This is a genomic window from Mesorhizobium sp. A623, assembly GCF_054489405.1.
The window spans coordinates 1-57066 of sequence record NZ_JBTMXB010000025.1 but is presented as its reverse complement, the minus strand read 5'-3'; the positions used below and the strand labels follow the sequence as shown (position 1 = coordinate 57066).

51 protein-coding genes are annotated in these 57066 nt (G+C 63.6%); 27 read left to right on the top strand and 24 right to left on the bottom strand.

Annotated elements, in window-relative coordinates; all coding sequences use genetic code 11:
* Nucleotides 1-134 precede the first annotated feature (134 nt).
* The 7 genes from ACX3P1_RS20615 (at nucleotide 135) to ACX3P1_RS20585 (ending at nucleotide 8745) form a co-directional block, all read left to right on the top strand.
* Complete coding sequence (locus tag ACX3P1_RS20615) at nucleotides 135-1760, top strand: amidohydrolase (RefSeq protein WP_459081473.1); 1626 nt, start codon at nucleotides 135-137, stop codon at nucleotides 1758-1760.
* 70 nt (nucleotides 1761-1830) lie between these two features.
* On the top strand, nucleotides 1831-3423 hold the full coding sequence (locus ACX3P1_RS20610) for an ABC transporter substrate-binding protein (protein WP_459081472.1): 1593 nt from the start codon (nucleotides 1831-1833) through the stop codon (nucleotides 3421-3423).
* Nucleotides 3424-3608: 185 nt separating this feature from the next.
* The gene (locus ACX3P1_RS20605) at nucleotides 3609-4544 is read left to right on the top strand and encodes an ABC transporter permease (protein WP_459081471.1); all 936 of its coding nucleotides are present in this window, start codon (nucleotides 3609-3611) and stop codon (nucleotides 4542-4544) included.
* A 3-nt stretch (nucleotides 4545-4547) separates the two neighbouring features.
* On the top strand, nucleotides 4548-5369 hold the full coding sequence (locus ACX3P1_RS20600) for an ABC transporter permease (protein ID WP_459081470.1): 822 nt from the start codon (nucleotides 4548-4550) through the stop codon (nucleotides 5367-5369).
* Entirely contained in the window at nucleotides 5366-6283 is a 918-nt protein-coding gene (locus tag ACX3P1_RS20595; RefSeq protein ID WP_459081469.1) for an ABC transporter ATP-binding protein, read from the top strand. The genes ACX3P1_RS20600 and ACX3P1_RS20595 overlap by 4 nt, the downstream gene beginning before the upstream one ends.
* Nucleotides 6280-7230 (top strand): ABC transporter ATP-binding protein, encoded by a 951-nt coding sequence (locus ACX3P1_RS20590; protein WP_459081468.1) that lies wholly within the window; start codon nucleotides 6280-6282, stop codon nucleotides 7228-7230. The genes ACX3P1_RS20595 and ACX3P1_RS20590 overlap by 4 nt, the downstream gene beginning before the upstream one ends.
* Before the next feature lie 9 nt (nucleotides 7231-7239).
* Nucleotides 7240-8745: a M81 family metallopeptidase gene (locus ACX3P1_RS20585; RefSeq protein WP_459081467.1), complete on the top strand. Its 1506-nt coding sequence runs from the start codon at nucleotides 7240-7242 to the stop codon at nucleotides 8743-8745.
* A 14-nt stretch (nucleotides 8746-8759) separates the two neighbouring features.
* Here the strand turns inward: ACX3P1_RS20585 and ACX3P1_RS20580 are convergent, their stop codons facing one another.
* The 7 genes from ACX3P1_RS20580 to ACX3P1_RS20550 all read right to left on the bottom strand — a co-directional run bounded on the left by ACX3P1_RS20580 (nucleotide 8760) and on the right by ACX3P1_RS20550 (nucleotide 15972).
* Nucleotides 8760-10448, bottom strand: coding sequence for an ABC transporter permease (locus tag ACX3P1_RS20580; RefSeq protein ID WP_459081466.1), 1689 nt, complete (start codon nucleotides 10446-10448; stop codon nucleotides 8760-8762).
* A 9-nt stretch (nucleotides 10449-10457) separates the two neighbouring features.
* Nucleotides 10458-11543, bottom strand: coding sequence for an ABC transporter ATP-binding protein (locus ACX3P1_RS20575; protein ID WP_459081465.1), 1086 nt, complete (start codon nucleotides 11541-11543; stop codon nucleotides 10458-10460).
* A gap of 21 nt (nucleotides 11544-11564) precedes the next feature.
* On the bottom strand, nucleotides 11565-12590 hold the full coding sequence (locus ACX3P1_RS20570) for an ABC transporter substrate-binding protein (RefSeq protein ID WP_459081464.1): 1026 nt from the start codon (nucleotides 12588-12590) through the stop codon (nucleotides 11565-11567).
* 123 nt (nucleotides 12591-12713) lie between these two features.
* Nucleotides 12714-13082 (bottom strand): hypothetical protein, encoded by a 369-nt coding sequence (locus ACX3P1_RS20565; protein WP_459081463.1) that lies wholly within the window; start codon nucleotides 13080-13082, stop codon nucleotides 12714-12716.
* A gap of 34 nt (nucleotides 13083-13116) precedes the next feature.
* Nucleotides 13117-14808, bottom strand: coding sequence for a lysozyme inhibitor LprI family protein (locus ACX3P1_RS20560; protein ID WP_459081462.1), 1692 nt, complete (start codon nucleotides 14806-14808; stop codon nucleotides 13117-13119).
* The gene (locus ACX3P1_RS20555; protein ID WP_459081461.1) at nucleotides 14801-15610 is read right to left on the bottom strand and encodes a hypothetical protein; all 810 of its coding nucleotides are present in this window, start codon (nucleotides 15608-15610) and stop codon (nucleotides 14801-14803) included. Before ACX3P1_RS20555 ends, ACX3P1_RS20560 begins: the two co-directional genes overlap by 8 nt.
* Nucleotides 15607-15972: a hypothetical protein gene (locus ACX3P1_RS20550; RefSeq protein ID WP_459081460.1), complete on the bottom strand. Its 366-nt coding sequence runs from the start codon at nucleotides 15970-15972 to the stop codon at nucleotides 15607-15609. Before ACX3P1_RS20550 ends, ACX3P1_RS20555 begins: the two co-directional genes overlap by 4 nt.
* 482 nt (nucleotides 15973-16454) lie before the next feature.
* Here ACX3P1_RS20550 and ACX3P1_RS20545 point away from each other — a divergent pair, with 482 nt between their 5' ends.
* Entirely contained in the window at nucleotides 16455-17429 is a 975-nt protein-coding gene (locus ACX3P1_RS20545; RefSeq protein ID WP_459081459.1) for an AraC family transcriptional regulator, read from the top strand.
* Here ACX3P1_RS20545 and ACX3P1_RS20540 read toward each other — a convergent pair.
* Nucleotides 17426-17719: a hypothetical protein gene (locus ACX3P1_RS20540; protein WP_459081458.1), complete on the bottom strand. Its 294-nt coding sequence runs from the start codon at nucleotides 17717-17719 to the stop codon at nucleotides 17426-17428. The genes ACX3P1_RS20545 and ACX3P1_RS20540 overlap by 4 nt on opposite strands.
* Nucleotides 17716-18519 carry a DUF899 domain-containing protein gene (locus ACX3P1_RS20535; RefSeq protein WP_459081457.1) on the bottom strand — a complete coding sequence of 268 codons (804 nt, stop codon included), beginning with the start codon at nucleotides 18517-18519 and terminating at the stop codon, nucleotides 17716-17718. The genes ACX3P1_RS20540 and ACX3P1_RS20535 overlap by 4 nt, the downstream gene beginning before the upstream one ends.
* A 98-nt stretch (nucleotides 18520-18617) precedes the next feature.
* On the opposite strand from ACX3P1_RS20535, the gene ACX3P1_RS20530 reads away from it, so the two are divergent.
* Both ACX3P1_RS20530 and ACX3P1_RS20525 read left to right on the top strand, forming a co-directional pair.
* A complete protein-coding gene (locus tag ACX3P1_RS20530; RefSeq protein WP_459081456.1) occupies nucleotides 18618-19838 on the top strand; it encodes a helix-turn-helix domain-containing protein in 1221 nt (406 codons plus the stop codon).
* 37 nt (nucleotides 19839-19875) lie between these two features.
* Nucleotides 19876-20508 (top strand): Vgb family protein, encoded by a 633-nt coding sequence (locus tag ACX3P1_RS20525; protein ID WP_459081454.1) that lies wholly within the window; start codon nucleotides 19876-19878, stop codon nucleotides 20506-20508.
* A gap of 24 nt (nucleotides 20509-20532) precedes the next feature.
* Here the strand turns inward: ACX3P1_RS20525 and ACX3P1_RS20520 are convergent, their stop codons facing one another.
* A complete protein-coding gene (locus ACX3P1_RS20520; protein ID WP_459081453.1) occupies nucleotides 20533-21471 on the bottom strand; it encodes a LysR substrate-binding domain-containing protein in 939 nt (312 codons plus the stop codon).
* Between the two features lie 124 nt (nucleotides 21472-21595).
* Here ACX3P1_RS20520 and ACX3P1_RS20515 point away from each other — a divergent pair, with 124 nt between their 5' ends.
* From ACX3P1_RS20515 to ACX3P1_RS20470, 10 genes are all read left to right on the top strand, one after another.
* Nucleotides 21596-22639, top strand: a complete 1044-nt coding sequence (locus ACX3P1_RS20515) for a class 1 fructose-bisphosphatase (protein ID WP_459081452.1) — start codon at nucleotides 21596-21598, stop codon at nucleotides 22637-22639.
* A gap of 9 nt (nucleotides 22640-22648) precedes the next feature.
* The gene (locus tag ACX3P1_RS20510; protein WP_459081451.1) at nucleotides 22649-23521 is read left to right on the top strand and encodes a phosphoribulokinase; all 873 of its coding nucleotides are present in this window, start codon (nucleotides 22649-22651) and stop codon (nucleotides 23519-23521) included.
* Nucleotides 23522-23532: 11 nt separating this feature from the next.
* Nucleotides 23533-25530, top strand: a complete 1998-nt coding sequence (gene tkt, locus ACX3P1_RS20505) for a transketolase (protein WP_459081450.1) — start codon at nucleotides 23533-23535, stop codon at nucleotides 25528-25530.
* A gap of 11 nt (nucleotides 25531-25541) precedes the next feature.
* Nucleotides 25542-26591 carry a type I glyceraldehyde-3-phosphate dehydrogenase gene (gene gap, locus ACX3P1_RS20500; protein WP_459081449.1) on the top strand — a complete coding sequence of 350 codons (1050 nt, stop codon included), beginning with the start codon at nucleotides 25542-25544 and terminating at the stop codon, nucleotides 26589-26591.
* A 2-nt stretch (nucleotides 26592-26593) separates the two neighbouring features.
* Entirely contained in the window at nucleotides 26594-27673 is a 1080-nt protein-coding gene (fba, locus tag ACX3P1_RS20495; protein WP_459081448.1) for a class II fructose-bisphosphate aldolase, read from the top strand.
* A gap of 38 nt (nucleotides 27674-27711) precedes the next feature.
* The gene (locus tag ACX3P1_RS20490; RefSeq protein ID WP_459081447.1) at nucleotides 27712-29172 is read left to right on the top strand and encodes a form I ribulose bisphosphate carboxylase large subunit; all 1461 of its coding nucleotides are present in this window, start codon (nucleotides 27712-27714) and stop codon (nucleotides 29170-29172) included.
* Between the two features lie 11 nt (nucleotides 29173-29183).
* Complete coding sequence (locus ACX3P1_RS20485) at nucleotides 29184-29603, top strand: ribulose bisphosphate carboxylase small subunit (RefSeq protein ID WP_459081446.1); 420 nt, start codon at nucleotides 29184-29186, stop codon at nucleotides 29601-29603.
* 109 nt (nucleotides 29604-29712) lie between these two features.
* Nucleotides 29713-30642 (top strand): CbbX protein, encoded by a 930-nt coding sequence (gene cbbX, locus ACX3P1_RS20480; RefSeq protein WP_459081445.1) that lies wholly within the window; start codon nucleotides 29713-29715, stop codon nucleotides 30640-30642.
* Nucleotides 30639-31319, top strand: coding sequence for a ribulose-phosphate 3-epimerase (rpe, locus tag ACX3P1_RS20475; RefSeq protein WP_459081444.1), 681 nt, complete (start codon nucleotides 30639-30641; stop codon nucleotides 31317-31319). Before cbbX ends, rpe begins: the two co-directional genes overlap by 4 nt.
* A gap of 299 nt (nucleotides 31320-31618) precedes the next feature.
* Nucleotides 31619-32962, top strand: a complete 1344-nt coding sequence (locus ACX3P1_RS20470; protein ID WP_459081443.1) for a lipopolysaccharide biosynthesis protein — start codon at nucleotides 31619-31621, stop codon at nucleotides 32960-32962.
* A 99-nt stretch (nucleotides 32963-33061) separates the two neighbouring features.
* On the opposite strand, the gene ACX3P1_RS20465 is transcribed toward ACX3P1_RS20470, so the two are convergent.
* The 10 genes from ACX3P1_RS20465 to ACX3P1_RS20420 all read right to left on the bottom strand — a co-directional run bounded on the left by ACX3P1_RS20465 (nucleotide 33062) and on the right by ACX3P1_RS20420 (nucleotide 42315).
* A complete protein-coding gene (locus tag ACX3P1_RS20465; protein WP_459081442.1) occupies nucleotides 33062-34186 on the bottom strand; it encodes a GNAT family N-acetyltransferase in 1125 nt (374 codons plus the stop codon).
* Between the two features lie 422 nt (nucleotides 34187-34608).
* Nucleotides 34609-34752: a cbb3-type cytochrome oxidase assembly protein CcoS gene (gene ccoS / locus ACX3P1_RS20460; RefSeq protein WP_459081441.1), complete on the bottom strand. Its 144-nt coding sequence runs from the start codon at nucleotides 34750-34752 to the stop codon at nucleotides 34609-34611.
* Nucleotides 34749-37016 (bottom strand): cation-translocating P-type ATPase, encoded by a 2268-nt coding sequence (locus ACX3P1_RS20455; RefSeq protein WP_459081482.1) that lies wholly within the window; start codon nucleotides 37014-37016, stop codon nucleotides 34749-34751. Before ACX3P1_RS20455 ends, ccoS begins: the two co-directional genes overlap by 4 nt.
* Nucleotides 37013-37798 (bottom strand): DUF2189 domain-containing protein, encoded by a 786-nt coding sequence (locus ACX3P1_RS20450; protein WP_459081440.1) that lies wholly within the window; start codon nucleotides 37796-37798, stop codon nucleotides 37013-37015. The genes ACX3P1_RS20455 and ACX3P1_RS20450 overlap by 4 nt, the downstream gene beginning before the upstream one ends.
* Before the next feature lie 19 nt (nucleotides 37799-37817).
* A complete protein-coding gene (locus tag ACX3P1_RS20445) occupies nucleotides 37818-38033 on the bottom strand; it encodes a hypothetical protein (RefSeq protein WP_459081439.1) in 216 nt (71 codons plus the stop codon).
* Complete coding sequence (ccoP, locus tag ACX3P1_RS20440) at nucleotides 38030-38911, bottom strand: cytochrome-c oxidase, cbb3-type subunit III (RefSeq protein ID WP_459081438.1); 882 nt, start codon at nucleotides 38909-38911, stop codon at nucleotides 38030-38032. Before ccoP ends, ACX3P1_RS20445 begins: the two co-directional genes overlap by 4 nt.
* Nucleotides 38912-38971: 60 nt before the next feature.
* Nucleotides 38972-39142 (bottom strand): cbb3-type cytochrome c oxidase subunit 3, encoded by a 171-nt coding sequence (locus tag ACX3P1_RS20435; protein ID WP_459081437.1) that lies wholly within the window; start codon nucleotides 39140-39142, stop codon nucleotides 38972-38974.
* 2 nt (nucleotides 39143-39144) lie between these two features.
* Nucleotides 39145-39879 carry a cytochrome-c oxidase, cbb3-type subunit II gene (gene ccoO / locus ACX3P1_RS20430; RefSeq protein ID WP_459081436.1) on the bottom strand — a complete coding sequence of 245 codons (735 nt, stop codon included), beginning with the start codon at nucleotides 39877-39879 and terminating at the stop codon, nucleotides 39145-39147.
* A gap of 6 nt (nucleotides 39880-39885) precedes the next feature.
* Nucleotides 39886-41541: a cytochrome-c oxidase, cbb3-type subunit I gene (gene ccoN / locus ACX3P1_RS20425; protein WP_459081435.1), complete on the bottom strand. Its 1656-nt coding sequence runs from the start codon at nucleotides 41539-41541 to the stop codon at nucleotides 39886-39888.
* 318 nt (nucleotides 41542-41859) lie between these two features.
* Complete coding sequence (locus ACX3P1_RS20420; protein WP_459081434.1) at nucleotides 41860-42315, bottom strand: Lrp/AsnC family transcriptional regulator; 456 nt, start codon at nucleotides 42313-42315, stop codon at nucleotides 41860-41862.
* Nucleotides 42316-42458: 143 nt separating this feature from the next.
* Between ACX3P1_RS20420 and ACX3P1_RS20415 the strand changes: the two genes are divergently transcribed.
* Nucleotides 42459-45512: an aminotransferase class III-fold pyridoxal phosphate-dependent enzyme gene (locus ACX3P1_RS20415; RefSeq protein WP_459081481.1), complete on the top strand. Its 3054-nt coding sequence runs from the start codon at nucleotides 42459-42461 to the stop codon at nucleotides 45510-45512.
* A 49-nt stretch (nucleotides 45513-45561) separates the two neighbouring features.
* Here ACX3P1_RS20415 and ACX3P1_RS20410 read toward each other — a convergent pair whose 3' ends face one another.
* Together ACX3P1_RS20410 and ACX3P1_RS20405 are read right to left on the bottom strand one after the other, a co-directional pair.
* Complete coding sequence (locus tag ACX3P1_RS20410) at nucleotides 45562-47559, bottom strand: CocE/NonD family hydrolase (protein ID WP_459081433.1); 1998 nt, start codon at nucleotides 47557-47559, stop codon at nucleotides 45562-45564.
* 80 nt (nucleotides 47560-47639) lie between these two features.
* A complete protein-coding gene (locus tag ACX3P1_RS20405) occupies nucleotides 47640-49202 on the bottom strand; it encodes an ABC transporter substrate-binding protein (RefSeq protein ID WP_459081432.1) in 1563 nt (520 codons plus the stop codon).
* 108 nt (nucleotides 49203-49310) lie between these two features.
* Between ACX3P1_RS20405 and ACX3P1_RS20400 the strand changes: the two genes are divergently transcribed.
* Nucleotides 49311-50111: a helix-turn-helix domain-containing protein gene (locus ACX3P1_RS20400; RefSeq protein WP_459081431.1), complete on the top strand. Its 801-nt coding sequence runs from the start codon at nucleotides 49311-49313 to the stop codon at nucleotides 50109-50111.
* Nucleotides 50112-50265: 154 nt separating this feature from the next.
* On the opposite strand, the gene ACX3P1_RS20395 is transcribed toward ACX3P1_RS20400, so the two are convergent.
* Nucleotides 50266-50550, bottom strand: coding sequence for a WGR domain-containing protein (locus tag ACX3P1_RS20395; protein WP_459081430.1), 285 nt, complete (start codon nucleotides 50548-50550; stop codon nucleotides 50266-50268).
* 322 nt (nucleotides 50551-50872) lie between these two features.
* Here ACX3P1_RS20395 and repA point away from each other — a divergent pair, with 322 nt between their 5' ends.
* The 5 genes from repA to ACX3P1_RS20370 all read left to right on the top strand — a co-directional run bounded on the left by repA (nucleotide 50873) and on the right by ACX3P1_RS20370 (nucleotide 55709).
* The gene (repA, locus tag ACX3P1_RS20390; RefSeq protein ID WP_459081429.1) at nucleotides 50873-52168 is read left to right on the top strand and encodes a plasmid partitioning protein RepA; all 1296 of its coding nucleotides are present in this window, start codon (nucleotides 50873-50875) and stop codon (nucleotides 52166-52168) included.
* Nucleotides 52169-52179: 11 nt separating this feature from the next.
* Nucleotides 52180-53256: a plasmid partitioning protein RepB gene (gene repB / locus ACX3P1_RS20385; protein ID WP_459081428.1), complete on the top strand. Its 1077-nt coding sequence runs from the start codon at nucleotides 52180-52182 to the stop codon at nucleotides 53254-53256.
* Between the two features lie 258 nt (nucleotides 53257-53514).
* Complete coding sequence (gene repC / locus ACX3P1_RS20380; protein WP_459081427.1) at nucleotides 53515-54726, top strand: plasmid replication protein RepC; 1212 nt, start codon at nucleotides 53515-53517, stop codon at nucleotides 54724-54726.
* 69 nt (nucleotides 54727-54795) lie between these two features.
* Nucleotides 54796-55230 carry an antitoxin Xre-like helix-turn-helix domain-containing protein gene (locus ACX3P1_RS20375; protein WP_459081426.1) on the top strand — a complete coding sequence of 145 codons (435 nt, stop codon included), beginning with the start codon at nucleotides 54796-54798 and terminating at the stop codon, nucleotides 55228-55230.
* Entirely contained in the window at nucleotides 55227-55709 is a 483-nt protein-coding gene (locus tag ACX3P1_RS20370; protein WP_459081425.1) for an RES family NAD+ phosphorylase, read from the top strand. The genes ACX3P1_RS20375 and ACX3P1_RS20370 overlap by 4 nt, the downstream gene beginning before the upstream one ends.
* 68 nt (nucleotides 55710-55777) lie before the next feature.
* Here the strand turns inward: ACX3P1_RS20370 and ACX3P1_RS20365 are convergent, their stop codons facing one another.
* On the bottom strand, nucleotides 55778-56797 hold the full coding sequence (locus tag ACX3P1_RS20365) for an LLM class flavin-dependent oxidoreductase (protein ID WP_459081424.1): 1020 nt from the start codon (nucleotides 56795-56797) through the stop codon (nucleotides 55778-55780).
* Between the last annotated feature and the right edge of the window lie 269 nt (nucleotides 56798-57066).

The following is a 57066-nucleotide window of genomic DNA, read 5'->3' as shown; positions in this document are numbered from 1 at the left end:
ATCGATGCGCTTGTGAGATACGCGATGAGGTCGGGTGCGAGGGCTGTCCGGCCGGTGCACGGCGACGGATCGGCACTTTTCGTCAACCAAAGCTGGCGACGCCTTGCGCGTGCCTGGGGGGAATAGAAAGCAATATGAGTTCCGTAGATAAGGCCGACCTCGTCCTGCATAGCGGCAAAATATGGACCGGCCACGGCAATCCGGTCGTGGAGGCGATTTCGGTCCTTGGCAACAAGGTGCTGGCCAGCGGCTCGAACACCGACATCAAGGCGTCGATCGGCCCGGATACCAAGGTCGTCGATCTGGCCGGCCGCTTTGCGATGCCCGGTCTGAACGATGCGCATCTGCATCTGATCTCGACGGGGCTGCTGCGCGGCAAGGTCGATGCGACGCCGGATGCAGCACCTACCCGCAGCGCGCTGGTTGCCGCCCTTCAGGCGCGTGTCGCCCAGACGCCTAAGGGCGAATGGGTGACGGCGCGCGGATTTGACCAGACCCGCTATCCCGACGGCCAGATGCCCACGCTAAGGGAACTGGACGCGGCCTTGCCCGACCACCCGGTTTCGGTCACGCGCGCCTGCGGCCATGTCACCATCGTCAATTCGCGGGCGATGGCGCTGGCGGGGATCGACATCGACACGCCCGATCCGGATGGCGGCCTCATTGAGCGCGAGGGGGGCGAACTGACCGGACTGCTGGCGGAGAACGCCCAGCATCTCGTCTATGAGGTCCAGCCGACGCCGTCTCTTGCCGATATCATCGAGGCTATCGAGGCGGGCGGCCATCACCTTTTGCAGTTCGGCATCACGTCCTGCATGGACGCGGCTGTCGGCCAGATCGACGGTATGACCGAGATCGAGGCTTATCAACAGGCCGAGGGTAGCGGGCGGCTGCCGGTCCGGGTATGGGCGACGCTGCTGGGCGATCCGGGGTCGTCCATCGTCGAGCCATGCCATGCCATGGGCCTCGTCACCGGCAGCGGCAGCGACCTGTTCCGCATCGGCGGCGTGAAGATCTTCACCGACGGCTCGGCAGGCGGGCGAACGGCCTGGATGCGAAAGCCCTATATCGGCCAGCCCGACAATGTCGGCATTCAGATGCTGCCCGACGCCCAGTTGTTCGAACTGGTCGATCGCTATGCGGCACTTGGCTACACGCTGGTCTGCCATGGCATCGGCGACGCCGCAATCGACCAGTTGGTGCGCGCCTATGAGCGTGTGCGCGCCGCCAGTCCGGACCACACCCACCGTCACCGGATCGAGCATTGCGGCTATGTCGACGATGCGCTCAACCAGCGCATGTTGAAGGCGGGCGTGCTGCCCGCGCCGCAGCAGGCCTTCATCTATGATTTCGGCGATGCCTACGTCCTGGTGCTCGGGCCGGAACGCGGCTTGCGGTCCTATCCGATCGCGACCTGGGATCGCCTGGGGATGAAGCCGTCCACCGGCAGTGATTCGCCGGTCTGCTCGCCCAATCCCTTCCCGGATCTCTACGCCATGCTGACGCGCAAGACGCACAAGGGCACGGTGATGGACGCGTCCGAGATACTGACGCGCGAACAGGCCTTGCGCGCCTATACCGAAAATGGCGCCTATTCGCAGGGTGAGGAAAAGATCAAAGGCCGGCTGGAGCCGGGGATGTTGGCAGATATCGCCGTGTTTTCGAGCGATCTCCTGACAGCCGACCCTGAAAAAATCCTGCGGCAAACACACTGCGAGGTAACGATTCTGGACGGACGTATCGTCTATGAAAGAGGTTGAGCCGTTCGCTCAGGCGGGTCCGGCTCCAACAGGAAGACCATTAAACGAACCACACAGGGAGGAAACTAGGATGTGGACCCGATTTGGCCTGATAGCGGCGTTCGCGCTCGGAACGGCGACCGCCGCGCTGGCGCAGGATGCGACCCCAAAGGATGGCGGGCGATTCGTGTACGTCGCGCCTTACGGCAATTCCATCACTTCGCTCGACATAACGGCGACACCGCATACGCAAGACGAAATCGTCGCGAAGGCAATCAACGCCTCGCTCTACAAATGGAACCCGGAAAGCGGCAAGCCCGAGCTCGCTCTGGCGGAATCGGTCGAGAAGTCGGCGGACGGCAAAACCTATACGTACAAGCTTAAGGATGCGACCTTTCACAATGGCGACAAGTTCGACGCCGATGATCTGATCTGGTCCTACAACCGTCTGGCCGATCCCAAGAAGGCGCTGCCGGGCGCCGAGCAGATGCTGCAGATCGCCGGCGTCGCCGAATTCCAGGCAGGCAAGGCCGATCATATTTCGGGGCTGAAGAAGATCGACGACAAGACCGTCGAGATCACCTTCATCAACCTGGCCGAGCCGGGCTGGAACCTGATGTCGAACTTCGCGCCGATCTATTCCAAGGACTATCCGGAAGATCAGCTCGCCTCCAAGCCGAACGGGCTCGGGCCATTCAAGCTCGCCAACTACGTTCCAGGCTCGAAGATCGAACTCGAGAAGTTCGACGGCTACTATGAGCAGGGCAAGCCGCATCTCGACAAGCTCGCCATCATGCTGATGGGCGAAGCCGCCGCGCGTGACGTCGCCTTCCGCAACGGCGAAATCGACGTCAACGTCCTCGGACCCGTGCAATATGAAGCCTATGGCCAGGATGCGGCGCTGAAGGACCACATCCTCGAAGTGGCCGAAGTCTACACCCGCAATATCGGCTTCAACACCAAGCTCGATGCGTTCAAGGACAAGCGCGTCCGGCAGGCGATCAACTATGCGATCAACAAGGATTTGATCGTCGAGAAGCTCTTGAAGAACAAGGCCTATCCAGCGGTGTCGTGGCTGCCGATTTCATCTCCGGCCTTCGACAAGGACGCCAAGCCCTACGCTTACGATCCTGAAAAGGCCAAGGAACTGCTGAAGGAAGCGGGTTTTGAAACCGGCCTGAAATTCTCGGTCACCGCGACCTCCAATGAAAGCTGGGGCGTGCCGATCGTCGAGGCGATCATCCCGATGCTGGCCAAGGTGGGCGTCGAAGTCACGACAGATCCTGTGGAAAGCTCGGTTCTGTCCGACAAGATCCTGTCGGACAATTTTGATGCCTATATGTGGTCGAACTCGTCGGGTCCCGATCCGCTGAAATATCTGACCTGCTTCTATTCGACAACGCCGCAGACCGCCTGCAACTACGTCAAGTTCAACAATGTCGACTTCGACAAACTGATCGACCAGGCGGGTAATGAAACCGACGAGGCCAAGCAGAACGAACTTCTCAAGCAGGCGAACAACCTGCTGCAGGAAGAGGCTCCGCTCTGGTTCTTCAACTACAACAAGGCCGTGATGGCCTATCAGCCATGGGTGCACGGTTTGAAGCCGAACGCCATGGAACTGGCGATCCAGGACTACGAAGACATCTGGATCGACGACACCGCACCCGCATCGCGCAAGTAGCAGGGTAGCCTGTTGGCTGGCGGGACCGATCATACGGCCCCGCCAGCCGTACGGCGCCCGCCATAGAGCACCGTGCGTTCAATTGAACGCACAAAGGACGCTCTAACACTTTGATGGAGCATCGGAATAATCCGAAAACCGGTTTCCACTTTTCGGTCCGATGCTCTAGGAGGCAGAACCCGCTTATGATGCGCTTCATCTTTCGCCGCTCGCTGCAGATGATCCCGACCTTGCTGGCGGTCGTCCTGATTATCTTCGTGATATTCAGCGTCGTGCCCGGCAGCTTCATATCGAGTTTGATGGCGGAGGGGCGCAACGCCACCAACGCTGATGTCATGGCGCATCTGAATGCGCAGTTCGGGCTGGACAAGCCCTTGCCCGTGCGCCTGTGGGACTATCTGTGGGGACTGGCGCATTTCGACCTTGGAATTTCCTACCGGACCCGCGAGGCGGTCTGGAACGTGATCGAGCCGCGGCTCTGGCCCTCGATCAAGCTCGCTCTGGCGGCCATGGCCTTTGCCGCAGGGATCGGCATTCCGCTCGGGTTTATCGCGGCGCTGAAGCCGGGCAGCCTGTTCGATACCGGCACGATGATGGTGGCGGTTTCGGGCCTGTCGCTTCCCGAATTCTGGTTCGGCCTGCTCCTGATGTATTTCTTCGCGCTGCAGCTTGGCTGGCTGCCCAGCTTCGGCTACCAGGCCGGCAGCATCCGGCACGTCATATTGCCGGCCATCGCGCTCGGCGTATCGCCGATGGCTCTTCTGGCGCGAACGACCCGCGCGGGTGTTCTGGACGTGATGAACGCCGATTTCGTGCGCACGGCGCGCGCCAAGGGGCTGACCGAGTCGCGCCTGGTGCGTACGCATGTCACCCGCAACGTGCTGGTGCTGATCCTGACCACGCTTGGCCTTCAGATCGGCTCGCTCATGGGGCAGGCGATCGTGATCGAGAAGCTGTTCTCGTGGCCGGGGATCGGCTCGCTTCTGGTCGACAGCGTGGCGACGCGCGACATTCCCGTCGTTCAGGGCACGGTCATCGTGATCGTTTTGTGGTTCCTCGTTATCAACATGTTGGTCGATATCGCCTATGCCGTGATTGACCCGCGCATCAAGGTGGATTGATCCATGCGGCTGCGCTTCAATTTTGTCTTCGGGCTGACGCTGGTAGTGATCGTGGTGGTTGCTGCGCTCGCCGCCGGCTGGATCGCGCCATACGATCCGGTATTCGACGCCGACCTGATGGTTTCCGAAATGCCGCCAAGCTGGGAGCACCTGCTGGGCACGGACGGGCAGGGCCGCGACGTCTTTTCCCGCGTTCTCTACGGCGCGCGGGTATCCTTGACGGTCGGCCTCGTCTCGCAGTTGATCAACTCGTTCATCGGCACGGCGCTCGGCGTGTCGGCGGGCTATTTCGGCGGCTGGTGGGACGATCTGGTCAACGGGCTGACCAACGTCATGCTGGCGATCCCGTCGTTGGTTTTCGCGCTCGCCATCATGGCGGTGCTGGGACCGGGCCTGCCGAGCCTGCTGATCGCGCTCGGCCTGACCAACTGGTCATGGACCTGCCGCATCGCGCGCAGTTCCACCCTGTCGCTCAAGAACCAGGGTTTCGTGCAGGCCGCCAGGGCGGCGGGCTTCGGCGACACCAACATCATGCGCACGCAGATATTGCCGAATATCCTCGGTCCGGTCCTGGTCATAGCAACGCTTGGCATCGGCGGCGCGGTCCTGGCCGAGGCGGCGCTGTCCTTCCTCGGCGTCGGCATCCGACCGCCGCAGCCAAGCTGGGGCAACATGTTGTCCGATGCCCGCGAACTGATCCGCGCAGCCCCTTGGGCCGCCGTCTTCCCCGGCCTCGCGATCTTCATCACGGTGCTTGGCTTCAACCTGCTTGGCGATGGGCTGCGCGACATGCTCGATCCCCATATGAGGACCGAGAAGGCATGAGCGGCAATCTTTCCGATCCGATCCTGTCGGTGCGCGACCTGCGTATCGGCGTCGGCAAGCACAACGAAATCCTGCACGGCGTCTCTTTCGACATCCTGCCCGGCGAAACCTACGGGCTCGTCGGCGAATCCGGTTCGGGAAAAAGCATCACCGGCCTGTCGGTAATGGGGCTGTTGAAGCGCCCGCTGGAAGTGACCGGCGGCTCGATCCTGTTCCGGGGCCAGGACGTGCTGAAGCTTGGCAACCGCGCCAGGCGCCGCCTGCGCGGCGACCGCATGGCGATGGTGTTTCAAGAACCCATGACGGCGCTCAATCCGCTGGCCACGATTGGCCGGCAGATCGCGGAAATGTTCGTCGTGCACAGGGGCCTGGGGTGGTCGGAGGCACGCAGGAAAGCCGTCGAGGCGCTGGAAAGCGTTCGCGTGCCGTCGCCCGAGGAGCGCGCCCGGTCCTACCCCCATCAACTGTCCGGAGGGATGCGCCAGCGCGTCATGGTCGCGATTGCGCTGGCCTGCCGTCCCGACCTTTTGATCGCGGACGAGCCGACCACAGCGCTCGATGTGACGGTGCAGGCGGGCGTGCTGGAATTGATTGCCGAACTGTGCCGGGCCGAGGGAACGGCGGTGCTGCTGGTCAGTCACGATTTGGGCGTGATCGCCAATATGTGCCGACGCGTCGGCGTCATGGATCAGGGGCGGCTGGTCGAGGAGCAGGACACCAGGGCGCTGTTTGAAAATCCGCTGCATCCCTATACCAGGGGCCTGCTTGCGGCGCGCCCGCGCCTGGGTTCGCGCACGCTCGCCGAACGCGGCCGCTTGACCGAACTCGACCAGATGGTGACCAGCGCGGAGCGCGGGCGCGACGCGCCGACGCTGACCACGCCGCGCGCCCTGCCTCAGGAGGCGACCGCGTGAGCACGCCCCTGCTGGAAATCCGCGATCTCAACGTCCACTTCCCGCTGGCGCGCAAATCGCTTTTGGGGAAAAGGCGGACGCTGCGCGCCGTGCAGGGCGTGAACCTGATCCTGAACGAAGGAGAATGCCTGTCCATCGTCGGTGAATCCGGTTGCGGAAAATCCACCACCGCGCTGACCGTGATGGGCCTGCAAGAGCCGACCTCGGGAGAGATCCTGTTCAAGGGAAAACCGATGACGGGCCCCGGCGCTCCCGACAGGAAGGAACGCGCCCGCATCGCGCAGATGGTGTTTCAGGACCCCTATGCGTCGCTCAACCCGCGCCAGACCATCGGCCGGATGCTGTCCGCGCAGCTTGCCTTGCATGGTATCGCCAAGGGCAGCGAAGCCAGCCACCGCGTCGCCGAGATGCTGGTGCGCGTTGGCCTGACGCCGGATCATGTCGATCGTTATCCGCATGAATTTTCGGGCGGGCAGCGACAACGCATCGGCATCGCGCGGGCGTTGATGCTCGATCCGAAGATCCTGGTGCTGGACGAGCCGGTGTCGGCGCTGGACGTGTCCATCCAGGCGCAGATCATCAACCTTTTGATGGATCTGCAGGAAACGCTGGGCCTGAGCTACATCATGATTTCCCACGATCTGAGCGTGGTCGAGCATGTCAGCGACCGGGTCGCGGTCATGTATTTCGGCCGCGTGGTGGAGGAAGGCGACTGGCATTCGATTTTCAGCCGTCCGACACATCCCTATACGCGCCGCCTGATCGGCTCCGTCCCCGACCCGGATGCGATCCTGACCGGTGCGCGTGCCTTGCCGAAAGCCGCCTCCGTGCCCGACGCCGCGCGCTTTTCACCCGACATATCGCGCCGCCCGAACCCTGACGAAGTGCCCGAGCCGAGCGAGCTTATCCAGATCGGGCGCGGCCATCGCGTCCGCCTCGCACAATAGAGACTGCCAATGCCCTTCACTGTCCTGACTGCCGAATTCATGCATGAGAGCAATACGTTCTCGCGTTACGCCACCGACCTGCCGCAGTTCGAGGTGGATGCCCTGCACGTTGGCGACGAGGCGATCCGCGTCCGGCGCAACGCCAATACGGAACTCGCCGGGTTCATGGATGTGGCCGAGCCGGCAGGCTGGAACGTCGTCCATGCGATTTCGGCACATGCCGTACCCGGCGGGCGGGTGACGAAGGCGGCCTATGACCACATCGCCGGTATTATTGTGGAGGCGGCGCGCTCCAACAAAGGCCGTCTCGACGGCGTGCTTCTCGGCCTGCACGGCTCGATGGTGCCCGCGTTTTGCCCGGATGGGGAGGGCTACCTGCTGGGCCTGCTGCGGGCCGAGCTTGGGGCGGACATACCCATTGCGGTAACGCTCGACCTTCATGCGATGGTGTCGCAAGACATGGTCCGGGACGCGCAGATCTTTGTCTCCTACAAGACCTATCCGCATGTGGACATGCGTGAGATCGGCGCGCACGCCGCCCGCATCCTGGACCGCGCGATGCGGGGTGAAATTGCGCCGCGAACCGTCAGGGCGCATGTGCCGATGCTGGACGAAGTGAATTCCGGCCGCAGCGATGTTCCCGAGACACTGGCCCTTTATGACCGCGCCCGCGCGGCCGAGGCCGAAGGGCTGCTCGCGGTTTCCGTCAATTCGGGTTTTACGGGGGCTGACGTGCCCTGTGTCGGCCCGACCGTGCTCGCGACCTATGACAGCCGCGATCCCGACGCCGAAGAAGCTGCAAGGCGCGTGACGGAAGAACTGGCCGACAGGATCTGGCAGGGCCGGACCAAGAAGCGCACCGTTTTCATCGAGGTCGACGAGGCCGCCGCCGAGGCGCTCGCCTGGCGCGGCGACAGGCCGCTTGTCATCGCCGATTATGCCGACAATCCCGGCGCGGGTTCCTACGGCGACTCGACCGCGCTGTTGAAGGGCCTGATCGATGCGGGGGTAAAAGGTGCCGTGTTCGCGCCGATGATCGACGCCGAGGCAGCGGCCGAACTGCACCGCCACAGGCAGGGCGAAACGGTGACGGTGACGATCGGGGGCAAGGGCGCGCCTGATTTCGGCGGCGGCCCGCTGACGGTGACGGGTGTGCTGGCCAGGCTTTCGGACGGCGCCTATGTCGGCGACGGCCCCATACAGGGCGGGCTTAGCCATAGTTTCGGGCCTACCGCCGTCATCGACGTCGACGGGATCGAAGTGCTGGTCGTTTCAGAAGCGCAACAGATGGTCGATCTTCAGCAATTGCGCGCTTTCGGGATCGAACCGACGGCGCGCCGCGTGCTGGTCCTGAAGTCGATGCAGCATTTCCGTGCCGCCTTCGAGCCGATAGCGGGCAAGGTCATCGTCTGCGACGCGGGCGCGCTGGCGACGCCGCGGGCGGAGCGGCGACCGTACAGCCATGTGCCGCGCCCGCTCTGGCCGCTCGACAAGGATTTCGAGCGCGTCATTTAACCCGCTTCCTGAGCCTAAGTGCCCTTGGCCTGCCGCTGCTTGAACCAGTTGCCGCTATATTGCGCCAGCAGGACCAGGGCCGTGGAAATCAGGATCATGATGATGCCCAGCGCCGACAGCTTGCCCCACAGGCCGTCTTCGGCGAAGCTCAGTATCTGCACGGCCAGCACTTCGGTGCCGGGCCGCGACAGCACCACCGACACCGTCAGTTCGCGCATGAACATGGTCGCCATCAAGATCCACGCCGATACCACGCCGGGGATCAGCAGCGGCACGATGATGCGGCGCATGGTGGTCAGTGGGCTTGCGCCGCAGACCAGCGACGATTCCTCAAGATGCGAATGCACCTGCACGAAGGCGCTGGCCAGCGGCCGTACCCCGTAGGGGAGATAGGCGGCGATATAAGCTAGGAGCAGCGCCGTCAGCGTCGCGTAGAGCGGCGTCTGCACGAAAAACCACATGAAGCCGATACCGATGACGATGCCGGGGAACGAAAACGACAGGAAGCTCAATGTCTCCAGCAGGCCCGAAGCGCGGGTGCGTATCTTGACGATCACATAGGCCACGAACAGCGACAGCAGCACGCCCAGCGTGGCCCCCACGATCGCCAGGAACAGGCTGTTCTTCAGAGCAAGCAGCGAAAGCGGATCGCGCAGGACATCGACCCAGTTCTTCCAGCTCATCATCGAGAAGGCGCGGGCGCTCGGCACCATGGAGTACGGCATGAAGGAGGTGTAAAGCAGCACCGCCACCGGCAGCACGATCATGAGCAGGCATAGCAGGCCGACGATGATGAACAGCGGCATGCGCGCGCGCTTCAGCTCGATCATCGTTGGCTTGAAACCACGGCTGGAGATCGTCACATACTTGCCGCTTTCGGACGTCAGCGCGCGGTAGACGACGATCAGGACGATGGAGGCGGACAAGACGCTCATGCCGAGTGCCGCCGCCTTGCCGTAGTCCGGCGCGAAGCCGGTGGCGATCATTTCGTACAGGTAGGTTGCCAAAACGTCGACGCGTCCCGGCGTGCCCAGCACACGCGGAACGGCATAGGAGGCCAGGCTGCGCACTATGCCCAGTACGAGTGCCGCCAGGATGGCGGGGCGCAGGACCGGCAGCGTGATACGCACCAGCGTGCGCCAGAAGCCGGCCCCGAAGACGCGCGACGATTCCTCCAGCGAGACGTCGAAGGACGCCATGGCCGGCGCGATGATCAGATAGGCGATGGGCATGTTCAACAGCCCCTCCACCAGCACCATGCCCCCCAGGGAATAGATGTTGAAGGGAGCGCTTTCCAGCGACAGCGTATTCATCAAAACGAGATTGATCAGCCCGTTGGACGGGTTGAGCAGCAGCGCCCAGCTTACCGAGAACAGCAGATGCGGGATCATCATCGGCACGATGGACAAAACGGTAAAGGCGGCTTTGAAGGGGATATTGGTGCCCGTATTCAGATAGGCCAGGAACACGGCCAGCACCGTCGAAAACAGCGACGATCCCACCACGAACACGACGGTATTGAAGGTGACTTCCAGCAGAAAGGGATCGGTGTAGGCATCGACATATTTGCTGGTCGTGAACGTCCCGAAGGCGGTCAGCCCCTCGGAGAAACTGCCCAGCAGCAACATCAATACAGGGCAGAGCGTCAAAAGGCCGACGATAACGATCAGCGACCATGTCAGGACGGGGCGCGACTGGTTCATGCCGCGCCTTCAGGCCGACAGGAGCAGGCAGTGGGCCGGATCGAGGCTGATGCTGACTTCATCGCCCTGCGTCATGTCGATATCGGGATCTATCCGCGCCAGCAGACGCTCCTCGCCGACGCTTATATCGGCCTCATAGACCTCACCGACGAACTCCAGCGCCTCGATCCTCCCCTGAATGACGTTCTGGCCTTCGCCGCGATCCTTGCTGGTGACGCGTATGAATTCAGGCCGGATACACAGCGTTGCCGTGCTGCCCTCGGCCAGGTCGCGTGGCCGGCACTGGATGCGGCCCATCCCGGTCCGCACCACCGTGTGGCCGTCCTGATTGCTCTCGACCACCGCCTCGATCTGGTTGGCACGGCCGATGAAGTCCGCGACAAAGCGGTGGTCGGCGTTGAAATAGATTTTCTGGGGCGAGCCTTTTTCGACGATACGCCCAGCGCGCATGACGGCGATGGTATCGGACAGCGCCAGCGCCTCGACCCGGTCATGCGTAACATAGACCGCCGTGATGTTCAGCTTGCTCATGAAACTGCGCAATTCCTTGCGGGTTTCTTCGCGCAACTTTGCGTCGAGATTGCTGAGCGGCTCGTCGAACAGGATGACCTTGGGCTCCGCAATCAGCGCGCGGGCCAGCGCCACGCGCTGCTGCTGGCCGCCGGACAGCTTGGTGGCCGAGCGCTTCTCCACGCCCTCAAGCTGCACGAAACGCAGGGTGCGCGCGACCTTCTCGCGGATGATGTCCTTGCGTTCCCCCTTGATCTGCAGCGGATAGGCAATGTTGTCGAAGACGCTCATATGCGGCCAGATGGCATAGGTCTGAAACACCATGCCCAGGCCACGCTTTTCGGGCGGAATGGCTATTTTCTTGGCGCGGGACCACACGATCTCGCCGCCTATGCTGATCTCGCCGTCGTCAGGGGTTTCCAACCCGACGATGCAGCGCAGCAGCGTTGTCTTGCCGCAACCGCTGGGGCCCAGCAGCGTGAAGATCTCATTGGCGGGAATGGTCAGGTCGACCTGATCGAGAGCCTTTACGGTTTTTCCCTCCGAGACGTAATGCTTGGACAGGCCCTCGATCCGTATTTCCATGTCGGTTCTTTTTCTGCTGGATCAACGAGTATTGAAAATGGTGCCGAATTCGCGGCCCCACTTCTGGATCTCCTCGTCGGACAGGTCGCGTACCGGCTTGACGTCCACTTTGTCGATGCCTTCGATGGCCGGGAAGACGCCCGGTGCAAGCACATATTCGCCGACATCCTTGGCGAGCAGGCCCATGGCTTCCTTGCCGAGCCAGTAATCCATGAAAGCGCGCGCGGCGTCGGGGTGCGGCGCTTTGGAAGTGAGCGCGATAGCCCGTGACGTACCCAACAGCGGCTGGCCGGAACGCGGACCCCAGTCCAGCGGCGCCGGCGCCTTGGTGACGATATATTTGGGCATGGAGATGCCGATAAGCTTCTCGCCGCTCTCGATGGGAGCGGGTGTCGGCCCGAAAGAGGCCACGAACATCGGTTGATTGGCCGCCAGGCCTTTGACGAAGGTCATCCAGTCGTCTTCCGTCTTGAAGACGCTTTCCTTCAGCCCGACCAGCCACGCGATGGTCGACGGGTGGTTGGACGGATTGGCCATGACGATCTGGTTTTTCCACTTGGGATCGGCCAGGGCCTCATAGCTGGCAGGCGCATCCGCCTTCTTCACGTGATCGGTATTGAACAGGTAGGAAACATACTCGATGCCGAAGAGCGTGATGCTGTCGTCCTTGACGGCCCAGTCCGGGTAGCCTTCGGCGGCGGGTGAGCGGTAGGCTTCCAAAACGCCCTTTTCCTTGAGCAAATCCAGCATGGGCTGCGGCGACTGCAATACGTCGGCCAAAAGTTTGCCGGCGTCAAACTCGGTCAATATGGTGGGGATGAACTTGGTGCTGGATGCGCGCGTGTATTCGCCCTTGACGCCGGTGGCCTTCTCGAAGGCTTCCATGATCGGATCGACAGAGGTGATATTGGCGTAGAATACGGCTTTCCCCTGGGCCTTGGCTTTTTCCATATCCGCTCCGGCGGCGCAGGCCAGCGTCGCGTAGAAGGGTAGAGCGCTCAGCCCGGCGGACAGTTTAAGAAAATATCTGCGATCGATGACGTGCATGGCAGCCTCCCTCCAAGGTTATATTGCCTGTTATCACAGGTCTGATTGCTGCGAACGTAGACTGGGGTGGAATACTTATCAAGAAGCGGATTCCTGCGCCGGCTTATCAACCGCACGGAATTTCTATTTGCCTTCCGAGACGGTCGTCAGTACCGCCTGCGCGGCCGGCGTGACCGTCCCTTCGTTCAGCGCATTCATATCGGCCAGGCCAAGCTGGCCATTGGCGATGCCGTTTGTCATGCGGGTGCACCACGCTTGCGCCGCCTTATCCACCGGCACGCCCATGAACTGAGCCGCCCCGGCCGGGTTTTCGCCGATGCCCTGTTTTGTACAGACGGCGATGGCCGATTGCCTCTCCGCCTCATTGGCTTTCAGGGCGGCCACCAATTGCTGAAACTCCTGCTCGTCGGCGGCCAATTGTTGCGCCCCGGCCGGCCCGACGGACAGGAAGCCGAGCAAGACGCCCACTACCAAAATCGATCTCAGATGCATGCTATCCTCCGCCTCCGCCTTAATGCCATGCCCGTCAGTCACCCCGCGTTAGGCTGCCGCCGAAGCCGCAAGCGGCTCCGTGATAGAAGGTGCACGGCCCCGCCACCTTCGTTTTCAGCGCACCGCCTTCGGAAAGCGACAACTCCACCCGGCAGACCGGCGCTGCCGGCTCGGTCGGGTCGTAGCTTTCGCCGACCATCGCCCTGCCCTGCGGCTTGCCATACAGCGTGACCGCGCCCGAACAGCCTTCGGCAGCCGTCGTGAGGTCGATCACCAGATAGTCAGGCTTGGCCGCGCCGCGCCTGATGGTAGCCGCCAGATTGCCTTCGCCGCTGCCCGCCCATTCCCCAACCCATGGATCGGCGGCAGCGGCGTTCGGCTTTGCCGGAACCGTGTCGGCGACGGTTTTGGCGCGAGGCTCGCCGACGGGCGGCAGGTAAGCCAGGCATACGCGCTTGGCGCTGCCGTCTCCGCTGTCGCCCGTGTCCGGATCGATCTCCTCGCCCGCATCCCGCGTACAGGCCCCGTTGGAAGCGTAGACGAGGATTTCGCCATCGGCCGACATGTTGATTGGCCGGGTTTCAGTCGTTCCGCCCCGCGTGCCCTTCACCCGGCGCGTGGTCGAGGTGGCCGGGTCGGTGACGACGAGCCCGTCCTCGCCATTGTAGAACAGCCTCGTGCCGGTCGGATCGAACTGAAAATCTTCCAACTCCCAGCCGCCGGAGGCGATGAGGCGCGCTTCCTCGTCGCCGTCGCGCGCGGCCAAAAGGTTGAAGGAACCGTGCCCCTTGTTCTGTGCCCAGGCGGTAAAAGCGCCGCCTTCCTGTTCGTAATAGCTGTCGTCGTCGAAGCCGGGCGGGCGTTTCGCCTCGGGGATTTCGCTGTTCTGGGGCACCGGTCCGCGCGCCGCTTCGTATGCGGCGATTTTGGCAGTCACGTCGGGCGGCACGTCGCGCATCTCCGCATGGCCCTCCATGTCGGCGCCGAACATGGCGTCCTGGCCCCGCGGCCGGCGCGCCCGCACGTAGAAGCGGTCGTCATCGCCCCAGAACCACGTATTGAGGTCCGAAATATCGTCAGGCTTTTCCCCCGAGCCCTCATGCGTGCGCGGGGAAGCGACGACCAGCCGTCCGCTCGCCGGCTGGTAGAGCCAGACCTGCATGATATAGCCGGCGCCATCCTCGACACCCAGCGCCATCAGGGCCTTGTCGGGCGAGAACTGCGCCTGATAGCCAGTCTGCCGCCAGTCGTCGGGATAGGCCGCCTTCAGCGGCTCGATGGGAACCGTCTTGACATCAAGGGGCACCAGAGGCGGCACGGCGAGGTCGAGCAATTGCGCGATGCGCGGCGGATAGACGGCTTGCAGGCAGAGCAACTGGCCGAATTCTCGCGGGCTCAAGCCCTCCTCGCTACCCGGACTGGGTGTCACATTGTCCAGCGCGCAGCGGCTGTCGCGCTCGACAAGCCATGCCTTCTGCCTCGCCTTGACCGAGGCGGCTTCACCAGCCTGCGTGGCAAGGGCGGCCTTGTAGGCTGCCGCTATCTCGCCATCCAGCGAACCGACCGTATCCCAGGCGCAGATTGCCTTGTCGATCTGGCGCGTGGCCTTGGCGCAATCGAAACCTGCCGACCCGCTCGCCGCCTTTGCCGGCATGACCGGGCCGCCGACCGCACCGAGCAGCAAGAGTGCCGCCACGCCAAGCGCGCCATCGATACGCCTAGTCATGGACGACGAACCCGCTGTTTTCGCAGAAATTCTGCGTGCCGGCCGGCTCTCCCATGCTGCAGCATTCTTCGTCGTCGCCCTCGACGAAAAGCACTGAGAGGTCGAAGGTGCAGATGTCGCGGCCGCCCGGAATGGTGAATGTCCTGCTCGCGCCCGGCTCCAGCGTCTTGTAGCCGAACGCGTCGCTGTCGAAGGAATTCACGCCGGCCTGCGAATAGGCGAAACTCTGCAACGGCTTCGTGGCCTTGTTGGTCACCGTCACGTCGAGATCGTTCGCTGGCCTGGGAGCATCGCACGCGGCGACCATCGCGGCCGCTGCGTTGGCCGCGCCATCCATGGCGTAGCGTTGCGTGCGCCCGTCGACCGTGATTTCCAGCGGTCCTTGCGAGGCCAGTATGCGCCTGAGCGTCTCGTCGAGCGGCAGGTCGGCGTGAAGTTCGATGCCGCCCGAATCCTGGTTTTCCACCGCCTTTTCGGAAAACTCGACGCGCTGCGCGTCAGCCGACAGGCGAACGAGCAGCAGGGCTCCGTCCTTGCCGCCGCCTTCCTCGTCCTGCACGCCGATTTTCACGACGGGCGCGCCGGTTTGGCAGGTGAAGGACAAGACGACATAGTCGCTGTCCGGTATGCCGTAGGCGAGGATCGTCCTGTTGTCGAAGCGCGCGCCGAACCAGCGCGGCTGCTCCTCGTCCTGCGCTATGGCCGGCAACACCGCCGCAGCCATCAAAGCGGTCATGGCTGCCGCGAGGCAAGCCCGGTAAATGCCTTTTGCGATGCCGGATGCTGGCCTGGTTTGCTTCATGTCGGCTCCTGCTTGCACACTATCATCGGCTGCTTCAGTTCGTTGAGGTTGAACGTATAGGCGTAGCCGAGGTCGAAGGTCGGCTTGCCATCCCTGAATTGCAGGCCAAAGACGCGCTCGTGCTGGTATTCGTAGAAGGTGATGCCAAGGGAGATATTCCATTTGAGAGAGGCAAGGTCCGGTCCGCGCCCGGCCGACCAGTCGAAGGAAGCATATCGGTCCTGCGCCCTGACATTGTGTGCGCCCTCGTCGAAGCGAAGCACCAGCCGATAGCCTTTGCGCATGCCGTGCACGCGCATCAGGTCCAGCCATACGGCGTCGGCGTAGCGCCAGTCGACGACGATCTCGTTTGTGGGTGCCACGGCTTATCGTGTAGGGAACGTCCTGCTCGTTGATGCCGAGCAGGCGCTGCATCAGCGTTTCCACCGCCACCGGAGCGATGCCGGGAACCGCCGGCACCGCGCTCACCCAGGAAGCGACCCGGCCGAAGAGGAAGAATTGCATGCCGGCCCAGACGAAAATGCCGTATTTGGTGATCGACTTGACCGCCACGACGATCATCGGGATCGCGACGGCGAAGCCGAAGAAATAGAGGAAAAACAGGAGCACCCGCAGGGCTTTTACCGGACGTGGGGCCGGCATTTCCGGCGCGCCCTGCCCCCTGCCCTGTCGCCGTCGCTTCCGGTGAACCCACGCGCCGCTCCGCTCGCATCGCAAGACGGCAGGCTGCCACGGCGATACACTCGATGTCTCGGACCAGGCGGAACCGGGCATGGACCAGACGGCACCGAATTGACGCTAAAGGCCTCATATGGCATGATCGTCTGTGCCTTGCGGGGAACAAGTGAGCGAGCCGGAGCCTCTTTATTCGTCACAGCATCTTTCGACCGCTTCCCTGTCGGCGGCGGACAGGTTGCCGATGTGGCGCGAGGTGTTCGGGCAGACAATGGTTCGCCTCGACATCGAGCCAGCGAAAGGCCAGCCGTTCCATGCCGAAGGCACGCTCTGCGCGCTGCCGGGCGCCGCCCTCGCATCGGTGACGACCACCCCCGTTTGCGTATCGCGCACGCGCCGGTTGATCGCCGACGACAGCATCGACATGCTCTTTCTCATCACCGCCAACGCGCCGCTCCACATTGCCCAGGGCGGCAAGGAGCAGAGGCTCGACGCCGGCGATGCGCTGTTCCTGCGCGGCGGCGAATGCAGCGTCATCCACTCGAAACAGAAGACGCGGTTCACCAACATCGCTATCCCCGTGGACAGCCTGACGCCGCTGCTGCCGGGGGGCGAAGACCTGTCGATGACTGTGGTGTCGAGGCGAAACGAGACGCTGCGCCTGCTGCTCGGCTATGTCGACCTGTTGCAGACATGGCAACGGGCGGCTCCGTCAGATGTCGGCCAGATCGCGGCCGGTCATGTTCGCGATCTCATGGCGGCGATGGCGGCCACCATGCCGGATGTCGCGGCGGCCGGCGAACGGGGCGGCATCCGCGCCGCCCGGCTTGGCGCGATCAGGTCCGACATCGAAATGCAGCTATGCGATCCGGGCCTTTCGATCCAGCGGATCGCGGCGAGCAACCGGATATCGCCGCGCTACATCCGAAGGCTGTTCCAGGACGAGGGCACGACGTTTTCCGATTTCGTCCTCGGCCGGCGGCTGGAACATGCCTATCGCCTGCTGCTGCGCCAGACGCCACCGGCAACGACGATCGGCGCCATCGCCTATGCCTGCGGCTTTTGCGACCTGTCCTATTTCAACCGCACCTTTCGCTGCCGCTTCGGCATGACTCCGAGCGATATCCGTAACGGCACCGGTTAGAGCGTCGTGCGCCTCCGCGCCAGCTTCACCCATGGGCCTGCGTGAAAGGCGCACATCAGCAGGTACATCGTGGCCATTCCGTTCAGTGGCGATCCGTGTGCGGCCGCGCAGATCATCCCGGCCGGGTCGCCGCCCGGAAGGCTGACCATGAGCGCCATGATGGCGAAGGTCGGCGCTGCCGCCAGAGCCAGCCAAAGCGCCAGCCAATCGGCCGTCCCTGGCGAGGCGGCGGGCCGGCGGGCCGGCTGCCCGCCTGTTTCGCCCGAACCGCCGCAACAGGCGTGGCTCATGGCTTCGCACCCGTCTCTTTGTTTCTAAACGCCGCCTCGCCGGCATCCGACACTTCGGCCCACTTCTTGTCGGGTTCTGCCTCTGCGGCGTAATTGTCGTGCCAGTTCCACCATTTGTAGGTCGGGGTCTGCGGATAGCCCTGCGGCGAGTTTTCCCAGACCTCCTGCCGGCCAAGCGGCGTCAGGTCGAGATAGCTCCAGACCGTCCCCATCGCCTCGTCGCCGCGGTTGTTGATGAAGTAGGTGCGCAAAATCCGGTCGCCCTCCCGGATGAACACGTTGTGGCCGTGCCACTCGTCCACACCGAAATCGGCGTCAAAACTGTCGGTGATGGTGTACCAGGGCATGTCCCAGCCCATCCTGGCCTTCAGGCGCACAATGTCGGCCTGCGGCGCGCGCGAGGCGTAGACCAGCGTGGTGTCGCGGGCGTTCAGATGGGCGAGATGGCCGACCTGGTCGGCTCCCAGCGAGCAACCCCGGCAGGCGTGGTCGGGCCAGCCGAACACGCCCGGCTCGAAGAAGGCGCGGTAGACGACCAACTGACGCCTGCCGTCGAACAGGTCGAGCAGGTCGAGCAGGCTGGCCTTGCCCGCCGGTCCCTCGAACGCGTAGGGTTTCTCAACGGTCATCCACGGCATGCGCCGGCGCTCGGCAGCCAGCGCATCGCGGGCGCGGGTCTGGGCCTTTTCCTTCACGAGCAGTTTTTCGCGGGCTTCTTCCCACGCCTGCGGCGACACCACCGGCGGCGTTTGCATGGCAGGCTGTCCGGTAGTTTTTCCATTTTCGGCTGATCTGGTCATGGCTTTTGAAATCTCCTAGTTTTCACGAATTGCGTTGGACAGGGGTAGCTTGGCACCGGAAACCGAAGGGCGGGAGTAACAAGTGTGACGGGATTGCGATGGACTCGCTGATTACCGCTGCCGCGCAGGCTCTGGCCGTCGGGGACCCGCTCGGCGCGTTGAAGCGGGTGGCCTTGCGCGACGATGCACCGGCGTTGGCGTTGCGCGGCATCGCGATGGCGCAACTCGGCGATCTCGGCCGGGCCAAGGATCTTCTCAGACAGGCCGGGCGCGCGTTCGGCCCGACGGATTCGATCCAGCGGGCGCGGTGCGTGGTGGCCGAAGCCGAGATCGCCCTCGTCTCGCGCGACCTTACCTGGCCCACCAAGGCGCTCGACGCGGCGCGGCTGGTGCTTGAACGACGCGGCGACCGGCTCAATGCCGCGCACGCCGGCTGCCTCGCGGCCCGCCGCCTGCTGCTGATCGGGCATCTCGAAGAGGCTGAATCCCTGCTCGCCAAAATCGATCCCGCACCGTTCCCGCCCGCCTTGAGAGCCGGCTACGAGCTTGCGGCGGCAGGCATTGCGATCCGGCGCGTGCAGACGGCAAAGGCGCGCGCTGCGCTTGCCACGGCCGCGCACGCGGCGCGGGCCGCCGGCATCCCCGCCTTGCAGGCGGAGGTGGCAAGCGTCTCGCTCTTGATGACGCAACCGGCGGCGCGGGCCATCGCGCGTGGGCAGGAGCGGTTTCTCCTGCTGGAAGAGGTCGAGGCGCTGCTGGCTTCGGATGCGCTGGTCATGGACGCCTGCCGAAACGTCGCAAGGCGCGCCGGAACGACGGTCTCGCTGGCGACCCGGCCGGTCCTGTTTGCCTTGGCGCGGGCGCTGGCCGAAGGGTGGCCAAGCGACGTGGCCAGGGATGTGCTCATCAGGCGCGCGTTTCGGGCAAGGCATGCCGATGAATCGCATCGCGCCCGGCTTCGGGTGGAGATCGGGCGGCTGCGTGCGGAACTTGGCGCTCTGGCGCAGGTGAATGCGACCGACCGGGGCTTCATCCTGTCACCGTGCGGCGCGAGCGAGGTGGTCGTGCTGGCGCCGAACACCGAAGAACAGCATGCAAGCGTCCTTGCCTTGCTTGGCGATGGCGAGGCCTGGTCGAGCACGACGCTTTCGATTGCGCTCGCCATCAGCCCGCGCAGCGTGCAGCGGGCGCTCGAGCAGCTTTCGGCTATAGGCAAGGTGCAGTCCTTCGGGCGGGGCCGCGCGCGCCGCTGGATGACGCCGCCCGTTCCCGGTTTCCCGACAACATTGTTGCTCCCCGGTCCGCTGCCAAGCGGCTAGAATAGGGGATGACGATCACGACCCAGGGGTATGACAGATGAAACCTTCGCGTGCTGAAGTCGTTCAGGAGTACGGTCCTTTTCCAGAGGTCGATCAGGTGGGCGGCGTCACCTTCGATGGCCGTCACGTCTGGTTTGCATCTGGCGACAGGCTGAACGCGCTGGACCCGGTCAGCGGCAAGATCGAACGCAGCATCGATATCGCCGCGCATGCGGGAACGGCCTTCGACGGCCGATATCTGTTTCAGATTGCCGAGGACCGCATCCACAAGATCGACCCGGAAACCGGGGCCATCCTTTCCAGCATCCCCGCGCCCGGAAACGGCGGCGATTCGGGCCTCGCCTGGGCCGAAGGGACGCTATGGGTCGGGCAGCATCGCGGCCGCAAGATCCACCAGATCGACCCGGAGACGGGCGCGGTCCTGCGCACGATCGAGTCCAATCGGTTCGTCACCGGGGTTAGCTGGGTGGACGGAGAACTCTGGCACGCCACCTGGGAAGGGGACGAGAGCGACATGCGCCGGATCGATCCTGAAACCGGGGAAGTTCTCGAAAAGCACATCATGCCGCCGGATGTGGGGGTATCGGGGCTGGAGTCCGACGGGGGCGACCGGTTCTTCTGCGGCGGTGGCGGCAGCGGAAAGATAAGGGTGGTCCGTCGTCGGACGTGACCTGCTGCTCTTAAGCCGGTCCAATCAGGCTGACTGCTCCGAATAAAGCTTGGAAAATACAGGCAGGAAGGTTGCGCCGCTCTTCGCCAGGAAATCCTGGAAGGCGGCGATGGCGGGCGTGATGACCCGGTCGTCGCGAACGACCGAAAACCACTGCCGGCGGATCGGCAGCCCGACGACATCCAGCACGGCAAGACGGCCAGCGCCCACTTCCGAAGCGATCGTGTGGGCCGATATGAAGGCAACGCCAAGACCCGCCATGACCGATTGCTTGATGGTCTCGTTGGAATCCATCTGCAGGTTTGTCTCGTCCAGCCGTGCGGGCGTGTCTGCGAAAAAGCGCTCGAAGGAGATGCGTGTGCCGGAGCCGGGCTCGCGCACGATGAAGTGTTCGGCGGCGATCCGCGTTCGGGTAATGTCATGCACCGCCACCAGCGGGTGGTCCGGTGCTGCGACGATGACGAGCGGATGGTCGCCGAAGGCATGGGCATTGACCGCCACGTCGCGCGGCGGCCGCCCCATCACGGCGACGTCGATGGCGCGCCGCTTCAGGCTCGCGATCGTCTCGGCCCTGTTGCCGACCACCAACTGGATGTCGATGTCGGGAAAGGCGCGCATGAACCCGGCCATGAGCTGCGGCGCGAAATACTTGGCCGTGGAGACGACCCCGAGAATGAGGCTGCCGCGGCGCACGCCCGCAATGGCGTCGATCTGCTCCTGAAGCAGGCGCAGCCGCTCTTCGATGGCCAGGGCCGCCTCGACGAACGCCTGTCCTGCGTCAGTGGGACGCATCCCGTGCGAGGTGCGCTCGAACAAGGCCAATGCCACGACTTCCTCGACCTGCTGGAGCTGAAGGGTAACCGCCGGGCCGGTAAGGCCTAACATCTTGGCTGCATTGACGATTCGCCCTTGCTGATGAATGGCGGCAATGGTCCGGAGGTGGCGCAGGGTAACGTTTCGCATTCCCCATAGTAAGCATTTCTTATCGCGGATGTAAGGGGATTAAAGTTTACTCACCGGGCGATTCAATGCCTTCTTTTGTCAACGCCGCCCCCGAAAAGGCTCCGGCGCACCGAGGGAGGATCAAATGCAAGGGTCGACACTGGAAGCTTTCCTGGCATCGCACGTTACAGCGACCGGCCGTCTTGATGTTGCGGATGTGATCAAGGCGCTCAGCAGTGCCGCCCTCAAGGTCAGCAAGGAAATCGAACTCGGTCCCCTGGGCCATGCCTTCGCCGACGCACGCGGCACCATCAATGCGGATGGCGACGCCCAGCGCCAACTGGATGTCCATGCCGACGAGATTTTTCTGGAAGCCGTGCGCCACACGCCGGTGGCGCTGTTTGCTTCGGAAGAACAGGACGCTCCCATCGTACTCGATCGCAACGCGTCGCTGGCGCTGGCGATCGACCCGCTGGACGGTTCCTCGAACATCGACGCCAATGTCTCCATCGGCACCATTTTCTCGCTCCTCCCTGCGGCCTCTGGGGCGGCCGAGACGCCGGCCGCCCCCTTTTTCCAGCCTGGCCGAAATCAGATTGCGGCGGGATTTTTCATCTACGGCCCGCAACTGGCGCTGGTGCTCACTCTGTGCAGCGGCACCCATGGCTTCATTTACTCGCCCCGCATGGGCACGTTCATCCAGACGCAGGAAAGCATCTCCCTTAGCCGCGAAACCGGGGAATTTTCCATCAATGCTTCGAATTACCGGCATTGGGAAGAGTCCGTCCGGCTCTATATCGACGACTGCCTGAAGGGAGAGGACGGTTCGCGCCGGGCCGATTTCAACATGCGCTGGATCGCCTCGCTGGTTGCCGAAACCTATCGGATCCTGATGCGCGGCGGCGTCTTCTTATACCCGCGCGATGCGCGCGAGGGCTATGGCAACGGCCGTCTGCGCCTGGTCTACGAAGCCAACCCGATCGCCTTGCTTATCGAACAGGCCGGGGGGAGTGCTACCGATTCCGTCGACCGAATTCTCGATATCGTGCCCGCTGACCTGCACCAGCGCGTGCCCCTGGTCTTCGGCTCCGCCGGCGAAGTCGAACTCATTTCCCGCTACCACACCGGGCCGAGTTGCATCGGCGAACGAGCCCCCCTGTTCGGCACCCGCGGCCTGTTCCGCGCCTGAGGTCAGCCAATGTCCGCAAAGCATCCCATCATCTCGATCACCGGTTCGTCAGGCGCTGGCACCACGTCGGTCAAGCGCATCTTCGAGCAGATTTTCCGGCGCGAAAAGATCGAAGCCGCCTTCATCGAAGGCGACGCCTTCCACCGCTACGACCGCGCCGCGATGAAGACGAAGGTCGCGCAGGAGGAGAAGAAGGGCAACCCCAACTTCACCCATTTCAACGTCGAGGCCAACGAACTGGAGACGCTGCAGGAGGTCTTCGAGGAATATGGCCGCCGGGGAACCGGCCGCACCCGTACCTATGTGCATGACGAGGAAGAGGCGAAGCTCTATTCGACGCCGCCCGGTAAGTTCTCCGAATGGCGGAATTTTCCGCCGAGCGACCTGCTTTTCTACGAGGGCCTGCACGGCTGCGTGCAGAGCGAAACGGTCGATCTCGCAAAATACTGCGATCTCAAGATCGGGGTCGTTCCGGTCATCAATTTGGAGTGGATCCAGAAAATCCACCGGGATCGCTCAAGCCGGGGCTATTCGACGGAGGCGGTCATGGACGTGATCCTGCGCCGCATGCCGGACTATGTGCGCTACATCGTTCCGCAGTTCGCGCTTACCGACATCAATTTCCAGCGCGTGCCCATCGTCGATACATCGAACCCGTTCATCGCGCGCTGGATACCCACGGCCGACGAATCGATGCTGGTCATCCGCTTTGCCAACCCCCGCGGCATCGACTTTCCCTACCTGCTGTCGATGATCCACGACAGCTTCATGTCGCGGCCGAATTCCATCGTCGTGCCGGGCAACAAGCTCGACCTGGCCATGCAACTCATTTTGACGCCGCTCATCCTGCAACGGATCGAGCGCAAGCATCGCGCGCCCTGAGGAGACCTGTCATGAACATCACAGCGGGCAAGATCGCCGCCACCACCACCACCGAACGCGAAATGGCCAACGCCATCCGCGCTTTGGCGATGGACGCCGTGCAGAAGGCCAATTCCGGTCACCCCGGCATGCCGATGGGCATGGCCGACGTTGCAACCGTGCTGTTCGGGCGTTTCATCAAGCTCGATCCGGTGCGGCCCGACTGGCCCGACCGCGACCGCTTCGTCCTGTCGGCCGGCCACGGCTCGATGCTGCAATACGCGCTGCATCACCTTATCGGCTACGCCGACATGCCGGCCGAGCAGCTGCAGAAGTTCCGCCAGTTGGGCAGCCGCACCGCAGGCCACCCGGAACATGGCCATGCGCTGGGCATCGAGACGACCACCGGGCCGCTTGGCCAGGGCATCGCCACGGCGGTCGGCATGGCGTTGGCCGAGCGCATGGCGAATGCGCGCTACGGTGACGGTCTCGTCGACCACTTCACCTATGTCATCGCCGGCGACGGTTGCCTGCAGGAAGGCATCAGCCACGAGGCCATCGACCTCGCCGGCCATCTGCAACTTGCCCGCCTCATCGTGCTGTGGGACGACAACCGCATCTCCATCGACGGACCGACCTCGCTTTCGACCTCGATGGACCAGCAGGCCCGTTTCACTGCTGCCGGCTGGCATGTGCAATCCGTCGACGGGTACGACCCGGAGGCCGTGGCGCATGCTATCGAGGCCGCGCGGATGGCGCAGCAGCCGTCGCTGATCGCCTGCCGGACCGTCATCGGCAAGGGTGCCCCTACTCTTCAGGGCTCCGAAAAGACGCATGGCGCACCGCTGGGCGACGCCGAAATCGCGGCAACGCGCGCAGCTCTTGGCTGGACGCATGCGCCCTTCGAGGTTCCGCAGGATATTCGCGCGGCATGGGCGCAGGTCGCCGCGCGCGGCAAGGCCTTGCGCCTTGCATGGCAGGAACGGCTTGCAGCGTCGGCCGAGCGCGATGCTTTCCTTGGGGCAGTTGCGGGTGAACTGCCGGCGACGGTGACGGCGGCGTTGCGCGCCTTCCGGCGCGAGCATTTCGACCAGGCAACCAAGGTCGCGACCCGCAAGGCGTCGGAAATGGCGCTCGGCGTAATCAATAATGCTACCGACCTCACCATTGGCGGATCAGCCGATTTGACCGGCTCGAACCTGACGCTCACCAAGGGCATGAGCACCGTTTCGCCCGGCGATTATGCCGGCCGCTACATCCATTACGGCATCCGCGAGCATGGCATGGCCGCCGCGATGAACGGTCTGGCGCTGCATGGCGGCTTCGTTCCCTATGGCGGCACCTTCCTGTGCTTTGCCGATTATGCCCGCGGCGCGATGCGGTTGTCGGCGCTGATGGGCCAGCGCGTCATCTATGTCATGACGCATGATTCCATCGGGCTTGGCGAAGATGGCCCGACCCATCAGCCGGTCGAGCATCTGGCGATGCTGAGGGCGACGCCAAATCTCAATCTGTTTCGCCCCGCCGACATCATCGAAACAGCCGAATGCTGGGAACTGGCGCTGAAAAGCACCAACCGCCCAAGCGTGCTGGTGCTGTCGCGCCAGAACCTGCCGATGCTGCGCCAGGCGCATGAGGATGAACTGCCTTCAGGCCGTGGCGCTTATGTGCTGCGCGAACCGGAGGGAGCGAGGCAGGTGACGCTGATCGCCACCGGCTCGGAAGTCGAGATCGCGGTGGCGGCGGCCGACCGGCTGGCTGAAGACGGCATTGCCGCCGCAATCGTTTCGATGCCCTGCTGGGAACTGTTCGAGGAGCAGAGCCCGGCCTATCGGGGCCAAGTGCTGGGGTCGGCACCGCGCATCGCCATCGAGGCGGCGGCCCGTCTCGGCTGGGATCGCTGGATCGGCGACAATGGCGTCTTCATCGGCATGACCGGCTTTGGCGCGAGCGCGCCCGCCCCCGACCTCTACCGGCATTTCAACATCACGCCGCAAGCCGTGGTCGAAGCTGCGCGCAAGCTCATCTGAAGGGAGTAAACATGGCAGTCCGAGTTGCAATCAACGGTTTCGGCCGCATCGGCCGCAACATCCTGCGCGCCATCCTGGAATCGGGCCGCACCGACATCGTCGTCGTGGCGGTCAACGATCTCGGCCCGATCGAGACCAATGCCCATCTGCTGCGCTACGACAGCGTGCATGGCCGCTTTCCGGGTACGGTGACGGTCAAGGGCGACACGCTCGAAATCGACGATCTGCCGCCGATCCGCGTGACGGCGCTGCGCAATCCGGCCGACCTGCCGCATGCCGAGCTTGACGTCGACATCGCGCTGGAATGCACCGGCATCTTCACCTCGAAGGAAAAGGCCCTGGCGCATGTGGCTGCCGGTGCGAAGCGGGTGCTTGTGTCTGCTCCAGCCGATGGCGCCGATCTCACCGTCGTCTACGGCGTCAATGACGACAAGATCACCAAGGACCACATCGTCGTTTCCAATGCCTCCTGCACCACCAATTGCCTCGGTCCTGTCGCCAAGGTGTTGAACGACGCCATCGGCATCGAGCGCGGCTTCATGACGACGATCCATTCCTACACCGGCGACCAGCCGACGCTGGATACGATGCACAAGGACCCTTATCGCGGCCGTGCCGCAGCCCTGTCGCAGATCCCGACCTCGACGGGGGCCGCCAAGGCCGTCGGCCTGGTGCTGCCTGAACTGAAGGGCAAGCTCGATGGTGTCGCCATCCGCGTGCCGACACCGAACGTCTCGGTGGTCGATTTCAAATTCGTGCCGTCGCGCCCGACCACGGTCGAGGAGGTCAACGAGGCGATGAAGGCCGCCGCCAAGGGCCGCCTGAAGGGTATCCTCTCCATCGTCGACGAGCCGCTGGTTTCCATCGATTTCAACCACAACCCGGCGTCGTCCTCCTTCGCGCTCGACCAGACCAAGGTCATCGAGGGAAGCCTCGTTCGGGTGATGTCCTGGTACGACAATGAATGGGGCTTTTCCAACCGCATGGCCGACACAGCTGCCGCCATCGGCCGCACGCTCGCCGGCAGCGCTGCCCCCGCCAAGATCAAAGAGGAGGCCTGACCATGGCTCGCATCACCCTTCGCCAATTACTCGACCATGCCGCTGAACAAAGCTACGGCGTCCCGGCTTTCAACATCAACAATATGGAACAGGGCCTGTCGATCATGGAGGCGGCGGCCGCCTGCGACGCCCCGGTCATCCTGCAAGCCTCGCGCGGCGCGCGCTCTTATGCCGGCGACATCATGCTGTCGAAAATGATGGATGCGCTTGCCGAAATGTATCCGCAGATCCCGCTTTGCGTGCATCAGGACCACGGCAATGACGAGGCCACCTGCCTGTCCGCCATCCGCCACGGCTTCACCTCGGTGATGATGGACGGTTCGCTCGAAGCCGACGCCAAGACCCCCGCCGACTATGACTACAATGTTGCCATAACGGCGCGGGTGGCAAAGATGGCCCATGCCGTCGGTGCATCGGTGGAAGGCGAACTCGGCGTTCTCGGCTCGCTCGAAACCGGCCAGGGCGAGGCCGAGGACGGCCATGGCGCGGAAGGCACGCTCAGCCAGGACCAGTTACTGACCGATCCGGACCAGGCAGTCGATTTCGTCGCCGCCACCAAAGTCGATGCGTTGGCGATAGCCTGCGGCACCTCGCACGGCGCCTACAAATTCACGCGCAAGCCGGATGGCGACATCCTGGCCATGCATGTGATCGAAGCCATCCACGCCAAGCTGCCGGGCACCCATCTGGTCATGCACGGCTCATCGTCGGTCCCGCAGGAATTGCAGGACGTGATCAACAAATATGGCGGCCAGATGCCCCAGACCTATGGTGTACCGGTCGAGGAAATCGAGCGCGGCATCCGCCACGGCGTGCGCAAGGTCAATATCGACACAGACTGCCGCATGGCGATCACCGGCCAGTTTCGCAAAATCGCAGCCGAAAACCCGACCGAATTCGACCCGCGCAAATTCCTGAAAGCCTCAATGGATGCGATGCGCACTTTGTGCCGCGACCGTTTTGAGCGTTTCGGCACGGCCGGCAACGCTTCGAAAATCAAGGTGATTTCACTCGACGACATGGCCAAGCGCTACGCCGCCGGCAAGCTCGACCCGCAGATCGCAACCGCCAGGGCCGCCTGACGACTGGACGCCCTTAAAAAACCGAAAGGAACAATGCCATGGCTACCAACTCGCAAACCGTGACGGGCGCCGATCGCTACAGATCCGGCGTTATGGAATACCGGAAGATGGGCTATTGGGAGCCCGACTACGAGCCGAAAGAGACCGACATCATCGTGGTTTTCCGCATCACCCCGCAGGATGGCGTGGACCCGATCGAGGCGGCCGCCGCCGTCGCCGGCGAATCCTCGACCGCGACCTGGACCGTGGTGTGGACCGACCGTTTGACGGCAACGGAAAAATACCGCGCCAAGGCTTACCGCGTCGATCCGGTGCCCAACGGGCCGGGGCAGTATTTCGCCTATATCGCTTACGATCTCGACCTGTTCGAACCCGGCTCGATCTCCAATTTGTCGGCGTCGATCATCGGCAACGTCTTCGGCTTCAAGCCGCTGAAGGCGCTTCGGCTGGAGGACATGCGCTTTCCTGTCGCCTATGTGAAGACCTTCCAGGGGCCGGCGACCGGCATCGTGGTCGAGCGCGAGCGGCTCGACAAGTTCGGCCGGCCGCTGCTCGGCGCGACCGTCAAGCCCAAGCTCGGCCTGTCGGGCCGCAATTATGGCCGCGTCGTCTATGAAGCGCTCAAGGGTGGCCTCGACTTCACCAAGGACGACGAGAACATCAACTCGCAGCCCTTCATGCATTGGCGCGAGCGCTTCCTCTACTGCATGGAGGCGGTCAACAAGGCGCAGGCCGAGACCGGCGAGATCAAGGGCACCTATCTCAACGTCACCGCCGCCACCATGGAAGACATGTATGAGCGCGCCGAATTCGCCAAGGACCTCGGCTCCAGCATCGTCATGATCGACCTGGTCATCGGCTACACGGCGATCCAGTCCATGGCCAAATGGGCGCGACGCAACGACATGATCCTGCATCTGCATCGCGCCGGTCACTCGACCTATACGCGCCAGAAAAACCATGGCGTCTCGTTTCGCGTTATCGCCAAATGGATGCGGCTTGCCGGTGTCGATCACATCCATGCCGGCACCGTCGTCGGCAAGCTGGAAGGCGATCCGGCAACGACCAAGGGCTACTACGACATCTGCCGCGAGGACTATAATCCGATGCAGTTGGAGAACGGCATCTTCTTCGACCAGCATTGGGCCTCGCTCAACAAGATGATGCCGGTGGCCTCGGGCGGCATTCATGCCGGCCAGATGCACCAGCTTCTCCATCTCTTGGGCGAAGACACCATCCTCCAGTTCGGCGGCGGCACGATCGGCCACCCGATGGGCATCGCAGCCGGCGCCACCGCCAACCGCGTCGCGCTCGAGGCCATGGTTCTCGCCCGCAACGAGGGCCGCGACTATTTGCGCGAAGGCACTGAAATCCTCGAAAATGCGGCCAAATCCTGCCTGCCGCTGAAGCAGGCGCTCGAAGTCTGGAAAGACGTCACCTTCAACTATGCATCGACCGATTCGCCGGACTTCGTTCCGGTGGCAACGGCAGCGGAATAAGGAGAACGAACATGCGCATTACCCAAGGAGCCTTTTCCTTCCTGCCGGACCTGACCGACGATCAGATCAGGGCGCAGGTGCAATACTGCATCGACAACAACTGGGCCGTCAGCCTCGAATTCACCGACGATCCGCATCCCCGCAATACCTATTGGGACATGTGGGGCCATCCGATGTTCGACAATCCGGACGCGGCCGCCCTCCTGCTGGAATTGAAGGATTGCCGCAAAGCCTATGGCGACCGGTACATTCGCGTCGTTGCCTTTGACTCAAGCCATGGCTGGGAATCGGTGAAACTGTCCTTCATCGTCAACCGGCCGGCCGAAGAACCCGGCTACCGGCTGGAGCGGCAGGAAGGGGTGGGCCGCCAGATCCGCTACACCACCAAAGCCTATGCCGCCGACAAGCCGGCAGGCAGCAGATACGCATGACGGCATTGCACCCTCACCGGCCTGCGTCGCGAGCCGGATGAGGGTGCAGACCTCCGCAAGATCATCCGCAAAACGCGAGTGACTGCGCATAACCCAAGCGAGAATTTCCATGGCCGCAACCGCTGAAATCGAACCCCAGATAGCTGAAATCCCGACGGCAATCGATCTGCGCGAAGAGTTCGAGAGTTCCGGCGTCAAGGAAGTGCTGGCCGAACTGGATCGCGATCTGGTCGGGCTGGCCCCGGTCAAGAAGCGTATCCGCGAGACGGCGGCGCTGCTGCTGGTCGAGCGCGCCCGCAAGCGCATGGGTCTGGCCCACGACACGCCGACGCTGCATATGAGCTTCACCGGTAATCCGGGCACCGGCAAGACGACGGTGGCGCTACGGATGGCCGACCTGCTGCATCGCCTCGGTTATATCCGCAAGGGCCATCTGGTGTCGGTCACGCGGGACGATCTCGTCGGCCAATATATCGGTCACACCGCGCCCAAGACCAAGGAAATCCTGAAGCGGGCCATGGGCGGCGTGCTGTTCATCGACGAAGCCTACTATCTGTTTCGGCCCGAAAACGAACGCGACTATGGGCAGGAGGCCATCGAGATCCTGCTTCAGGTCATGGAAAACCAGCGCGACGATCTTGTCGTCATCCTGGCCGGCTATACGGATCGGATGGACAGGTTTTTCGAAAGCAATCCGGGCTTTCGCTCGCGCATCGCCCATCATATCGACTTCCCCGATTATGGGGATGGCGAGCTGCTGCAGATCGCGACCAAGATGCTGGATCACCAGAACTACAAACTCGACGCGGCAGCGATCAACGCGCTCACCGACTATATAGAACGCCGGCGCGCCCAGCCGCATTTCGCCAATGCCCGCTCGATCCGCAATGCGCTGGACCGCGCCCGGCTCAGGCAGGCCAACCGCCTGTTCGAAAGCTCGAGGGGGCCACTTGACGCCAATGCGCTGTCGACGATTTCGGCCGAGGACATCACCGCCAGCCGGGTCTTCGCCATGAAGTCCGGGAAAGAAGGCAAATGACAGGGAAAACCATCATCGCGCCTTCGGTGCTTTCCGCCGATTTCTCGCGGCTCGGCGATGAAGTGGAGGCAATCGTGCGCGCCGGGGCGGACTGGATCCATCTCGACGTCATGGACGGCCATTTCGTGCCCAACATCACCTTCGGCCCGCCGGTCATCAAGGCGATCCGCGACCGCACCGACAAGGTCTTCGACTGCCATCTGATGATTGCGCCCACCGACCAGTATCTGGCGGCATTCGCCGATGCCGGCTGCGACATCATTACGGTACATGCCGAAGCCGGCCCGCATCTCGACCGGTCGCTGCAGGCTATCCGGAATCTCGGCAAGAAGGCCGGCGTGTCGCTCAATCCGTCGACGCCGGAAAGCGTGATCGAATATGTGCTCGACCGCCTCGACCTGGTGCTTTTGATGACGGTCAATCCCGGCTTCGGCGGCCAGGCCTTCATTCCGGCCGTGGTGGAAAAGGTAAAGCGCGTGAAAGCGCTGATCGGCAACCGGCCGATCGACATCGAGATCGACGGCGGCGTCACGCCTGAGACCGCGCCGCTGGTAAGTGCTGCCGGCGCCAATGTGCTGGTCGCCGGCTCGGCCGTGTTCAAGGGGGGCGCGGAAGCCGCCTACCGCGATAATATCGCCGCGATCAGGCGGGCGGCCGACGCCGCGAGCAACGCCTGAACGGCTTGCAATAGGCTCCGCCACATGCCCCATGCAGGGGCCGTTTTTCACATCCCATCCATGCCGGGCGGCCCAATCCCTTGGCCCCTGCCCTGCCAATAGCGCCGGTCGCGACCGACATGGCGTGGCTTGCTGTGCGCGCCGTCGCTGACAGGCTTCAATAGTCAGCCACCCGAGTGCCGTTGACACCGTCGCTGACCCTAGTACGAAGGCTATCGTCGCCCCTCGCGCATTCCGGCGCTCTAGAAGCCCCTCCTCCCAGGCCGCAACTCCAGTCGCGCCAACGCAGGAAACAGAGTTTGACCCCTAACGACGGGATTAGCATCAGATCGCGCATCGGCCGCCTTGGCCGTCATCCGGACGTAATGCGGATGGCCACGGTCGTGCTGGTCAAGATCATGATGGTCGCCTTGAACTTCGCGTTCATCGCGGTCGCCGCCAGGGCACTGAACATAGTGGGGTTCGGCAATTATTCGATCCTGTTTTCGGCCGCCGGGCTGTTGTCGGTCGTCGCGGTGGCCGGTCAGGAGTTGTTTGTCATCCGCTCGTGGAACGAGTTTGCGCTTGCCGGCGATGCCGCACGGACGAAGGGCCTGCTTTGGTTCAGCTTCGCACTGGCTGCCGGAGCGACCACCATCGTTGCCGGCGCGTTTTATCCATGGGCCAGATGGACTTTCGGTGCCGATACGGCTCTGGCCGTCACCTTCTTTCTGGCGTTCGGCGCAATCTTGCAGATCTCATGCCATCTGCTGCGCACGGCTGTCAGCGTCGCGGCTGGCGATGGCGCGGGCGCGTTGCTGCAAACCCTGCCCGCGATCGTCTATATCGGCGTCTGCCTGGCGCTCGGCGGCGCGGCCGACCTAGCAACGGTCTTCGCATTTCTCGCCCTGGGTTCGGCTGCGGGCGTTGCCGTGCATTTCCTGCTCATGCGCAGGCTTCTTCATCGACTGTTCCCGGACATTCACAAGGCTCCCGTCGTAATCAACTGGAAGGAATGGTCCGGACGTTCCGTCAGGCTGTGGGGCGCAAACATCCTTGAAGCCGTCAACCAGTACAGCGACGTTCTCATCATCGGCTATCTGGTCAGCCCCGCCATAGCGGGTGCCTATTTCGTCATCGTGAAGCTTGCCAACGTCTTCGCCGCCGCCGCCGATTCCATCAACCTTTTCGCGACGAGCCGCTTCTCGGCTCTCTACCACCAGGGCGTCAATCGCGAACTGGACGACCTTTTGAACAGCGTGGCGTGGACGACGCTCATCTTCGTCGGCTGCGGGATGGTGGGGGTGGCTGGCGGCGGCTATCTGGCGCTCCTTTTGATCAACGAAGCGTACACGGTCTATTTCCCGGAATTGCTGATCTTATGTCTTGGCACCGCGGCGCTCGCCATGGCCCAGCCTTGCGGGTCGATCCTGATGCTGACGGGCCACGAAGACCGGTATGCCTGGATCATTGCAGGCTCCGTTATCGTGCGCATGCTTGGACTGTTCATCATGATCCCGCCTTTCGGCATCATGGGAGCGGTGACGGCAACGGCCGTCTCGTTCGTCGTCACTGCGGTTGTACTGCGTCAGTCAGCCAAGTCCGCAACAGGCCTGGACCCCTCGATCGCCCGGCTGTTCAAGCGTGCCGAAGGCCGTAGCTAAAGCACGTCGCGATCTTTCAGATTCGCTTGCCGAGTTTCAGGCCTTTGTTTTCTCGCATGTCTTTACCCCGAAACCGGTTCCCACTTTCGGGAGACATGCTTAATCAGCCAGGTGCATCACACCCAGCCAAGTCGACCAGACAATGAGCCCGACGCTGGCTGCAACGGATAATTTCTGCGAAGGCCTGAACCGTTGAGCCAGGATTTTTGCCGGGCCTTTCAAGGCCGGGTAGCGTGAAAGCCCTTTTCTGACCAGGCGGCGGAAATTTGCGTTTGCCAGGGCAATATGCCCGCGCAGGCTCAAGGCTTCATGCCGTTCCAACAGCGCGGTTGTCGTTCCCGGCAACCTGTCCTTGTAGGCGAATTCGCCGACGCCGATGTCGTAATGCTGGATGCCGCGTGCAAGCGTTTGATCGAGAATGAGCATGAAGGCGATGGTGCCCAGCGAATACCGGGCGAACTCTTCCCCGGCTTTCATGGAAGTGAATATGCCATGGTGGGTGCTGCCGTGGACGATGCCCAGATCCGTCGCGACGCATTCTCCGTCGAAATAGAGTCCGCCGAAGAGAACTTCGCCACGCTCGACGCCGTCTTCGATCAGTTCACGATAAAATCGACGCACCTCGGGCCGCGCCAGGGCATCGGGCCGTTTCAAAGCCGAGAACCGGACCCGCCTCTGCTCCAGGAGATGCTCGAACTGGGCAAGCCCGTCCTTGGGTGTCTGCGCGATCCGGAACTCCACCTCGCCGTGCTTCTGCAACCGGCGCAACTGCCGCATCCCATCCTTGTAGAGACCGGAACGCCGGTAGTGCGTCGCGCAATCGAGGCTCCGCAGGTCGAGTGTTTTCGTGGTGATACCCATGCTTTCCGTTCCCGGCAGCAGGGCCAACGGGTTCTGGTGCCGGTTGCGGATGCTGTTCGGCATCTTCTTGAGGCTAAGCAGGTCCGCTGGTGGCAAAAAGCGCAGCAGGGCCTTCCACAGCATATTCATCTCGGAAGCTGTCGGCCTGAACCAATCGGCGACGGCTGGAGCCACATAGTCGGACAGGCCAAGATCGGCCCCTTCGATCAGGCGCAACGTATAGGCCTCGCGCATCAACAGAGGCAGAAGCATCGCGACCCGGCCGCTGCCGACCTCGCTGACACTCACGATCAGGCCGCTGCAGTTTTTGGGCAAATGGCGATAGAATGCGGTCAGAACCTGTCGGCGCTGGAACGGGGTCATGAAAAAATCATGACTATCACGCTCCCAGAACGACATGAGTTCGGGAGCTTCGGGCCCGTCGTGAATCGCGAACCTATACTTGTTGCCAGCCATAGCGCCCCCGCGCGTCATATGCCGAATTCTCCCATCGGCCTTTGCGCGCTATGAGGTCGAGAACCCATCGACGGTCAAATTTTCGCGCAACAACCATGCTATCTTAGCCACGAGGTCCAGAACCGTCGAGACAGAGATAGTAAAAGTCATTGATATCCTATCTTTACGTTAACATATGCCTGAATCGCAGAATAATAACGTATCGTTATCGGCCGAAGCAGACCAAGAAACGGCCTGCGCCATATACTTGCGGAAGCTGACATCTACCTGCGGTTGAAGACCCTGTGCCGGCTATTCTGGCAGCCCCGATCCGCTCTCGGCCGACGAAATTACTCGTCGTCGTCCAGCAGGATGCGCTCGGCGGCTCCGTCGAGATCCTCGTACTGGCCGCTTTTCAGCGACCACAGGAAGGCGGCGAGCGCCCCGGCCCCAAGCGCCAGCGCCAGCGGAACGAGAAAGATGAGGCTACTCATCTGGCGGCGGTCAGCGGATGCGGGGTCAGTGGACGGCTTTGTCGGGCACCGCGTGCGGGCCGCGCGGTCTTGCCGGCGTTCAGCCGCAGCGCGTTGACGACGACGAGGACGGACGACAGCGACATGGCAATCGCCGCCACCAGCGGCGTGACGTAGCCGGCGACGGCGATCGGCAGCGCAATGGCGTTGTAGGCGATGGCGAGGCCGAAATTTTGCCGCACCAGCCGACCGGCTTCCCTGGCTACGGCAAAGGCGGTCGGCACCGCGTCGAGGCTTTCATGCAGGAAGACGAAATCGGCGGCGTTGCGGCCGATGTCGGCGGCGGTCGCGGGAGCCATCGAAACATAAGCCGCCGCCAGCGCCGGTGCGTCGTTGAGGCCGTCGCCGACCATCAGCACGTGGCGGCCGGCCTCAGCCTGCGCCGTCAGCCGCTCGACCTTGGTCCCCGGCAGCAGCCCGCCGGCGTGATCGGCAATGCCCAGCCTTGCCGCCGTCTCCGCCACGATCTCCGCCCTGTCGCCGGAATAGATGGCGGTCTCGATGCCGCGTTCCTGCAAGGTAGCGACGGCGTCGCGCGCGCCCGGACGAAGCGCGTCCTCGAAAGCAAAACTCGCCAGTGGCGCACCATCGCGGGAGAGCACCGTTCCGGTCGCGGTTCCCGGACCGTCCTTTGCAAGCGCCCAGTCGGCACGGCCGAGGCGGTAGACGCTGCCTTCCCGACGTGCCTCCATGCCGAGGCCGGGGTGCTCGACGATGTCGGAAAAGCGGATGCCGGCCAGGTCGCGGCCTTCCCCCGCAGCCGCCAGCGCCCGCGACAGCGGATGGCGCGAGTGCATGGCCAAAGCCGCACCAATGGCGAGCGCTTGCGGGTCGAGCGATGGCGCGTCGAGCAGGCGCGGCCGGCCCAGCGTCAGCGTGCCGGTCTTGTCGAAGGCGACCGCGTCCACCTCGGCCAACCGCTCGATGCCGGAGCCGTCCTTGACCATGATGCCATTTTCGAACAGGCGGCGCGCGGCGATCACTTGCACGATGGGTACGGCCAGACCCAGCGCGCAGGGACAGGTGATGATGAGCACGGCAATCGCGATGCCGATGGCGCGGTGCCAGTCGCCCGTCGCCAGCATCCAGCCGATGAAGGTGAGCAGGGCAGCGCTGTGCACCACCGGCGAATAAAGCCGTGCGGCGCGGTCGGCCAGCCGCCGGTAGCGGGCGCGGCCGCCTTCCGCCGCCTCCATCAGGCGCACCATTTCGGCGAGGAACGAGCCTTGCGCCCGCGCCGTTGCCGTGATGGCCAGCGGCCCGGTCAGGTTGAGGGTACCGGCCCGCACCGCAGTGCCCGGCTCGACGTGGCTCGGCGTGCTTTCTCCGGTGGCGATGGCGCAGTCGAGGTCCGATACGCCGTCGGCGACTGTCCCGTCCACCGGTACGCGGTCGCCCGCGACCAGCAGCACGCGCATGCCGGGCTCGATCTCGGCCACCGGCAGATAGTCGCGGCTGCCATCAGCGCGCTGCACGGTGGCGCCGCGCGGGCTGAGCCGCACCAGGCCGCGCACCGCCGCGCGCGCCTTTTCGCGCATCACATGTTCGAGCGTACGGCCGATCAGCAGAAAAAATACCAATGTCGTCGCGGCGTCGAAATAGGCGTGTTCGCCATGGTGCAGCGTGTCGTAAAGGCTCAGGCTGAAGGCCAGCGTGATGCCGATGGAGATCGGCACGTCCATATTGGTCTGGCCATGCTTCAGCACACCCCAGGCCGAGCGGAAGAACACCCGTCCGGCATAGACGAGCGCGATCAGCGCCAAACCCGCTGAAATCCAGTGGAAGGCCTGCCGCGTCTCGGCGTCGGCGCCCGACCAGACCGAGACGGAAAGCAGCATGATGTTCATCGAGCAGAAGCCGGCAACGCCGAGCGCGCGGATGAGCCGGGAAAGTTCGGGATCGCCCTTGTCTTCTCCGGCTTCGAACAGATGCGCCTGGTAACCGGTCTTGGCCAGCGCCTCGATCATCGGCGGAACGCTGTCCCCCCGCCATTTGACGCTGGCGCGTTTGGTCGACAGGTTTACGCGCGCGGCCTCGACACCGGGCAGTCGGCCGAGGCCGCGTTCGACAGCCTGGATGCAGGCGCCGCAATGCATGGCCGGCACCGACAGGTCGGTCTGGTAAAGGCCATTGCCCAGGTCGCGGCTGGCCAGCCGGATTTCTTGCGGCGACAAAGCGCCGTCCGGCTGCGCGGCAACTTCAACGCCGGGCGCGCAGCAACTCATCTGATCGCCTTGTAGGCATGCCATGTCGCATGGCCGAGCAGCGGGAAGATGACGATCAGCCCAACCAGTGCGGTCGCGACCGAAACGGCAAACAGCACCGAAACGATGGCCCCCCACATTACCATCACCGGCAGGTTACGCCAGACCATGGAGATCGACGTGCCCATCGCGGTGAAGGCGTCGAGTTCCTGGTCGAGCAGCATCGGCACGGCAAAGACGCTGATGGCGAAGGAGAAGGCGGCAAACAGCCCGCCCACCACCGTGCCGACCAGCAGCATGCCCCAGCCTTCGGGCGTGGTGAACAGCATCTCGGCGACATGGTCGAGACCCGGAAACGGCAGCAGCCCGAAGAACAGCGCATAAACGATAACGGCGGCGCGGTTCCAGACCAGCATCAGCAGGCACAGGATCGCGCCGGTATAAAGAACCTGCGCACCCGAGCGCGCCGGCAAGAACAGCATGCGGTGGAGGCCGACCTGCTCGCCGTTTTCGATGGCATGGCTCTTCTGGTAGAGGCCGATGGCCACCAGCGGCCCAACGACCATGAAGCCGGAGAGCGCGGGAAACAGGATGTAGTCCAGTTCGAGCACGAACAGGCCCCAGACGATGGCGGCCGAGAGGGCGAACACGACAAACCCGTAGGCGAGGCTTGGCCCCGGCTGGTTCCACAGGTCGCGCCAGCCATGGGCAAGCCAGACGATGGCGGCACTTGCGGGCAGATTGCGCTGACGCCGCACCGCAAGCGGGACGGGAAGCGCATTCGTATGATCGACTGACGGCATTGCAGCTATCCTTTCCGGTTCAACAGGCGGAGCGCGCGGCCCGCAGGGGCGCGCCTTCGACACCGATTTCCTTCGCGTGCGGCACGCAGTCGGGCTGGGAAGTGAATGCCACATAGACAAGATGCGCGTTGGCGCCAAGCAGCACGGCGATGCCCAGCGCCACCAGTGCCAGCACGGCCGCCTTGCGCCCGAGGCGCGGCGGCCGCTGGCTCGTCGGTTCGGCGGGCGCCGTCATCTGGCGTCCGGCTGCAGCGTGTGGACGTAGAGCGTCAGGAGCTTGAGCTGCAGCGGCGACAGCCTTTCGCCCCAATGCGGCATATGCCCCTGACGCCCCGAATAGACGGAACTGTAGACCGACTGCTCGTCGCCGCCATAGATCCAGCTTGCATCGGTCAGGTTCGGCGCGCCGAGATCGTGAGTGCCCTTGGCGTCGTCGCCATGGCAGGCGACGCAGTTGTCGGCAAAGACCTGTTTGCCCGCCTCGATGCGCTCAGCATTACCTTCGGCCGGCAGCGCGCCCGACAGAGAGCGCACATAGGCGACGACATTGCCGATCTGCTCGCGGTCGAGCATGGCGTCGCGGCCGAACGCCATCATCTGCGAGACGCGCGTATCGTCGTTGGTGGAGTTGATGCCGACGCGGATCGTCTCCTCGATGGTTTCAGGCTCGCCGCCCCACAGCCACGCCTTGGCGGCAAGGTCGGGGAAGCCCGGCCCGCCGGTGCCGCCCACGCCGTGGCAGGCGGCGCAATTGTCGTCGAACAGCGTGCGGCCGGCTTGCCTGACCGGCTGCATCAGGGCCGGTTCCGCCTCGATGTCGGCATAGCTCATCGCCTCGACCTTGCCGGCCCACGCTTCGTTGCGCGCGGCGTCGGCCTTGGCCACCTGCTCGGTCACAAGGTTGCGCTGGTCGAAGCCGGTGAGCCCCTGCGTGTAGGTCCGGCCGAGCGGCCATGTCGGATAGAGCACCCAGCAGGTCACGGCGAAAACGAGCGTCGCCGCCAAAAAGGCGAACACCACTTTTGGGATCGGCGTTTCGAGTTCCTCGATGCCGTTCCATTCGTGGCCGGTCGTTTCGCGCCCGGTGACCGGATCGTGCTTGATTATACTCACTGCCCTATCTCCACGGCATTTTTTCGCGCCCTGTCCGGGCGGCCCCTATTCCAGCGGCCCCTACTCCAGCGGCTTGTCGTCCTCGTCGAGGATGCTTTTCTTGGCCCTGTCGAAGCGTTTCCGGTTGGATGGCCACAGCGCGTAAATCAGCACGCCGATGGCAAAGGCGATGAAATAGAACAGCCCCCAGGTCTTCGCGATCCCGACAAGCGTCTGATGGTCGACATCCATAGCTAGTCACCGGCCGGTTTGGGTTGCTCATAGGCGACCTCGGTGAGGCGGCCCAGAATCTGCAGATACGCCACCAGCGCATCCATTTCCGTGACCCGCGCCGCATCGCCGTCGAAGGCGCGGATCTGCGTCGCTTCGCCGTAGCGCTCGCTCAACCCCGAGGTACCGGCGCTGTCGGGGGTGGCCTGCGCGTAGGCGTCCTTCATGGCGGCGTCGACCATCTCCTGCGTATAGGGAACGCCGACGGTCTGCTGGGCCGCCAGATGCTTGTCGAGATCGTTGGTGCGCAACTCGTTGCGCATCAGCCAGCCATATTTCGGCATCACCGAGCCCGGCACGACATCGCGCGGATTGATGAGATGGGCGACATGCCACGCGTCCGAATATTTGCCGCCGAGGCGCGCGATATCGGGGCCGGTGCGCTTGGAACCCCACAGCATCGGGTGGTCGTATTTGGATTCCACCGCCAGCGAATACGGGCCGTAGCGCTCGACCTCGTCGCGCAGCGTGCGGATCATCTGGCTGTGGCAGGCATAGCAGCCTTCGCGGATATAGATGTTGCGGCCAGCCAGTTCGAGCGGCGTGTAGACGCGCATGTCGGGCGCGTCCTCGACGGTCTTGTGGATGGTGAACAGCGGCGCGATCTCGACGATGCCGCCGACCGAGGCGACCGCGAGGATGGCAATGACGAAGCCGATGGCGCTGCGTTCGATCTTGCGATGGAAAAACTCGGGCATGGTCGGTTACTCTCCGGCCTGAACGGCGTCACGGGCGAAGAGGGGAACGTCGCCATCTTCACTTTTCTGGGCAAGGTCGGCACGCGCCTGCCGGATGGTCATCCAGATATTGTAGGAACAGATGACCGCGCCGGCCAGGAACAGCAGGCCGCCAAAGGCGCGCGCGATGTAATAGGGGTGCATCGCCTCGACCGTATCCATGAAGGAATAGGCGAGCGTGCCGCCGTCGGTGTAGGTGCGCCACATCAGGCCCTGAATGATGCCCGAGTTCCACATGGCGAAGACGTAGACGATCGTCCCGGCCAGCGCCAACCAGAAGTGCACCTCGATCAGCTTGGGCGAGTACATGGCGGTGCGCTTCCACATCCACGGCACCAGCGCGTAGAGCGAGCCGAAGACGATCATCGAGTTCCATCCGAGCGTGCCGGCGTGGACGTGGCCGACGGTCCAGTCGGTGTAATGTGATAGCGCGTTGACCGGGCGGATCGCCATGAACGACCCTTCGAAGGTCACCAGGCCGTAGAACACCGCCGCCACCATCATGAAACGCAGCGTGGCGTCGTCACGCACCTTGGCCCAAGCACCGTTCAACGTCGCCAGCGCGTTGCCGGCCGATGCCCAGGACGGCACCAGAAGGATGATCGAGAAGCTCATGCCGAGCGTCTGCACCCATTGCGGCAGCGCCGTATAATGCAAATGGTGCGAGCCTACCCACATGTAAAGAAAGGTGATGCCCCAGAACGAGATGATCGACAGCCGGTAGGAAAAGATCGGCCGGCCGGCGCGCTTGGGCAGATAGTAATACATCATACCGAGGAAGCCGGCGGTGAGGAAGAAGGCGACGGCGTTATGGCCGTACCACCATTGCGTCATCGCATCCTGCACGCCCGAAAACGCGGAGTAGCTCTTGGCCGAACCCCAGGAGATCGGCACCGCCAGATTGTTGACGATGTGCAGCACCGCTACGACCAGGATGAAGGCCACGTAGTACCAGTTGGCGACGTAGATATGCGGCTCCTTGCGCCGCGCCAGCGTGCGCAGATAGATCGCGAAATAGACGACCCAGACAACGACCAGCCAGATATCGGCATACCATTCCGGCTCGGCATATTCCTTCGACTGGGTAATGCCCATGAAATAGCCGGTCACCGCCAGCACGCAGAACAGATTGTAGCCGATGAGCACGAACCATGGGCTCAACTGATCGGGCAGGCGCGCGCGCGTGGTGCGCTGGAGGACGTGGAAGGACGTGGCGATCAGCGCGTTGCCGCCAAAGCCGAAGATCACTCCGGTGGTGTGGACTGGACGGATGCGGCCAAAACTCGCCCAGGCGGCGTCGAAGGTAAGATCGGGCCAGGCGAGCAGCGCCGCCACCCAGACGCCGAAGCCCATGCCGATCACCGCCCAGATCATGGTCAGGATGATGCCGACCTTGGTCGGGTCGTCATAGTAGCGGGACAGGCGCTCCGGGTCGGGCTCCGGCGTGTAGTAGCCGGCCATGACGACGAAGGCCAAGGCGACGCTGGACAAAAGCACGATGATGCCGTGGACGCCGAGCGGGTCGCCGCGGCCACCGGCAGCCATGGCCAGTCCGCAAAGCGCGGTCATCACAAGAATGACCAGCGCATATTGGCGTTCGGAGAGCGTCAGTTGCGATATCATCGTGCACCCTGTGCGTGAGTTTAGGCAATCGAAACCGCCCTATAGTCGGGCGAACCCAGGCGGTCTTTGCTCTTGCGCAAAAATTTCGAAGCGCGATCCGCGCCCGGTGAAAAACCGTTGCTTCGATGCAAATGAATGCACATCTCGTAACGGTGTCCCTCAATGTCTCAATTCAATCGTAGCCGGGGTGTCGGGTGGTTTCCAGTCCGGCGGGGCGAGCCGTTTGCCGCAGCGCCGTTTGTCGCAGGACTGGGCCGCACCCTTGAAATGCCGGCATGCAGGACAATGACGCTGCCGGCGGGGTTTTCAGGTGCCCGCTTATGCGTATGCCGCAGGAGCCGACGCGCGGTCGATGTCCCGGCGCAAGACGATCAGCGTCGTCAAATCCTGCACGCCGCTGTCGCCGGCAATCATGTCCCGCAGCGTGTTGAGCCGGTCGATGGAGGGCACCTCGACCTCGACCATGAGGTCCAGCTGGCCACTGAGCGACGACACGCGCCGGACTTCGGCGAAACCCGCCAGCTTGTCCAATATGCCGAGCGCGGGCGTTCGCGCCAGCGTCACCATCAGGAAGGCGCGGATGACGGTGCTGTCCATCTGCCCGATGTCGGCGCGGTAGCCACGGATCACGCCGGTCTTTTCCAGCATCGCCACCCGTTCGGTGGTCGCGCTGCGCGACAGCCCGATGCGCGCGGCCAGCGTCTTCAGCGGAATGCGCGCATCTCGGGAAAGGACGGACAGGATCTGCCGGTCGCGGTCGTCAAGCTCCCTCATGCCCCTCCCCTTCGCGTGGCCGATAATATGCCGGTCCAGCCAGTTAATATGCCGGTTGAACCGGCACTATGCTGGATGCCAGACTTTTCGACCTGTGCCAAGTTCCGGGTATCGCCAATGCAGCCCTGCCTGGAACCACGCCGATGACCGATTTGAACCACCCTGCCCCCGCCTTTTTGCCGGATGAGGCCAGGGCGCTGGCAAGTGACCTTTTCGGCGTGGTCGGCAAAGTGACCCCGCTGGACAGCGAGCGCGACCAGAATTTCAGGCTAACGGCCGGGCCTTTGGCATGGACGCTCAAGATCGTGAACGCTTCCGAGCCGGCCGCTGAGAGCGCGTTCCAGACCGCGCTGCTCGAGCATCTGGAGCGCATGACGCCGGATGTGATTGTTCCGCGCCTCGCCAAGACACGCGATGAAAAATTCCTGGCCAACGTCGACGCCCCGTCGGGCGAGCGTTATGCCGTGCGGCTGGTGTCGTGGCTGGATGGCCAGCCGCTGGCGCAAAGCGTGCGCACGCGGCAGCTTCTACAGGCGTTGGGCGGCGCGCTGGGGCGGCTCGACCGCGCCTTGCAGGGCTTTATCCATCCGGGCGCGCTGCGCGTGCTCGATTGGGATATTCGGCGCGCAAGCGAGGCGCGCGGGCGGCTGGCCCATATCCGCGATGAAGCGGACCGGGCACTGCTAGCGCGCTTTCTCGACCGTTTCGACGCCAGCGTCGCGCCACGCCTGCCCGGCCTGCGGGCGCAGGTGATCCACAACGACGCCAATGACTGGAACGTGCTGGTCGATCCGGCCAATCCGGACCGCATCTCCGGGCTGATCGATTTCGGCGATGCGCTGCATTCGGTGCTGATCGGCGAAGTGGCGGTGGCCTGCGCCTATTCGATCCTCGACCTCGAAGACCCGATCGGTGCGGCGGCCCGGATCGTGGCCGGCTTCCACGCCGAATACCCGCTGCGCGAGGAGGAGATCGATCTTCTGTTCGACCTGATCGCCATGCGGCTGGTGATCAGCGTCACGCTGTCGGCCGAGCGCCACGAGCGGACCGGCGACAACCCCTATCTGGCCATCAGCGAGGCGCCCGCCTGGCGTCTGCTGCGCCGCATGGATGCGATGAACCAGCGCTTTGCGACCGCTATCCTGCGCCACGCCTGCGGTTTCGACGCCGTTTCTGGAGCGAGCGCCATTGCGCGCTGGATATACGACAACGCAAAAACCTTCTCAGCCGTGCTCGACCGCCATCCGGCAACGCTTGCCAAGGAAATCGTGCCTTATGGCGATCCCGCGCATCCGATGACGGTGACGTCGGCGGCGGCCGAGCCGGCCAAAGCCACCGCGTGGTGGGATGCGCATTGCGCCGAGAACGGTATCGAACTGGGCATCGGCCCATGGGGCGAGGCACGCACGGTCTATACCGGCACGATGTTCGAGTCGCGCTTTGTCGAAGGCGAAAGGCGCGACCGCCATCTCGGCCTCGACCTGTTCATGCCGGCTGGAGCCAAAGTGCGCACGCCGCTTGGCGCAATCGTGAAAAGCGTCGAGATCGAGGAAGACCCGCTCGGCTATGGCTGTCTCGTGGCGTTGGAACATTCTCCGGCAGGCTGTCCGCCCTTCACTACGCTGTGGGGGCATCTGGCGCATGAGGCAATGGGCCGGCTGACACCCGGCGAGCGGCTGGAAGCCGGCTCGATCGTCGGCGAAATGGGCGCGCCGGGCGAAAATGGCGGCTGGGCCCCGCATCTGCATTTCCAGATTTCCACGGATACCACACTCGCCGCACGCGACATTCTGGGCGTCGGCGAGGCGCGCTATCTCGACGTGTGGAGTGAGCTTTTCCCCAATGCCGCGACGCTGGCCGGCATTCCGCCGGAAACCTTCGAGCAAAAGGGCCGCAGCCGCGCCGAAATCGTTGCGGCCCGCAAGACGTCGATGCTGCCCAACCTGTCCATTTCCTATTCGGAGCCGATCAAGTTCGTACGCGGCGACGGCGTCTGGCTGATCGACCATCGCGGGCGCGCCTATCTCGACTGCTTCAACAATGTCTGCCATCTCGGTCACGCCCATCCTGACGTGGTCGCGGCGATTGCGCGGCAGGTTAGCCGGCTCAATACCAACACGCGCTATCTGCACGATTTGATCGTGGACTATGCCGAGCGGCTGACCGCGACCCTGCCGCCGGAGCTTTGCGTGGCCTCCTTCGCCTGCACCGGCAGCGAGGCCAACAGCCTGATGCTGCGCATGGCGCGCACGCATACGGGCCGCGAAGACGCGATCGTGCTCGACTGGGCCTATCACGGCACCACGCAGGAACTGATCGACCTCAGCCCCTACAAATACAAGCACAAGGGCGGTCAGGGCCGGAAACCGCATGTGTTCGAGGCCGCCCTTCCCGACAGTTTTCGCGCACCCGCCGACTGGCCGCTGGAGGAGCACGGCAGACGCTTTGCCGAAAGCGTCGCCGACCAGATCGAGGCGATGGCGAAAAAAGGCCGCGCACCGGCGCTGTTCCTTGCCGAATCCATTCCGAGCGTGGCGGGGCAAGTGTTTTTCCCGGAAGGCTATCTCAAGGAAGTTTACGCCATGGTGCGCGCCGCCGGCGGCGTTTGCGTGGCCGACGAGGTGCAGGTCGGCTTTGGTCGGGTCGGCAGCCACTGGTGGGCGTTCGAGACGCAGGGCGTGGTGCCCGATATCGTCACCATGGGCAAGCCGATCGGCAACGGCCATCCAATGTCGGCCCTTGTGACGACGCGCGAGATCGCCGCCTCGTTCAACAATGGCCTCGAATACTTCAACACGTTTGGCGGCAATCCCGTTTCCTGCGCGGCGGGCCTTGCCGTGCTCGACGTGATCGAGCGCGACGGCCTGCGCCGCAACGCCAGCGAGATCGGCGCCTATCTGATAAAGCGCTTTCGCGAAATGCAGGCGCGCTACGAGGTGATCGGTGACGTGCGCGGCATGGGCCTGTTCCTCGGCATCGAACTGGTCAATGACCGAAAAACCAAGGAACCGGCGACGGCGCTCGCCAAGAAGATCAATGACGGCGCGCGTAGCCGAGGCGTGTTGATGGGAACCGAAGGCCCGCACGACAATGTGCTCAAGATGCGCCCGCCGATGATCTTCAGCCGCGAAAACGCCGATCATCTGGTCAGCGTTCTGGACGATACCTTCGCCGCCGTTCTGGCCAACGAGGGTTAGCGCTCAGCCGGGCCGCGCGACGCGTTGCGAGCGGCCCGGCCCGGTGGCCTCACATATGGTCGCGCGGGATGCGGGCGCTCCGCTCGCGCTCGAACACGGTGTCGTCGCCATGCCGCGCTTCGATCCGCTCCGAAATCACCCATTCGGTTTCGGTGCAGGACAGGTGGGACCTGTAATGGGTATGGACGCGCCAGCCTTCCCGCTCTGTGCTGCATGTCCAGTCGATCTCGGCCGTCATCGACAAAGGATCGCCCGGCGCTATCGACCAGAGTTCCTCCCGCGTATCGCGACTGCATAGGCCATTGCCGGGATGGCGGCTGAGGCCGGTGTCCTCGCGCACGCGGTAGCGCGTGACGCCTTGGAGAAGGTCGCGTTCGACGGAACGGCCCGACGATCCTTCCGCCAAAACATCATAGTGCGGCAGGGGATCGGGGTTGGCCGGCTCGGGGATTTCGATCCTGCGATGGAGGCCCAGAAGCGGCAGTTCCACCTGCAGCGTGGATAGGTCGATCGAAAGCGTCCCATCGTAGGGCGAAGGCAGGATCGTCGGCCAGTAGGCGCTGGAAAACGACACGCGGATGCGATGGCCCGGGGCGAAACGGTAGCCGCAGGCGTCGAGCGCCAGTTCGATCTCGAACGGTTTTCCCGGCTCCAGCGGTTGCGGATCGGCATTGCCATGGCGGTGCGCAAGGTTGAGCACGCCGTAGCTGACGCGCGTGGCCGTCCCGTCCGGGTGCACATCGACGAGTCGCACGGCAAGGTTGCCAAGCGGGGCATCGCTGGAAAGCGACAGTTTTACCACCGGCTGGCCGAGTACAACACATTCGTCGTCAAGAACGGCATTGTCGAAGCTGAGCGAGCCGGCATCGTCGATGCGCTGGTCTCCCGCCATTTCCGTATCCGGCTTGAGCGTGAAGAATTCACCCGCAGCCGTGCCCGTATCCAGCGGCGAGCGCAGCAGGACGCTGCCTTCGGCCCGCTGGGAAGGATCGCGCCCAAGCCGGCCCGAAGCGTCCGGGCGAAGGGTGACGGTTTGCGGCGCGGTCCATTCGTCCACGGCGATCCAATAGCCGGGATCGGTTTCGCGCCAGCGGGCGGGCTTTGGTCCGTCCAGTATATAGGCGCGCAGTCTTGGTGTCGTTTCCGCCTTGTTGTCCTCGCCGCACAGCCAATGCCGCCACCAGGCGATCGCCTCGGCGTGGAAGTCGGTGCGCGGCTTCGGATAGGCGAAATGCGGGTATTTGTGGACCCATGGGCCGACCAGCCCCCAGGCCTTTTCCGGCATGCCGGCGACCGCCTTCAAGGGCGTGTTGCGATAGCCGTCGGCCCAGCCCGCAATCACCAGCGAGGGCACGCAATAGCCGGCAAAATCCTCGCCGATTGAGCCATGACGCCAAAACGCGTCGCGGCGCTGGTGGGAAAGCCATTCCTTCATGAAGAAGGGTTCGCCTTCCAGCCGTTCCAGCCACATGTCGCGCCAGCGGTCGCCGACCAGAGCGGGATCGGGCGCGCGCGACTGATAGGCGCCCATCGTCGCCGCCCATGACGCCTGCGCCGACAGATGCGCGCCGTTCTTGTAGTGGATGTCGTCATTGTAGCGGTCGACCGTGGATGACAACGAAATCACCGCCTTGAGCGCCGGTGGCTTGAGCGCGGCCACCTGAAGCCCGTTGAAACCGCCCCAGGAAATGCCCATCATGCCGACATTGCCGTTCGACCAGTCTTGCGCGGCAATCCATTCGATCACCTCGACCGCGTCGGCAAGCTCCCGCGGCGTGTATTCGCCGTCGATCACGCCATCGGATTCGCCGCAGCCGCGAATATCGACGCGCAACCCCGCAATACCGGCGGCGGCGAACACTGGATAGGTGGATTCATCGCGCGGGGCGGTGCCGTTGCGCTTGCGATAGGGCAGGAATTCGAGCACCGCCGGCACCGGCGTGTCAGGTGAGGCCGTCTCGGGCATCCAGATGCGGGCGGCAAGCCTCGTGCCGTCCTTCAGCACGATCCACCCGTTTTCGAGGACGTTGAAATTCTTGTCTGTCATGAGATCAACCATAATGAAGGGACCGGCGGCAAGCACGCTGATGCCGCCGCCGGTCAATGAATGTTTGTTGCCGCCCCGGATCAGGCTTCGAGCCAGACCCGGCTGGCGATGCGGCCATTGGACAGGTCGTTGCCGATATCCGGGACGAAGCCCTTCAGATGGCTCGAACAGGCATTGAGATAGTCGTTGAACACCGGCAGGATCAGCCCGCCCTCGTCGCGCACCATCAGCGCCATGTCGCGGTACAGCGCGCGCCGCTTGGTCTCGTCGAGTTCGCCGCGCGCCGCGACCGCCATCTTGTCGAAGTCGGGCCGCTTGAAGCGGGTGTCGTTCCATTCGGCGTTGGAGACATAGGACGTGGAATAGCGTGCGTCCTGCGTCGGCCGTCCGCCCCAGTAGGAGGCGCAGAACGGCTTGACGTTCCAGACTTCCGACCAGTAGCCGTCGCTCGGCTCGCGCCGCACGTCGATCTTGATGCCGGCCTTTTGCGCGCTCAACTGGAAAAGCTGGGCCGCATCTACCGCACCGGGGAACGCCGCTTCGGAGGTTCGAAGTAGGATCGGATCCTGATGGCCCGACTTCTTGAAGTGGAAGGCAGCCTTGTCGGGATCGTAGGTGCGCTGCTCGATATCGGTGGGGGCGAGCGCGTAGTTGGCGTTGACGGGAAAATCGTTGCCGATGGTGCCGAATCCGCCCAGCACCCGCTTGAGGATGGCCTCGCGGTCCACCGCATATTTGAGTGCCAGCCGCAGATCGTTGTTGTCGAAGGGTGCCGTGTCGCAGTGCATCAGGAAGGAATAGAAACCCTTGCCGGAGGTGCGCAGGATCTCGACGCCCGAAACCTGCTTCAACAACGGCACGACCTTCGGTTCGACGACGTTGATGAAATCGACCTGCCCGGAGCGCAAGGCGCTGATACGGGCGGTCAAGTCGTTCATGACGGTAATAAGGACGCTATCGACGTAACCCCGGTCCTGGCGCCAATCGTCCTTGTTTTTTTCGAATTCGGCGCGAACGCCCGGCTCGTACGAAACCAGCTTATAGGGACCGGTACCGATTGCGGCCGCAGGCTTGTCGACGCCGCCGCCCGGCTGGATTTGGAGATGATAGTCGGTAAAAATCAGCGGTAGGTCGGCATTGGCCTCCTTCAGCGTCACCACCATGTCGCCGGCGCGCGCCTCGATGCGGTCCACGCCGGTCAAAAGGCCAAGCGCGCCCGATTGCGATTTTGCACCCGCATGGCGGCGCAACGTCTCGACAGCATCGTTGGCGGTCATCGGCGTGCCGTCGTGGAAATGAACGTCCTTGCGTATCTTGAATGTCCATTCCTTGGCGTCAGCCGAAGGCGACCAGGATTCGGCCAGCGAAGGCACCGCCTCGCCCGTCTTGGGGTCGGACTCGACCAGCGTATCGCCCCAGCAATGCGCGATCACGAATGCCACGCTGGCGGTCGCCAGAGCGGGGTCGAGCGTATCGGCCGAAGCGCCGCCGTCCAACCCCATCCGCAATTGCCCGCCGCGTACCGGCGCTTGCGCCCTTGCCGGCGATACGAGCGAGCCGGCTGCGGCCGAGAGCCCCAAAACCGCTCCCGCCTGAAGCAGGCCGCGACGCGATAAATTCAATGACTTGCCAGACGCGCTCATGTGAATTCCCCTTTATGATGCTGAAGCGTTTCGCTCGATCTTAAGCGGCGGCCGCGCCAACGCAATTTCACGGTTTGACGCGCCTTTAAGCAGGTTTATGCTGCCAGCATGAAGAAGCCCTGCCCCAATTTCAGCAGCAATTTGAAACGCGCCTGCAGCACGCGAGAATCGGTGTCCGAACTGTGCCGGGCGATCGGCCTCAACCGGCAGCAGTTCAACCGCTACCTCAATGCGGGATCCCTGCCCTCCGCCCACAATCTGATGCGGATCGCGGCGGCCTTCGGCCTTGACGCGGCCGATTTCGAGCTGCCGGAAAGCGCCTTTGGCCGCAAGCTCGGCGAGCGGCGCCGGCCCGCGACCCGTGCGGGGCCATTGGCCAACGCTTTCCCCGGCGATTTGAACGCGCTGGCCGGCTATCTCGGCTTCTACCAGACATGGCACATGTCGCTGTCCTGGCCCGGTCGCGTGGTCTGTTCCTGCGCCCATTTGCGCGAGAGCGGCGGGCAGGTTCTGGTGACCTCGCTAGAGCGCATCGAGGATGTCGAAAGCGGCATTGTGCAGCGCTCGCGCTATGTCGGGCTGGTGGCCTACCGGCGGCAACGCATCTTCGTGACCGAACTGACCAGCGACGAAGCGCCGACCTTCGGGCAGACGATCCTGATGCCGTTTGAAATCCACCAACGGCGCTATCTGCGCGGCATCACCATGGGCCTGGCGTGGCGAAACAACAATCTGCCCTATGCCACCCGCACGATCTGGCACCATCTGGGAAACGCCGCCGACAGGCGCGGCCTGATCGCGCGTTGCGGCATCTATCAGCCTGGCTCGGCGATCTTGCCGTCCACGGTGACGGCTTTTTTGACCGAGGCACGGCCGATCAGCGCTGCCGCCCTGCAGTCGCAAGGGTAAGAGACCGTTTGATAATTCGCCCTGCCGAGGCATATGGCGTGGTTTTCGAGAACCGGAGCGGAGCGTACACCAGTACGTGAGCACCGGAAGCGCAGAAAACTGCGCCAGATGACCGGCAGGGTAGAATTTCCAAATGGCCTCTAAGGCCCCTGCCCTAGCCGCGATATCCGCGCCGACGTTTTTGCCTTTCGAGGCGCGAAAAAGCGGCGGACGCCCCCTCGCCTGTCGGATAGGAATCGATCTTCATGCGGCCGCGCGTGCCGATGCGGCCCCAGGCCCGCACCACGGACACCTCGCCGAACAGCGTCGGCTGCAATGACAGGCAATAAAACCGCGCCATGTTTTGCGCCGGATCGACGCGATGGAGAATGGTCTCGGAGGCTTGGCTGTTGGTCATGCGGCCATTGGAACGGCCATGCGTCGGTGCGTCCAACGCCAATTTTGAATCGGTCGTACGGCATCGATTCACAGTGTTGATCGGTCGAACCGGCCGTCGTCCGGATCGGATCGAGTTGACACCTGTCAACTCCGGCGAAACCAACGCAAGAACCGGGCTGGCTAAATGGTTAATTTCCATTAACTATAAATTGCTTGACCCGACTCGGCTCCTCACCCATCCTGTTACGGTGTTTGCCGTATGGCGTCATGTTACCCGTAACTGATTGCCATTCGCGTTAGCTGCGCTTTGCTCCGTAATAAACAGGCCTGGCGTAGGCGAGATTCGGATTCGCCGGCGAATCGGCGCATAAAGGTTTTCAGGCATGGACATGGCCCTTCCGGGAGAGGTTTTAGGCGTGGCGACTTCAGGCCAGCACACGGCTAGCGCGCGGCAGATCGGCGTGGACACGGACAGCGCGGGCTGGTCGACGGATCGCGCCATCGCCAAGGATGCCGAGCTGCTGTCTGCCCAGTTGCAGGCCATGCGCGACCGGCTCTATGCGCCGGCCTCGAGCAAGGTGCTGCGGCGTTTTTCCAGCGGCGAGGCGGCAAGGCTGATCGGTGTTTCCGACGGCTATCTGCGCCAATTGTCCATCGCCGGCGACGGGCCGCAGCCGGAGACGGGCGCGGGCGGCCGCCGCTTTTACACGCTGGAAGACATCAACGGCTTGCGCCGGCACCTGGCCGAGCAGAACCCGGGCAAGGCGCGTAGCTATCTGCCCCGGCGCGACGCGGCGCGCGGCGAACATATGCAGGTCATCGCGGTCACCAACTTCAAGGGCGGCTCTGGCAAGACCACGACCAGCGCGCATCTGGCGCAGCATCTGGCGCTGGCCGGTTTTCGCGTGCTGGCCATCGATCTCGATCCGCAGGCGTCTTTGTCGGCGCTGTTCGGCTATCAGCCGGAACTCGACCTCGACGGCAACGACACGCTCTATGGCGCCATCCGCTATGATAGCGAGAGCCGGCCGCTGTCGGACGTGATCCGTAAAACCTATTTCGACGGGCTGGACATCGTGCCCGGCAATCTCGAATTGCAGGAGTTCGAGCATACGACGCCGCAGATGCTGGCGGCGCGCCAGGGCGACGACAGCGACGGCCCGATGTTCTTTGCACGCGTGCAGGCGGCCCTTGCCACGGTCGCCGACCGCTATGACGTGGTCGTCATGGACTGCCCGCCGCAGCTTGGTTTTTTGACGCTGTCGGCATTGTGCGCCGCGACCTCCGTGCTGGTCACCATCCATCCTCAAATGCTCGACGTCGCCTCGATGAGCCAGTTCCTGTTCATGACCGCCGATCTTCTGTCGGTGGTGCGCACTGCCGGCGGCGAACTCAACTTCGACTTCATGCGCTACCTCGTCACCCGCTATGAGCCCAATGACGGGCCGCAGACGCAGATCGTCGGCTTTCTGCGCTCGCTGTTCGGGGAAAGGGTACTGACCGCGCCGCTGGTCAAGTCGACCGCCTTTTCCGACGCCGGGCTGACCAAGCAGACGCTGTATGAGGTTTCGCGCGAAAGCTTCAGCCGCGCCACCTACGACCGGGCGATGGAATCGTTGACAGCTGTCAACGGGGAGATCGAAGGCCTTATCATGAAAGCCTGGAACAGGCCGGCATGAAGGAGGCTAAGATGGCAGGACAAAATCGCAAGAACCAGTTGAAGGCGCTGTTCCAGACGATGGATCAGCCCGCGGCCGATCGGGCAATGGATGCGCCGACGCCATCGGCTGAACCCATGGCGCACAGCCCTGCCCCGGCGTCCGAAGCGCGCGCCCGTGCGGCTTCCGGGGCCGTGAAAGCGATGGGGCTTTCGCTCGGCGGCCTGTCGCGTGAAATCGAGGATGCGCGCCGGCTGAAGGAGAGCCTGAGCGTCGCCGACCGCGTCATCGAGATCGAGCCGGAGTTGATCGACACCTCTTTCGTCAGCGATCGCCTCGGCCAAGACGACCGCGACGAAAGTTTTGTGACGCTCATGCACAGCATCGAGGTGAGCGGTCAGCAGGTGCCAGTTCTGGTGCGCCCGCATCCGGAAAAACCCGGCCGCTTCCAGACCGCCTACGGCCATCGTCGCATCCGCGCCGCCGCCCGGCTCGGCCAGCGCGTGCGCGCCATCGTGCGCGAACTTTCAGACACCGAACTGGTGCTGGCGCAGGGCAAGGAAAACACCGAGCGCCGCGACCTGTCCTTCATCGAGCGCGCGTTCTTTGCCCATAGGCTGATCGAGCGCGGTTTTGAGCGCGGCGTGGTGCAGGAGGCGCTGTCGCTGCACAAGGCGGAGATGACGCGCTATCTGCAGGTGGCCGAAGCAGTGCCGCATCGCATCGCCAGCGCCATCGGTCCCGCGCCAAAAATCGGCCGGCCGCGCTGGATGGCGTTGGCCGACCTGCTCAAGAGCGAAGCGGCAACGGTCAAGGCCGACGACGAGATTACGGCAGAGCGTTTCCGCGCGGTTACGGGCAGCGATGCGCGCTTCAACCTGGTGTTTTCGCGGTTGCAGCGCAAGGCGGCGGCCAAGGCCGGCGAGCCACGAGAAATTCGCGATGGGCAGGGCAGGGCGATCGCCCTCGTCAGCGTCGCCAAGGGCAGGGCGCGCGTCGAATTCGTGGACAAGATTGCCGACGGTTTTGAAGATTTTCTGGGTGGGGAACTGCCCAAGCTGTTGGAAAGGTTCAGGCAGGGAGCAAAAAACTCGGCCGGACCGGACTAAATTTATCCCCGACCGGCCAACAGGGTGGATGCTCGGCATTCAGCCCACGGCCGGAAAGGAGCCTAGAGCGTTGGTGTCGAATGCGTAGCAGGTAGAAACAGAAGGAAAAACAGGCAAAGAAAAAGGCCCCCGAAACGTCGCCATTCCGGAAGCCCTCATCAATGTAGCAATTGTGAGAGAATCATTTCCGGACCGACTTGTCAACACTGGACGCGTTCCGGAATGCCTTCGGCTTGCCTTTTATCGAGGTGAACGAAGATGATCGAGCCTATCTCGACGACGCCCTTCGGGCGGCGATCGCTGTCGCTTGCCATGGTGGCGGGGCAGATGGCGGCCGAGCGTTGCACGCCCGGCGCCAGCGCCAATAAATGGCAGGTGTTCCGCGCCGTCTGCGAGGCCAAGACGATGCTTGGCGCGAGCGACCGCGCGCTCGGCGTGCTCAATGCGCTGCTGAGCTTCCATCCCGACACCGATCTGGTGGAAGGGGAGGGGCTGGTGGTGTTTCCGTCCAATGCGCAGCTGGCGCTTCGCGCGCACGGCATGGCGCCGGCGACGCTGCGGCGGCATCTGTCGGTGCTGGTAGAATGCGGGCTTATCGTGCGCCGCGACAGCCCCAACGGCAAGCGCTATGCCCGCAAGGACCAGGGCGGCGAGATCAGCCAAGCTTTTGGCTTCGACCTGACGCCGCTGTTGGCGCGCGCGCAGGAATTCGAACACATGGCGGACACGGTACGTGGCGAACGGCGCGCCTTGCAACTGCTCAAGGAACGCATCACCATCCTGCGCCGGGACATCGGCAAGATGATTTCCTTCGGCCTGGAGGAAGGGATCGCGGCCGATTGGCAGGGCCTGCACCTCGCCTACCGCGCGATTGTTTCGCAGATTCCGCGCACGGCCAGCCGGATCGAGCTGGAACCGGTAGCGGCAGCCCTTGCCGAACTCGCCCTGGAGGTACGCAAGACGCTGGAAAATCATGTTAAAACACAGAATCCAGACGCCAATGAGTCTCATTTTGAGCGCCACATACAGAATTCAAAAACCGACTCTCATGAAATTGAACCTCGCTCCGAAAAAGAGCCGGGGGGCGAGGCCGTACCTAGACTGGAAACCAAGAGCCAGCCGCCAACGGGCTACCCGCTTGGACTGGTGCTGCGGGCCTGCCCCGACATTGCCAACTACGCCCGCGACGGAATTTCGAACTGGGCGGGGCTGGTCGACACGGCAAATCTGGTGCGCGGCGCGCTCGGCGTCAGTCCGGACGCCTGGCAACAGGCCTGCGAGGCGATGGGGGCCGTGGATGCGGCGATCTGCATGGCGGCGATCCTGCAACGGGCCGAGCATATCAACAGCCCCGGCGGCTATCTGCGCAGCCTGACCGACAAGGCGCGGGACGGGCGGTTTTCCGTCGGCCCGGTGCTGATGAGCCTGTTGCGGGCTGTCGGAAGCGGCAAGGGGGCGAAAACGGGCTGATCCCGTCATCGCCTTGCACGTCGCCTCACATGAGACTATATTCCGTCTCAACTGGATAGGAGATCGATCATGCTGGCCCTTGCCAATGTCGCCGACGTTCTCGGCCTGCCGCCGCGCGAAGCGGCCGCGCGCTCGCCCTTCGGGCTGATGACGCGCATCGAAAACGGCCTGCCGATCGGCGCGCTCGAACGCGTGGCCCTTCTGCTCGCGCCGGGCGACGCCCAGTTCAAGTATCGGCTGGTGCCCAAGGCGACCTATGACCGGCGCAAGAAGGGCGCGCTGCTTCTGTCGACGGAAGAGGGCACGCGGCTGGCGCGGGTCGCCCGGGTCTGGGGTTTTTCGCTCGACGTCTGGAAAAGCGACGAGGATGCGCGAGAGTTCCTGTTCCGCTCGCATCCGATGCTGGAGGACCGGCGGCCGATCGATGTCGTCATCCAGAGCGAGATCGGGGCCGAACTGGTGCTCGATATTCTCGGCAGCCTGAAATATGGCAGCGCTGCGTGACGGCGCAGAACCTGGACCGAACGCTTTTCTGCTTCAGGATCGGCGATCCGGCGGGAAATTATCCGATCTTCGACGCGACCGGCTCGATGCTGGCCCCTGGCCGCTGGAATACGCCCGGAAGCCCGATGATCTACGCGGCCGAGCATTATTCGACGGCGCTGCTGGAAAAGCTGGTGCATGGCAGCGGCCGCCTGCCGCCCAACCAACATTTTATCCGCATCACCGTGCCGAGCGGTGCGTCCTATGAAGTGTTTTCGCCGCCCTCGCTTCCCGGCTGGGATACGATGCCTGCCACGGTGAGCAAACGCTATGGCGAGGAATGGTGCCGGGAGCGGCGAAGTCTCATCCTGCTCGTGCCCAGCGTCGTGGCGCGGCTCGACCGTAACGTGCTGATCAACCCGGCGCACCCCGAGTTTTCCCGGATCGAGACCAGCCTGCATAAGCCGGTCTATTGGGATCGACGGCTGTTTGGCGTGTAAAAGCATCGGGCCGAAAAGTGGAATCCGGTTTTCGGATCATTCCGGTGCTTAATCAAAGTGCGTGGCCGTCAGCGCCAGCCGAGCGCCGGGGCGACCTGGGTGAGGATCGCCTCGATGACATGGGCGTTGTAGGCGACGCCGAGCTGGTTGGGCACGGTAAGCAGCAGCGTATCGGCCTCGGCGATGGCCTCGTCCTTACGCAGCTCCTCGATCAGGACGTCCGGTTCGGCGGCGTAGCTGCGGCCGAACACGGCGCGCGTATCGGCTTCGATATAGCCGAAATGATCCTGGCTTTCGTCGCTGCCGAAATAGGCCCGGTCGCGGTCGTCGACCAGCGCGAAGATCGAGCGGCTGATCGATACGCGCGGCTCGCGCGCATGCCCGGCTTGCTTCCACGCCTCGCGAAAAGCCCGGATCTGCTCGGCCTGCTGGATGTGAAAGGGCTTTCCGCTCTCGTCGAATTTGAGCGTGGAGCTTTGCAAATTCATGCCCAGCCGGGCCGCCCATTGCGCGGTGGCGTTGGTGGCAGCCCCCCACCATATCCTGTCGCGAAGCCCTTCCGAATGCGGCTCGATGCGAAGCAGGCCGGGCGGGTTGGCAAACATCGGGCGCGGATTGGGCTGGGCAAAACCCTTGCCGCGCAGGATTTCGAGGAGAACGTCGGTGTGCTGCCGGGCCATGTCGGCGTCGGTCTGGCCCTCTTGCGGCACATGACCGAAATAGCGCCAGCCGTCGATGACCTGCTCGGGCGAGCCACGGCTGATGCCGAGTTGCAGGCGGCCGCCGGCGATGAGGTCGGCAGCGCCCGCATCCTCGGCCATGTAGAGCGGGTTCTCGTAGCGCATGTCGATCACGGCGGTGCCGATCTCGATGCGGCTGGTTTTGGCACCTACCGCCGCCAGCAGCGGGAATGGCGAACCAAGCTGGCGGGCAAAGTGATGCACGCGAAAATACGCCCCGTCCGCGCCTAGTTCCTCGGCGGCAACGGCAAGGTCGATGGACTGCAGCAGCGCGTCGGAGGCCGAGCGCGTCCCGGACTGCGGCGAGGGCGACCAATGGCCGAAGGAAAGGAAACCGATCTTTTTCATGAGAATGCCGTGTCAGGGTGCCGGTGGGGTGAAGGTGAGGGTGCCGATGGATGAATGTGTTCGGGTTATTTAGGCATTGAACCGCCGGTACGCCATAGGCCCTGAGAATGGGAGCGCGGGGAGGGTAGGGGGCTTTTTGTCCCGACGCCTTCCCGGTGTTCCTACAATCCCGACGCTTTTGTCAGATTGACCCTGAACCGATCCCTTCGGCGCTGGTATTTGCGTGTCATTTCGGCGCTAGCGTGGCCGAGTTGCTTTTGCACATAGCG

Bases quoted from the DNA above. Each gene is read 5' to 3' on its own strand.
- ACX3P1_RS20615 (WP_459081473.1), top strand. From the start codon at position 135: ATGAGTTCCGTAGATAAGGCCGACCTCGTCCTGCATAGCGGCAAAATA.
- ACX3P1_RS20610 (WP_459081472.1), top strand. From the start codon at position 1,831: ATGTGGACCCGATTTGGCCTGATAGCGGCGTTCGCGCTCGGAACGGCG.
- ACX3P1_RS20605 (WP_459081471.1), top strand. From the start codon at position 3,609: ATGATGCGCTTCATCTTTCGCCGCTCGCTGCAGATGATCCCGACCTTG.
- ACX3P1_RS20600 (WP_459081470.1), top strand. From the start codon at position 4,548: ATGCGGCTGCGCTTCAATTTTGTCTTCGGGCTGACGCTGGTAGTGATC.
- ACX3P1_RS20595 (WP_459081469.1), top strand. From the start codon at position 5,366: ATGAGCGGCAATCTTTCCGATCCGATCCTGTCGGTGCGCGACCTGCGT.
- ACX3P1_RS20585 (WP_459081467.1), top strand. From the start codon at position 7,240: ATGCCCTTCACTGTCCTGACTGCCGAATTCATGCATGAGAGCAATACG.
- ACX3P1_RS20580 (WP_459081466.1), bottom strand. From the start codon at position 10,448: ATGAACCAGTCGCGCCCCGTCCTGACATGGTCGCTGATCGTTATCGTC.
- ACX3P1_RS20575 (WP_459081465.1), bottom strand. From the start codon at position 11,543: ATGGAAATACGGATCGAGGGCCTGTCCAAGCATTACGTCTCGGAGGGA.
- ACX3P1_RS20570 (WP_459081464.1), bottom strand. From the start codon at position 12,590: ATGCACGTCATCGATCGCAGATATTTTCTTAAACTGTCCGCCGGGCTG.
- ACX3P1_RS20565 (WP_459081463.1), bottom strand. From the start codon at position 13,082: ATGCATCTGAGATCGATTTTGGTAGTGGGCGTCTTGCTCGGCTTCCTG.
- ACX3P1_RS20560 (WP_459081462.1), bottom strand. From the start codon at position 14,808: ATGACTAGGCGTATCGATGGCGCGCTTGGCGTGGCGGCACTCTTGCTG.
- ACX3P1_RS20555 (WP_459081461.1), bottom strand. From the start codon at position 15,610: ATGAAGCAAACCAGGCCAGCATCCGGCATCGCAAAAGGCATTTACCGG.
- ACX3P1_RS20540 (WP_459081458.1), bottom strand. From the start codon at position 17,719: ATGAGCCACGCCTGTTGCGGCGGTTCGGGCGAAACAGGCGGGCAGCCG.
- ACX3P1_RS20535 (WP_459081457.1), bottom strand. From the start codon at position 18,519: ATGACCAGATCAGCCGAAAATGGAAAAACTACCGGACAGCCTGCCATG.
- ACX3P1_RS20530 (WP_459081456.1), top strand. From the start codon at position 18,618: ATGGACTCGCTGATTACCGCTGCCGCGCAGGCTCTGGCCGTCGGGGAC.
- ACX3P1_RS20525 (WP_459081454.1), top strand. From the start codon at position 19,876: ATGAAACCTTCGCGTGCTGAAGTCGTTCAGGAGTACGGTCCTTTTCCA.
- ACX3P1_RS20520 (WP_459081453.1), bottom strand. From the start codon at position 21,471: ATGCGAAACGTTACCCTGCGCCACCTCCGGACCATTGCCGCCATTCAT.
- ACX3P1_RS20515 (WP_459081452.1), top strand. From the start codon at position 21,596: ATGCAAGGGTCGACACTGGAAGCTTTCCTGGCATCGCACGTTACAGCG.
- ACX3P1_RS20510 (WP_459081451.1), top strand. From the start codon at position 22,649: ATGTCCGCAAAGCATCCCATCATCTCGATCACCGGTTCGTCAGGCGCT.
- tkt (WP_459081450.1), top strand. From the start codon at position 23,533: ATGAACATCACAGCGGGCAAGATCGCCGCCACCACCACCACCGAACGC.
- gap (WP_459081449.1), top strand. From the start codon at position 25,542: ATGGCAGTCCGAGTTGCAATCAACGGTTTCGGCCGCATCGGCCGCAAC.
- fba (WP_459081448.1), top strand. From the start codon at position 26,594: ATGGCTCGCATCACCCTTCGCCAATTACTCGACCATGCCGCTGAACAA.
- ACX3P1_RS20490 (WP_459081447.1), top strand. From the start codon at position 27,712: ATGGCTACCAACTCGCAAACCGTGACGGGCGCCGATCGCTACAGATCC.
- ACX3P1_RS20485 (WP_459081446.1), top strand. From the start codon at position 29,184: ATGCGCATTACCCAAGGAGCCTTTTCCTTCCTGCCGGACCTGACCGAC.
- cbbX (WP_459081445.1), top strand. From the start codon at position 29,713: ATGGCCGCAACCGCTGAAATCGAACCCCAGATAGCTGAAATCCCGACG.
- rpe (WP_459081444.1), top strand. From the start codon at position 30,639: ATGACAGGGAAAACCATCATCGCGCCTTCGGTGCTTTCCGCCGATTTC.
- ACX3P1_RS20465 (WP_459081442.1), bottom strand. From the start codon at position 34,186: ATGACCCCGTTCCAGCGCCGACAGGTTCTGACCGCATTCTATCGCCAT.
- ccoS (WP_459081441.1), bottom strand. From the start codon at position 34,752: ATGAGTAGCCTCATCTTTCTCGTTCCGCTGGCGCTGGCGCTTGGGGCC.
- ACX3P1_RS20455 (WP_459081482.1), bottom strand. From the start codon at position 37,016: ATGAGTTGCTGCGCGCCCGGCGTTGAAGTTGCCGCGCAGCCGGACGGC.
- ACX3P1_RS20450 (WP_459081440.1), bottom strand. From the start codon at position 37,798: ATGCCGTCAGTCGATCATACGAATGCGCTTCCCGTCCCGCTTGCGGTG.
- ACX3P1_RS20445 (WP_459081439.1), bottom strand. From the start codon at position 38,033: ATGACGGCGCCCGCCGAACCGACGAGCCAGCGGCCGCCGCGCCTCGGG.
- ACX3P1_RS20435 (WP_459081437.1), bottom strand. From the start codon at position 39,142: ATGGATGTCGACCATCAGACGCTTGTCGGGATCGCGAAGACCTGGGGG.
- ccoO (WP_459081436.1), bottom strand. From the start codon at position 39,879: ATGCCCGAGTTTTTCCATCGCAAGATCGAACGCAGCGCCATCGGCTTC.
- ccoN (WP_459081435.1), bottom strand. From the start codon at position 41,541: ATGATATCGCAACTGACGCTCTCCGAACGCCAATATGCGCTGGTCATT.
- ACX3P1_RS20420 (WP_459081434.1), bottom strand. From the start codon at position 42,315: ATGAGGGAGCTTGACGACCGCGACCGGCAGATCCTGTCCGTCCTTTCC.
- ACX3P1_RS20415 (WP_459081481.1), top strand. From the start codon at position 42,459: ATGACCGATTTGAACCACCCTGCCCCCGCCTTTTTGCCGGATGAGGCC.
- ACX3P1_RS20410 (WP_459081433.1), bottom strand. From the start codon at position 47,559: ATGACAGACAAGAATTTCAACGTCCTCGAAAACGGGTGGATCGTGCTG.
- ACX3P1_RS20405 (WP_459081432.1), bottom strand. From the start codon at position 49,202: ATGAGCGCGTCTGGCAAGTCATTGAATTTATCGCGTCGCGGCCTGCTT.
- ACX3P1_RS20400 (WP_459081431.1), top strand. From the start codon at position 49,311: ATGAAGAAGCCCTGCCCCAATTTCAGCAGCAATTTGAAACGCGCCTGC.
- repA (WP_459081429.1), top strand. From the start codon at position 50,873: ATGGACATGGCCCTTCCGGGAGAGGTTTTAGGCGTGGCGACTTCAGGC.
- repB (WP_459081428.1), top strand. From the start codon at position 52,180: ATGGCAGGACAAAATCGCAAGAACCAGTTGAAGGCGCTGTTCCAGACG.
- repC (WP_459081427.1), top strand. From the start codon at position 53,515: ATGATCGAGCCTATCTCGACGACGCCCTTCGGGCGGCGATCGCTGTCG.
- ACX3P1_RS20375 (WP_459081426.1), top strand. From the start codon at position 54,796: ATGCTGGCCCTTGCCAATGTCGCCGACGTTCTCGGCCTGCCGCCGCGC.
- ACX3P1_RS20365 (WP_459081424.1), bottom strand. From the start codon at position 56,797: ATGAAAAAGATCGGTTTCCTTTCCTTCGGCCATTGGTCGCCCTCGCCG.